The organism is Amycolatopsis halotolerans (assembly GCF_042647905.1).
Taxonomy (GTDB): domain Bacteria; phylum Actinomycetota; class Actinomycetes; order Mycobacteriales; family Pseudonocardiaceae; genus Amycolatopsis; species Amycolatopsis halotolerans.
The window spans coordinates 54,549-111,430 of record NZ_JBHRWI010000005.1; the positions used below are offsets into that span (position 1 = coordinate 54,549).

Below are 56,882 nucleotides of genomic sequence, written 5' to 3' on the forward strand. Positions count from 1 at the left end.
TGGCGGACCCGGCTGAAAAACTCACGAAGCTCGCGGCAGCCGTCGCCCCGGCGGAGCCGATTCGAGCCACGACAGGAACCCGGTCAGCGCACCCGGCCCCATCGCGATCTCGATCGCTTCCTGGTCCGAGGACTCGCAGCGCAGCACCGTCGACCCCTCAGGCACCGCGTACGCCTCGGAACCGGACGGGTCCCGCCGGTCCGCGATCTGCATGCTTTCCCGCTGGAACACGCGATCCGGGCCGGTGCGCAGGCTCCACACCCGGTACCAGACGAATTTCTCGCCCTCGTACCGGCCGAGGCCGAGATGCCAGCTCGAACGGGGACTGTCCGGACGCCACCGCAGCGCCACGCTGACGCCGCCGCCGCGGCGCATCCGGATCCACCGCTGGCCGTACCAGCCGACCACGACGACAAGCACGATCAGGAGCGCTAGCACCACCACAGCGATCTGCACGGCCCGGCTCCTGCCCGTCTAGTCCGCTCAGACCGGCTGTCCGGCCGCGCGGAGCTGGGCCGTGGCCCTCGTCCGCTCGGCCTCGTCGCCGGTGCTGAGGGCTGCCTTCGCGGCCGCCACGTCGATTTCGTCGGACAGCTCGGCGCTCTCCGCGAGCACGCTCACCCCGGTCGCGGTGACGGACAGGAACCCGCCGTGCACCGCGGCGGTCAGCACGTCGCCGTCCGTCGTGTTCACCTTCACCACGCCACCCTCGACGAGCTGGCCCAGCACCGGCTCGTGTCCGGGCATGATGCCGATCTCGCCCTCGGTGGTCTGCGCCACCACGAAGGTGGCGGTACCCGACCAGAGCCGGCGCTCGACGGCAACCAGCTCCACGGACATCTCAGCCACGTAGCACTCCTTCGCTCGGGGTGTCACCACCGAGTGTAATAGGTCTTGCTTCGGTTACGAGAACGGCGGGGGCCGATGTCCACAATGGACAGTGCCCCCGCCGGTCTCACGCACTCACTTGCCGGTGATCTCGTGGTACTTCTTCTCGAGGTCCTCGAGCCCGCCAATGCCCAGGAACGCCTGCTCCGGGTAGTGGTCGAAGTCGCCCTTGGTGATGCGGTCGAACGACTCGATGGTCTCCGACAGCGGCACCGTGGAGCCCGGGATCTGCGTGAAGGCCTCGGCCACCAGCATGTTCTGGGACAGGAAGCGCTCGATCCGGCGCGCCCGCTGCACGGTGAGCTTGTCCTCTTCGGAAAGCTCGTCCATGCCGAGGATCGCGATGATGTCCTGCAGCTCCTTGTACTTCTGCAGGATCCGGATGACCTCGGAGGCGACGCGGTAGTGGTCCTCGCCGACGATCGCCGGGTCGAGGATCGTCGACGTCGACGCCAGCGGGTCCACCGCCGGGAAGATGCCCTTCTGGAACACCGACCGGGAAAGCTCGGTGGTGGCGTCCAGGTGGGCGAACGTCGCGGCCGGGGCCGGGTCGGTGTAGTCGTCCGCGGGCACGTAGATCGCCTGCATCGAGGTGATCGAACGGCCTCGGGTCGAGGTGATCCGCTCCTGCAGCTGGCCCATCTCGTCGGCCAGCGTCGGCTGGTAGCCCACGGCCGAAGGCATGCGGCCCAGCAGGGTCGACACCTCGGAACCGGCCTGGGTGAACCGGAAGATGTTGTCGATGAACAGCAGCACGTCCTGGTTCTGGACGTCGCGGAAGTACTCCGCCATGGTCAGCGCGGACAGCGCGACGCGCATACGCGTGCCCGGCGGCTCGTCCATCTGGCCGAACACGAGGGCGGTGTCGTTGATGACGCCGTCCTCGGACATCTCCAGGAAGAGGTCGTTGCCCTCACGGGTGCGCTCGCCGACGCCGGCGAACACCGACGTACCGCCGAAGTTCCGGGCGACACGGGTGATCATTTCCTTGATCAGCACCGTCTTGCCCACGCCCGCGCCGCCGAACAGGCCGATCTTGCCGCCCTGGACGTACGGGGTCAGCAGGTCGACGACCTTCAGGCCGGTCTCCAGCATCTCCGTCTTGCCCTCGAGCTGGTCGAAGGACGGCGGGTTGCGGTGGATGCCCCAGCGCTCGAGGTCGTCGCCGTAGCCGGGCTCGTCGAGGCACTCGCCGAGCGCGTTGTAGACGTGGCCCTTGACCTTGTCGCCCACCGGAACGGTGATCGGGCCGCCGGTGTCGGTGACCTCCGCGCCGCGGACGAGGCCGTCCTGCGGCTGCAGCGAGATGGTGCGCACGAGGTTGTCGCCCAGGTGGGCCGCGACCTCGAGCGTCACCGTCTTGCGCAGCTGCTCGAACTCGATCTCGACCTTGAGCGCGTTGAACTGGTCGGGGACGGAACCGCGCGGGAACTCGACGTCGACGACCGGCCCGGTCACCGAGACGATGCGCCCCTTGGCGCGCGGGGCTTCAGTACTGGTCATCAATCATCACTTCCTGCTGCGGTGAGCGCGTTCGCGCCACCGACGATTTCGGAGATCTCCTGGGTGATCTGCGCCTGCCGGGCCTGGTTCATCTCCCGCGTCAGGGTGCCGACCAGGTCGTTCGCGTTGTCCGACGCGGCCTTCATCGCCGTGCGGCGGGCCGCCAGCTCCGAGGCCGCGGACTCCAGCAGCGCCGAGTACAGCCGGGTGTTGATGTACTTCGGCAGCAGCGCGGAGAGCAGCTTGTCGGCGCTGGGCTCGAACTCGTAGCTCGGCAGCAGACCGGCGGGCTTCTCGTCCTCGCCCTCGGAGTACTCGACCTCGAGCGGCGCGACGCGCTTGGCGACCGGCCGCTGCGTCAGCATCGACACGAACTCGGTGTAGACGACGTGGATCTCGTCCACCCCGGTGATGCCGTCGGCATTGCCGGAGGCGTCGTCGACACCCGCGTTGAAGGACTTCACCAGCGTCTCGGCCGCCGCGACCGCGTCCGGGTAGCCCGGCTGGTCGGAGAACCCGATCCAGCTGCCGGTCACCGGGCGGTTGCGGAACCGGTAGTAGTTCAGGCCCTTGCTGCCGGTCGTGTAGACGTCGACCGCCTTGCCCTCGGACTTGAGGAGGGCAAGGAGTTCTTCGGTCGCCTTCAGCACGTTGGAGTTGTAACCGCCGCACTGGCCCTTGTCACTGGTGACGACCAGGACGGCGGCGCGCTTCGGGTTCGGGCGTTCGACCAGGAGCGGGTGGTCGAGGTTGGCCGCCGCGCCGGCCAGCGCCGAGAGCACCTTGGTGATCTCGTCCGCGTACGGCCGGGAAGCGGCGACCTTCGCGCGCGCCTTGGTGATGCGCGCGGTGGCGATGAGTTCCATCGCCTTGGTGATCTTGCCGATCGACTTCGTCGCCTTGATGCGCGAGCGAAGCTCCCGGAGTTGTGCGGCCATGGGCTACCAGCTCACTTCTTCGGGGCGGGCTTGTTGACCTTGACGGTCTCCTGCCCGACCTTCTCGGCGGCCATCGCGTCGGCGTTCGACTCCAGCGGCTTGCCCTCGGCGGTGGTGAACTCCTTCTTGAATTCGTTCACCGCCGCGATCAGGGCGTCGCGGGTGCTGTCCTCGAACTTGCCGGTGTCGCGGATCGCGCCCAGGACCTCGGCGTGCTTGCGCCGCGCCGAGTCGAGGAACTCGAGGTTGAACCGGCGCACGTCCTCGGTCGGGACCGAGTCGAAGTAGCCGTTCGTGCCCAGGTACACCGTGGCGACCTGCTCCTCGACCGGGACCGGCGAGTACTGCGGCTGCTTGAGCACCTCGTACAGCCGGGCGCCGCGCTCCAGCTGCGCCTTCGACGCGTCGTCCAGGTCCGAGGCGAAGGCGGCGAACGCCTCCAGCTCGCGGTACTGGGACAGGTCGATGCGCAGCGAGCCCGCGACGTTCTTCATCGCCTTGACCTGCGCGGCGCCACCCACGCGGGACACCGAGATGCCCACGTCGATGGCCGGGCGCTGACCGGCGTTGAAGAGGTCCGACTGGAAGAAGCACTGGCCGTCGGTGATCGAGATGACGTTCGTCGGGATGTAGGCCGACACGTCGTTGGCCTTGGTCTCGATGATCGGCAGACCGGTCAGCGAGCCCGCGCCCAGCTCGTCCGAGAGCTTCGCGCACCGCTCGAGGAGACGGGAGTGCAAGTAGAAGACGTCGCCGGGGAACGCCTCGCGGCCCGGCGGGCGGCGCAGCAGCAGCGAGATCGCGCGGTAGGCGTCGGCCTGCTTGGTCAGGTCGTCGAACACGATCAGGACGTGCTTGCCCTCGTACATCCAGTGCTGGCCGATGGCCGAGCCGGTGTAGGGGGCGATCCACTTGAAGCCGGCCGAGTCGGAGGCCGGGGCCGCGACGATGGTGGTGTACTCCATCGCGCCCGCGTCCTCGAGCGCCGACTTCACCGAGGCGATCGTGGAGCCCTTCTGGCCGACCGCGACGTAGATGCAGCGAACCTGCTTCTTCGGGTCGCCGGTCTCCCAGTTGGCCTTCTGGTTGATGATCGTGTCCACCGCGACCGCGGTCTTGCCGGTCTTGCGGTCGCCGATGATCAGCTGGCGCTGGCCGCGCCCGATCGGGGTCATCGCGTCGATCGCGGTGATGCCGGTCTGCAGCGGCTCGGCCACCGGCTGGCGCTCGACCACCGAGGCGGCCTTGACCTCCAGCGGACGCCGGGTCGTGGTCTCGATCTCGCCGAGGCCGTCGATGGCGTGGCCGAGCGGGTTGACGACCCGGCCGAGGTAGCCTTCGCCGACCGGCACCGAGAGGACCTGGCCGGTCCGCTTGACCTGCTGGCCTTCTTCGATGCTCTCGAAGTCGCCGAGGATCGCGGCGCCGATGGAGCGCGCGTCCAGGTTCAGTGCCACGCCAAGCACGCCGCCCGGGAACTCGAGCAGCTCGTTGGCCATGGCCGAGGGCAGCCCTTCGACGTGGGCGATGCCGTCACCGGCGTCGGCGACGACGCCGACCTCTTCCCGCTCCACGGAAGGGGCGTAACTCGAGACGTAATTCTCGATCGCGTGGGCGATCTCGTCCGAGGAGATCGTCAGCTCCGCCATTTCGTTCCCGCTCTCGCTTCTCTTCTGTCCAGTGTGCAAAGTCTGTTGTGCCGCTCAGGCCCGGCTCAGCGTGCGGCGCGCGGCCGCCAGCTGCCCGGAGGTGCTGCCGTCGATGACCTCGTCCCCGACGCGGACGACGAGGCCGCCGCCGAGTGCCGGGTCGATCTCGACGTGCAGCGCGATCGGCCGCCCGTAGATGCCGTCGAGCTTGGTCCCGAGAAGGGCCCGCTGCTCGTCGGTGAGCGCGTTCGCCGAGGTCACGTACGCGACCGAGCGCTCGCGCCGCTCGGCGGCCAGCGCGACCAGCTTGTCGAGCGCGTTGCCGATGCCGCGCCCCTTGGCGCGCTGCACGGCCTGCTCGACCAGGGTCTCGACGACCGCGTCGACCTTGCCCGCGAACAGCCCGCGGACCAGGGTCCGCTTCGCCTCCGCGGGAGCGGTCAGGTCGGACAGCGCCGCCTCGAGTTCCGGGGCGCCCGCGACGATCCGCGCGACCTGGAACAGCTGAGACTCGACGGTTTCGACGTTCCCGGCCTTTTCGGCGGCGGTGAGCAGCGCCGAACGGCCGATCGATTCGAGCCCGTCCACCAGCTCGCGGGGACTGGACCAGCGGCTGCCCGCCACGGTGTCGAGCACCTTCAGGGCCTGTTCGCTCAGCTTTCCGTCGAACAGGCGGCGGACCAGGCCCTGGCGGCTCTCCGGCGCGACCGAAGAATCGCCGACCGCGCGGCGCAGGCCGATTTCGCGGTCAAGGAGGTCGACGACCGAGAGCAGCTCATCCCCGGCCTTCGCGGGGTCAGCGCCCGCTCCGGCCAGCACCTCGCCGAGCTTCTGCTCGGCGAGGTCGAGCGCTTCACGGCTCGCAGCATGCAGCGTCATCTCTGGTTACTTCCCCGCTCCGTTAGCGGCACCGTTGGCGCCGACGGTCTCCAGCTCCGCCAGGAACCGATCGACGGTGCCCCGACGGCGCGCCTCGTCCTCGAGCGACTCGCCGACGATGCGGCCGGCCAGCTCGACCGCGTTGCGGCCCATTTCGGCCCGCAGCTCGGCGACGATCTGCGCCTTCTGCGCCTGCAGCTGGGCGTGGCCCTGTGCCACGATCCGCTGGGATTCGGACTCGGCCTGCTCCCGCAGCTCCGCCTTGATCTGCTCGGCTTCGAGCCGGGCGTCGTCGCGGATCTTCGCTGCCTCGGAACGGGCGTCCGCCAGCTGGGCCTTGTACTCCGACAGCGCCTTCTCGGCCTCTGCCTGAGCCTTCTCGGCCTTCTCGATCCCGCCTTCGATCTTCTGCGCCCGCTCCTCGTACGCCTTCTCGAAACGAGGGACGACGTACTTCTTGAGGATGAACAGCAGGATCAGGAAGGCGACGATGCCGAGGATCACTTCCGACCAGTCGGGCATGATCGGGTTGTGGGCCTCTGCCAACAACTCCACTTGGGTCTTCAGCACAACGTCTCCTTAAGCGAGAGCGAACGACTCAGGCAGCGGAGGCGATGAAGTAGATGACGATACCGATCAGGGCCAGCACCTCGGTGAGCACGAAGGTGGCGTAACCGATGCCCTGCAGCTTGCTCTGGGCCTCCGGCTGACGCGCGGTGCCGTTGATCACCGCGGCGAAGATCAGGCCCACGCCGATGCCGGGGCCGATCGCGCCCAGGCCGTAGCCGATGGCGGCGAGGCCGGCGTTGAGGTTGACGGTCTGGGCGGCAGCCTCGGCCAGGACGATGTTGCTCACGTGCGTTTCCCTTCACTTCGGTCCGCGCACTCACGCGGATCGGGGTCTTTTGGTGTTCTCAGTGCTCCGACGCCAGCGCGGCGCCGATGTACCCCGCGGACAGCAGGGCGAAGATGTACGCCTGGAGGCACTGGATGAACGCCTCCAGGAACGTCAGGCCGATGGCGAAGATCCACGCCACCAGCGACACCGGCTTCAGCGCGATGCTCGAGGTCTCGGTCAGCAGGAAGGTGCCGCCGAGGGTGAAGACCGCCAGGATCAGGTGTCCCGCGAACATGGCCGCGAAAACACGGATGGCGAGCGTGAGCGGGTTCAGGAAGAACTTCTCCGCGAACTCGATCAGCGCGAACAGCGGGAGCACCGGGCCGGGGACGCCGGCCGGCGCGAGTTCTTTCTTGAAGTACCCGCCGAGGCCGTGCTTCTTGATCCCGACGTAGTGGTACACCGGGTAGACCACGAGCACCGACAACGCGATCGGGAACCCGAACCGCGCCATGGTGGGGAACTGCAGGAACGGGATGACCCCGTAGAGGTTGTTCATCAAGATGAAGGTGAACAACGCGAAGATCACCGGCACGAAGCGCTGGAAATCCTTCGAGCCGATCTGCTCGCGGGCGATGTTGTTGCGCGCGAAGTCGTAGATGCCCTCGGCCACGAACTGGCCCTTGGTCGGAACGACCTTCAGCTTGCGCGTCGCCAGCAGGAAGTACCCCGCGATGATGATCACCGAGAGCACCACCAGAAGCATCGGCTTCGTGACGAAGCCGAACAACGGCGGCAGCTCAAAGCTTTCGGCGCCAGGGGGCGCGAAGGTCGCACCCTCGGTCAGTACCAGCGCGGCCACTGGGCTCCTCCCGGTTCTCCCGGCCGGCGTTCACTCCGCCGGGGGAATCGTCACGATCTGGACTTAACGTACCCGATACGCATCGGGACGCCGGAGGCGGCGGTACCCACCGTGCGCGGAGCCAGCCAGCCGGTCTGCGCACGAGGGAGGTCTCGCGTGAACACTGCCCTGCGGTCTACTTCGGACCAGCGGGTTGAGAGGCGGAACCATCCGGTCGCCACACTGCTGATCGCGGTTCGTCGTCGGGAGTGCGCGGCCGAGGCCGCCACCCATGACGCGGACCATACCAGCAGGTCAATCACTGCCGTACAGGCGTACTCCTAACCAGCCGAATGGTCCAGGACCTAGGTCCCGAATCCGGCTGGGACCCTTGTCCCGAATCCGTCAATTCGAGGCGGGAATGATGGTCGGGATACGCGCTTTGCGGAATGTCGCGAACTCCACGGCGGCGGCCACGAGAATGGCGACGATCATCGTGATCCCGAGGGAAAGCGGGTGCAGCACGGTGACGCCCTTGAGCAGAGTGAGCGCGAGGAACAGCAGGATGACCTTCGCCGCGTAACCGCCGAGCGCGATGAGCATCACGAGCGACGGGTCCTGTCCGGCGGATACCTTCATCATGCCCAGCGTCGACAGCGAGGCGACCATCGCCAGCACGCCGCCGACCAGGGCCCCGAGGAAGCCGTGCAGTCCGTTGAGGACGGTGAAAAGAACAATGCAGACCAGGATGAACGGCGGGGTGAACAGGAGCGAGGCCCGCGTCATCGAGCGCGCGAGCTGGCGCACCGGAGCGGCGTGCGGGTTCTCCGGAGCTTTGGCCTGAGCCGCGGCCTGGGACGTCTCGGGCGTCGTCTCGGGCGTCTCGGTGTCGCTCACTGCATTCGCTCCTCGTTCGGTTCGACCCGCCAGTATAGACCGCCCGCGGGGTCAGACGCCGGGGCGGTGCCGGGAACGCAGCCGCGGCACCAGGGAAACGAGCACCGCCAGCACCAATGCCGCGCCAATCGACCAGAACACGACGGGGCTGTCGAAAATCGTGATGGAGACCGCGCCGAAAGAGAGAATTCCGGCCCACAAATAGATCAGCAGCACCGCGCGCCGTTGCGAATGGCCGATTTCCAGCAACCGGTGGTGCAGATGCATTTTGTCGGCGGCGAACGGGCTCTGCCCGCGCCGCGTGCGCCGGACGACGGCCATCACGAGGTCGAGCACCGGCACGAAAAGCACCGCCACCACGACCACCAGCGGGGACAGCAGGGCCAGCGCGTCCGACGCGGAGAACCGGGTGTAGTTGACTCGTCCGCTCGCCGAGGTGGTGGCTCCGGCGAGCATCAGGCCGATCATCATCGATCCGGAGTCGCCCATGAAAATTTTGGCGGGCTGGAAGTTGTACGGGAGGAAACCAAGACACGCCCCGGCGAGCGCGGCGGCGATCAGCGCGGGCGGGTACGAGCCGAAGTCGCCGCCCGCGTTGTCGAGCAGGCCGAGCGAGAACACGCAGGTGGCCGTCGCGGCGATGAAGCCGAGCCCGCCGGCCAGCCCGTCGAGGCCGTCGACGAAGTTCATCGCGTTGACCATGACGACGACCATGACGACCGTCAGCAGCGCGCCCTGGTTCTTGTCCAGTACCAGCACCGAGCCGATGGAATCGCCGTTCCCGCCCCACGGCACCCAGAACGACACCCACTGCACGCCGAAGATGACGAGGATCCCGGCGCACATGACCTGTCCGGCGAGCTTCGTCCACGCGTCGAGCTCGAACCGGTCGTCCAGGATGCCGATGAGCGAGATGACGCCCGCCGCGAGCAGCACGCCGACCGCGTCGTAGGAGACGTCGAAACCGTGGCTGAGCGCGGGAAGCTGGTGCGCGAGGCCCATAGCCGCGGCGATCCCGAGGTAGATGCCGACGCCGCCCATCCGCGGGATGGGCTTGACGTGCACGTCGCGCGCGCGGGGGTTGGCGATCGCGCCGATCCGGATGGCCACGCGCCGCACGACGCCGGTCAGCAGATAGGTCACCGCGGTCGCGGTCAGCGCGACGAGCAGGTACTCCCGGATCGGGAGAAGTCCTTGGACTACAGGCATGACCGCGTCACGCCCGCCGGGAGGTCGGAGTCACCGCGCCACGCTACCGCGCCCGCGTGCGGCCCCGGTGAACGGCAGTCACTTGCCCGGCTCAGTCCAGCGTCTCCTCGGCGACGCCGATCACCTCGGCGATGGCGGCCTTCGTGACCGCGCCCTCGCGCAGCACCACCGGCTTGTCGCCAGTCAGGTCCACGATGGACGAGGCCACCGCTTCCCCGCTCGACCCGCCGTCGAGGTACACCGACACCGAGTCGCCGAGCTGCTCCTGGGCTTCCTCGGCGGTCGAGGCGGGCGGACGCCCGGAGACGTTCGCGCTGGACACCGCCATCGGGCCGACGTCGCGCAGCAGCTCCAGCGCGACCGGGTGCAACGGCATCCGCAGCATCACCGTGCCGCGCGAGTTGCCGAGATTCCACTGCAGACTCGGCGCGTGCGGCAGCACGATCGACAGGTCGCCGGGCCAGAACGCCTCGATGAGCGCGCGCGCCTGCGGCGGAACGCCGAGCACCAGACCGTCCACAGTGGACCAGGAGCCGACGAGAACGCCGACCGGCATGTCCGGGCCGCGGTTCTTCGCCCGCAGCAACGCCTGGACGGCGCCGGAGTCGAACGCGTCGGCGCCAATGCCGTACACCGTGTCCGTCGGCAGGACGACCAGCCGGCTCGACCGCACCGCGGCAGCCGCCGCGGACAGGCCTTCGGCTCGGGATTCGCGCTTGCCGCAGTCGTAGACCGCACTCATGACGGGCAGCCTATCCCCCGGCGCGGACGGGTTCGGAGCGCCCCGAGGTGCGATGGGGCGGTGGAGCGGTCTGGCTCCGGCGAGGGGCGGGCTCGGTACGCGATGCGGAGGTCCGTGAAGGGCTCCTTGAGGGAATCAGATTCCCCGAAGGGGCCCTTCACGGACGGCTGCGGGAGCGGATGGCTCGGTCCGGTGCGGAGGATCTCGCGCCGCGCGAGCTGACGTGACTCCGGCAGGGCGATGGCGAAGGGCTCGGGCGAGGGGTGCGAGGTCTGCCCCAATGCCGCTTTGGGTGCATCCCACGCATCCAATGTGGCGTTCGGTGCGTCCCACGCACCCAATGTGGCGTTGGGTGCGTCCCATGCACCCAATGTGGCGCTCGGTGCGTCCCACGCACCCAATGTGGCGTTGGGTGCGTCCCATGCACCCAATGTGGCGCTCGGTGCATCCCACGCACCCAATGTGGCGTTCGGTGCATCCCACGCACCCAATGCCACATTGGGGGCATTTCGTCAGGAAAAAGGCGGAGGGCTCGGTCCGGCGCGGGGCGCGGCCGCACCGGACCGAGCCTGGCCGAGTGGCCGCCTGACCCGGGGGGGTCAGCGGCCGAAGGTCAGGCGATCAACTGCCGTAACTGGCCTGCTTCACCGCGAACACGTTCCGGTTCCCCGCTCCCTCCTGAAGCGACCACAGGAGATCCGCGTCCTTCGGGTCCTCCCAGTACGAGATGCTCTCCCCGCTGCTCACCCAGGCGTGTGTGGCCGGGCCCGCGGTCGGGGTCCAGTAGTAGAGCTGTTTCTGAGTGGAGGAGTTGAACCACCAGCGGCCGTTGTGCGAGGCGACGCCGTTGAGGTTGTACCAAGGCAGCTGGAGAGCCTGGCTCGCCGTCGTCGAGGCGGCGAACGTCGTCGCTCCCGAGGCGAACGGGAAGCGCACCGCGCGCGGCGGGCGGTTCGGGTAGTCCGCGCAGTCGGCCTTGCAGGTGTACTCGGTCATCACGATCGACTTGCTCACCCGGTCCAGCGAGATGCTCGACCAGGCCAGGTTCGGGCCGGAGGCGGTGTGCGCGGCGACCGTGCCGACCTGCGGCAGGACGTAGCGGTAGTTGTGCGCGTAGTACTGGCCTCCGGAAAGGCCGATCTGGTCAGCCGTGCCGCCCGAGTTGACCTCGAGGATCTTGCGCATGTCGAAGACCCGCATGCCGCCGCCGGTGTCGGCGACGTACAGGTAGTCGCCGTACCAGGAGACGCCGCCGGCGTGGATCGGGATGTCCTTGTAGTTCGGCGAAGCGGTGGTGCCGGTGGGTTCGACGAGCAGGATCTTGCGGTACTTGTTCGGGTAGGTCGCGTCCCAGTCGGCGAGGGTGATCCGGCTGCGGACCTGTTTGCCGCCGCATTTGTCGCGCGTGTACCAGCTGACGGCGACGAGCTGGTGTCCGTCGTAGTTCCGCCGTTGTCGCCGCCGACCGCGTCGCGGCTGGTGGTGATGCCTTGCGGATAGTTGGTGCAATCGGTGTTGTCGCCGTCGTCGAAGCGGAACCCGCCGGTGAGACCGGCCGGGTTGAACGTCGACGGCAGCTGCTTGCGGTCGTGGTTCGCGTTGTCCATGACGGTGTGCACCGGCACGGTGTGCAGCTTCGACGCGAGGCCCGAGTAGGCCGCGTCGTATTTGTGGTAATCCGAGGTCAGGGTGTATTGGCTGGCGGGCAGCGTGGTCGGCCCGGCGGCGGCGGACGCGTTCGTCGCGCTCGCGGTGAGCGCTGTGGCGGCGATGAGCGCGGCACCGCATCCGGCGGTGATTCGATGACGCATGAACATGACTCCCCCAGAAGTCTGATTGTTCGGCCGCCCCAAGGTAGGGGGTGGCCTTGCGGCGGGGCAAGCAGTTGCCGCCCAGCCGAAAGGCGCCATCCGCCGGATGGACGGATGGCGCCTTTCAGTGCTCAGAATCCGATCGCGGTGCAGGCAGTCGTCGTTGACTTCGACGGGTCGGCGATCGACGTGGCGGTGAGCCGCACGCGAGCGGTGTGCGGTGCGTCCGCCGAACGTTTCGCGTACGCCTGGATTTGCGTCGAGCTGCCGAACTTGGCGGTGGCCAAGGCATTCGGGAGCCGGACTTCCCAGCCGCGAGCGTCAGTGGACGCGGTCAGCCGGTAGGTGTCCTGGTCGTACGGAGCTGCCGCGCCGCGTGCCGAACCCTGGTTCGACAGACGGAAATCGCAGGTAGCCAGCCCGCCGCGGGTGAACGCGGGCAGTGCGGGCCACAACCAGGCGCCCCGCGCCTGCGGTCCGGCGCCGTCGAGCGACGCGACGGTGACCGTGTACGACAGGACGCCGCGGCTGTCCCGGTCGAGATCGGTGACGAGGAACCGCAACCGGTTGGCTTCGTCGGTGTACTCGTAGCCGCCGGCCGCGCCGGTGCCCGCCTTGAACGTGGCGTCGTTGAGCTGCCGGTAGTCGCCGACGGTGATCTTGACCGGCGTGCCGTCCGCGCGGACGTAGTCGGTCAGGCCGATGTCCTGCGGGTTCGCGTCGACGATCCATTCGAACGGCGCGGCGTCCTTGGCCTTGGTCTTGGCCAGCAGGACGCCGGAGTCCGGCGCGAACGAGTCCGAACCCATCCGGTCGACGACCTCGAGGCTGTAGTGGTCGTACCCGCCGCCGTCGCACTTCGGGTCCGTCGCCGGATCGCACTGGGGCGAACGGTCGCCGCCGGTGAGCGCGATCGTGACGCCCGCGTACGCGCCGGACGCGGGCTCCGCTTCCCTCGCAGTCACGCGGGCGGTGACGGGACCGGTCGTGGCGAGCTGGTTCCGGTCCAGGTTCAGGACGGCCTTCGGATCGACGATGCCGAGCTTGAGCTTGTTGCGCAGCATGTGGTGCGCGCCCATCGAACCGCCTTCGGTCGCCGGGATCTGCCAGCGCGTGTGCGGGCCGCCGGGGCCGTTGAAACTGCCGCGCGACAACATTTCCCACGGCCCGGTGTACGAGCGCCGGGGCGGATTGCCGAACGGGTTGTTGTAGTTGTCGCCGATGCCGAGGATGTGGCTGAACTCGTGCGCGAACACGCCCTGGCCCGAGCTTTCCGCCTGGGTCGAGGATCCGTTGGCCGCGTTGGGCCAGATGGTCGACGCCGAGGCCCACGATGTCCACGGCACATAGCGCGTGTGCGCCCAGTTCCGGTCGCCGGGTTTGCTGCCCGGCGGGCCGAATTCGGCGGGCACGTTCTCCTTCGTGCCGAACTTCATCTCGCCGAATTCCTGCCACGTCGAGCTTTCGTCCTGACCCGCGGAGAGGAAGAAGATGAAGTCGAACTGGTCGGCGACCGGACCGACGTCGGCGCGCCACGCGTCGCCCGCGTCCTTGCGCAGGTCGCGGGTGCAGTCGGCGTTCGCCGGGCAGTCCTCCGGCTGCATTTCCATGCCGTACTCGAAGGATTTGCCAGGCATGCGGTAGGGGCCGAACGCGGTGAGGTCGACGCCGAACCGGCCGCCGGAGTCCTCCATCCAGTACTCGTTGATGGTGTGGCCGTGGTTCAGGTTTCGGGTTTGTTGAGGAAATCCTGGTAGTGCTGCGCGACTTTCTCGCGCGGCAGATTGCTCGCGGACGGCGACGGATTGCCGAAGACGGTCGAATGCGGCGCTTTCGTGACGACGAAGTCCGCGTCCGGGTAGTCGGCCAGCACGACGGCGCCCTTGAACTTGCGCACGGTCGGTTTCAGCGACGGGTCGGCCCAGTTGGTGCCGGGGACGTGGCGGTAGTCCTGCCAGGTCATGCTCGCCTGGTCGGCCCAGTGCGCGGAATCCAGCGGCGCGGGCCAGCCCTGGGTGAGCGGATCGGCCGCGGCGGTCCCGGCGAGCAGCGCGGGCGCCAGTGCGGCGATCGCCACGACTACGGCTACGCGTCCTCGGGCGCTCCGGGTGCGGGCGACCCCGAGGCGGCTGATCCGGATGCTGCCGAGGCTGGTGGTCCGGATGCGGTGATTCCGGCGGGGTAAGGGGGATCTCATCCTCGCTCCTCACTTCTCCGCCGGTCCGCCCGGCGGTCCCGAGGCCCGACGCTAACGGTGATCGTTAGGCGGGCGAACGAAATCCACCCCGCTGCCGCACGACGAAAGTCGGGCAAGACAGGGGCAAAGGTGCGAATGGCGCAGCGCCACCGGCTGGGTGCGGCGGGCGGTCCGTGAGGGGAACCCTCACGGACTCTGAGTCCCTCAGGGTTCCCCTCACGACCTCCAAGTCCGTGAAGGTGGCCCTCACGGACCAGCGCAAGTCCGTGAGGGCCACCTTCACGGACCTGGGCCCCCTCAATGGCCCTTCACGGCCAAGTGCGGTCCGTGAAGGGCCCCTTTACCGACTTAGATTCCCTCAAGGAGTCCTTCACGGACCTTCGGAGAGCAGCGCGGCCTCAGCCCAGGCGACGGGCGGTGACGAAGCGGGCGCGGCCCGTGTAGTCCGGGTGGTCCTCGACCCCGGTCAGCACTCGCCTTGCCCGCACCAAAGCCGGGACCGCCGAACCGTGCGTGTCGTCGTGTTCGATCGCCAGACCGCCGCCGGGGCGCAGCAGCCGCGCACCGGCCGCGATCGCGTGCCGGATCACCGCCAAGCCGCTTTCCTCCGCGAAGACCGCGCGCGCCGGGTCGTGTTCGCCGACCTCCGGCGGGACCGGCGTGCCCTCCGGCACGTACGGCGGGTTGCAGAGCACCAGGTCCACGAGACCGTCGAGTTCGGCGAACATCGTCGGGTCCGAGATGTCGCCGGAGTAGAGCCGGATCGGCGTGTTTCCGGCGGCGGTGTGCACGTCGGCGTTGTGCCGGGCCCAGGCGAGCGCCTGGGGGTCGACGTCGACCGCGTAGACCACCGCGTCCGGGCGTTCGTGTGCCAGCGCCAGCGCCAGCGCGCCGGAGCCGGTGCACAGGTCGACCACCACCGGGTATTCGCGGCCCTGCAGGAACTTCACGCCCCATTCGAGGAGCAGTTCGGTCTCCGGGCGAGGGACGAACACACCCGCGCCGACGTTGACCGTGATGTTGCCGAGCGCGGCCCATCCGGTCAGGTACTGCAGCGGGATCCGCTTGGCGCGCTGCGCGACCAGCTGCCCGATCGCGTCGATCACCGGCGGGTCGACCAGCGGCACCATCGGCAGCCTGCCCCGTTCCACGCCGAGCACGTGCGCGGCGATGAGATCCGCGTCCGACCGCGGCGATTCCACGCCCGCCTCGGTGAGGATCCGGGTGGCCTCCATGATGGCCAGGCGCAGCGGCTGCCGATTCACTGGTCGTCCTTCACTCGTCGAAGCTGCCCCCAACGGGGGTGCTGCTCAGCGTATCGACCCCCGCCCGCGCGGGCGTCACGCCTGGCCGAGATACCCGGACAGGACTTCGCGCCGCTGAGCCAGGTCCCCCATCCGGCGGTCCACTTCGGCCAGTTCCCCGCGCAGCCTGCGCACCAGGTCGGGGCACAGGTCCAGGTGCGCGGCGGGACCGATCGCGCAGTCGAGCATCTGGGCGATCATCTCCGTGGTCAGGCCCGCGGCCAGCAGTTTCCGGATCTGGCACACCCGCACGACGGCCTCCTCGCCGTACACCCGGTAGCCGCTCGTGTTGCGCGCCGAGTCCAGGAGCCCCTGTTCGCCGTAGTAGCGCAGCAGCCGCGGCGCGACGCCGGTGCGCTGTGCGAGTTCGCCGATCAGCATCCGATTCTCCCCCGCCTCTGGCCTTCACACTGGTGTCAATCCTTAACGTCGCGAACATGACAGAACATTTCGCGCCTCTCGTTCTCGGAGCGGGTCCCGGCCTGCTGCTCGCGCACGGCGCGGGCGGCGGCGTGCACGCCAACTTCGGTCCGCTGCTGGACGATCTCTCCCGTACGCACACCGTGGTCGGGGCCGATTACCCCGTCGCGGGCGGCACGCTCGACGAACTCGCCGACGGCCTGGTCGCGACCGCCGTCGACGCGGGCGTCGAGAAATTCACCGTCCTCGGCTACTCGCTCGGCACGGCTGTCGCGGTCCGCGTGGCCACCCGGCATCCCGATCGCGTGACCGGGCTCATCCTCACCGCCGGTCTCGCCCGGCCGGACGCGCGGATGGAGCTGGCGCTGGATGTGTGGGCGGAGCTGCTGAAAGGCGACCGCGTCCGGCTCGCCAAGTTCCTGATGCTGACCGCCGTCAGCGAGCGGTTCCTCGCCACGCTGACGCCGGAGCAGCTCACCGCAGCGGTCGCCGGGCTGGCCGAATCGGTGCCCGAGGGCACGGCGAAGCAGGTCGAGCTGGTGCGATCCGTCGACACCCGGGCGGAACTGGCGTCGATCGCGGTCCCGACCCTGGTGATCGCCACGACGCTGGACGCCCTCGTGCCGCCGAGGCATTCGCGCGAGCTGGCCGACGGCATTCCCGGCGCGGAGCTGGTCGAGATCGAGTCCGGGCACGGCATCACCGACGAAGCGCCGGACGCCTGGCTCACCGCGATCCGGAAGGTGCTGCGATGAGCCGCCAGGTCGTCCTCCCGAACGAAGCGCCCGACCTGACCCCGCAGCGCCTCGCCGACCTCTCCCGGCTGGCCGAGGAGCTGGGGTACGAATCCGTCTGGCTGCCCGACCACGTGCTGCCGCCGGAACCGTTCGGCGAGGTTTTCGGCGGCGTGTACGAGCCTCTCGCGACGCTCGCCTACCTCGCTGCGGCGACCGAACGCGTGCAACTGGGTACGTCGGTGGTGATCGCGCCGCTGCGCGAGCCGTACCTGCTGGCCAAACAGGCCGCGACGATCGACCGGCTGTCCGGGCACCGGCTGATTCTGGGCGTCGGCGCGGGATGGAACGAGCCGGAGTTCGCGGAGATCGGCGCGGATTTCTCCCGGCGCGGGGCGACGCTGGACGACACGCTTTCGCTGCTGGACCAGCTGTTCACTACCGGACGCGGCCGGGCTGGCGGATATTTCGAGCCACGGCCGCGGGGGCGGATTCCGATCCTGGTCGGCGGGAACTCGACGGTCGCGCTGCGCCGGGCGGTCCGGGCCGGGGACCAGTGGCTGAGTGCGGGGCTCTCGCCGGAGGCTTTCGCGGAACGAGTCGCGACGCTGACTCGGCTCGATCCTGAACGGCGCGTGCGACGGATTGCCCGGCAGCAGTTCGCGGATGACCTCAGCGCGGCCGTCGGGACCTACCGTGCGTATCGGGAGGCCGGTGCGGACGCGGTGGCCGTGCATTTCGGCGATGACGACGGATACGAAGAGCGGATGGCCGCCTTCGCCGCGGCAACCGCCTGACGTCAGCCCCGAGCCCGCCCCATAGACTCCGCCCGGTGAGATCCAGGGACCTGCGCTTCGGCCTCGGGGTATTCGTCGCCTCGCTCGGACTGTTGCTGCTGCGGTTCCTCGTGCCCCGCCCGGTCGGCATGGCCGACAACGGCGACGGCTGGCGACTGCTGTGCCAGCTCGGCGGGCGGCAACTGGACCGGCCGTCGGAAGGGTTCGTCCGGTTCAGTTACGGGTCCGCGCCGCCGTGCGATTCCGCGTACGTCTCGAGCCAGGCCTGGCTCGACTGGGCGGCAGGCAAAATCGGCGCGTTGTTCGGTGCGTCCGGCGTGCTGAACCTGCTGGTGCTCGGCGTGCTCACCTGTGTGCTGGTCGCCGGCGCGATCACCGTCACGGTGCTCGGACTCGACCTGAACCGGCGCAACCGGCTGATCGCCACGGTGTTGCTGCTGCTCGTGATGGGCGACTCGGCGTTCTTCGGCTACTTCGCGTCAGTGCTCAGCGAAGGCGCGGCTTTCCTCGGCATCCTGCTGATCTGCGGCGGCCTCTTCCTGTTGCACCGCCCCGGAAAGCTGCGCTGGGCCGGTGCCGCGGTGACTGTCCTCGGTGGACTCGTCGGGATCAACGCCAAATCGCAAACCCTGTTGCTCATCCCGCTTTTCGCGCTCGCGCTGCTGCTGACCCGGCCGTCCGGCGCGCGCGGGCGGAAACGCTGGGTGCTGCCGCTGGCGGTGCTCGCGATCGTGGGCGCGGGCACCCTGGCGGTCCAGTCCCAGGGCGATCCGGCCAACGCGGAATACCGCGAGGCCAACATGTACCACGCGGTTTTCGACTCCATTGTGGACGGAAAGCACGACACGAAGGCCGACCTCGCCGCGCTCGGGCTGCCGGAATCGTTCGAACAGTACGTCGGCACCGGCTGGTGGGGCGAGCGCGCGGCCTGGCACGACCCGCTTTACCCGCAGTACAAGGACAAAATCAGCCGCCGCAACGTGCTGCACTACTACGCGACGCACCCTGGCCGGACAGCCGAAATCCTGCAGCAGGGCGGGGTCGACGCGCTCACCGCGCGTCCGGCAAATCTCGGCAGCTTCGGCGAACTGTCCGGACAGCCGCGGCTGTCGAAGGAGTACCGGGTGCCGGTGTTCTCCGGGCTCGCCGCGCTGATCGCGCCGCTCGGGTTGTTCGCGCTGGTGCCGATTTGGGTGCTCATCGGCTGGGCCGGGGTGCGCGCGTTCCGCCGGGATCGGCGTGAGTACGGGATTGTGGCGTTCCTGCTGGTGTTCTTCGCGGCGGGACAGCTCGGACTGTCTGCGTTGGGCGAAGGCATCGAGGGTGTGAAGCACCAACTGCTGACGCTGTTCCCGACTGTGCTCGCTGTGGTGTTCGCGGTCCTCAGCCTGCTTCCCCGTGCGGAAAGCGCGCCGGAGCACACCGAGGACTCGAGCGCTGAGGAAATCCCGGCCGCGGTCTAGGAATCAGCCCGCCTGCGAGGCGAGCCGCTCCTCCCGGTCAGCAGTAGCCAGTGCGTCCAGCACACCGTCCAGTTCGCCGTCCAAAACCTGGTCCAGGTTGTACGCCTTGTAATTCACCCGGTGATCCGAAATCCGGTTCTCCGGGAAGTTGTACGTCCGCACGCGCTCCGAACGGTCCACCGTCCGTACCTGCGAGCGGCGCGCGTCCGATGCCTTCGCCGCCGCCTCTTCCTCGGCGACCTGCTGGAGCCGCGCCTGCAGCACCTGCAGCGCCCGCGCGCGGTTCTGGATTTGCGACTTCTCGTTCTGGCACGACACGACGATCCCGGTCGGCAGGTGCGTGATCCGCACGGCCGAGTCGGTGGTGTTCACGCTCTGCCCGCCGGGGCCCGAGGAACGGAACACGTCGATGCGGAGGTCGTTCGGGTCGATTTCGACCTCGACCTCTTCCGGTTCCGGATAAATCAGCACGCCGGACGCGGACGTGTGGATGCGGCCCTGCGATTCGGTGGCCGGCACGCGCTGCACGCGGTGCACGCCGCCCTCGAATTTCAGCCTTGCCCATACGCCTTCGACGTCCGCGGTCTTGCTCTTGAGCGACAGCGTGACGTCCTTGTAGCCGCCGAGGTCCGACTCCGTCGAGTCGAGCACCTCGGCCTTCCAGTTGTGCCGTTCGGCGTAGCGCAGGTACATCCGCAGCAAATCGCCGGCGAACAGCGCGGATTCCTCGCCGCCTTCGCCGGACTTGATTTCCATGACGACGTCGGAGCCGTCGTACGGGTCGCGCGGCAGGAGGAGTTCGGTGAGTTTCGCTTCGAGCTGCGGGATTTTCGCCGCCAGCTCTTCGGCCTCGGCGGCGAACGCCGCGTCCTCGGCCGCGAGTTCCTTGGCCGCGGAAAGGTCGTCGCGGGTCTGGTCCAGCTCGCGCACCGCGCGCACGACCGGGCTCAGCTCGGCGTAGCGGCGGCCCAGTTTCCGGGCCCTGGCCTGGTCCGCGTGCACCGCGGGGTCGGCGAGCTGCTGTTCCAGCTGTGCGTGCTCGTCGAGCAGCCCCTTGAGCGAACTCGAATCCACTTCGCCGTCTCCCTCTCGCGAACAAGCCCGGACAGAACAACGGCGCCCACCCGGGCGTGCGGGTGGGCGCCGTCGGACAAGCTACTTGGCGTCGGTCTTCTGCTGACGCTTGCCGTAGCGCTTCTCGAACCGGGCAACCCGGCCACCGGTGTCCATGATCTTCTGCTTGCCGGTGTAGAAGGGGTGGCAGTTCGAGCAGATCTCGACGTGGATCTGACCCGACTCCTTCGTGCTGCGGGTGACGAAGTTGTTCCCGCAGTTGCACGTGACGGTCGTGGTCACGTATTCGGGGTGAATACCGCTCTTCATGGTGTCCTCTCTCGTTGGCCCCGGGTCCCCAGTGCGGGGTGAACCGGTGCCGGACTTCAGCGGGTCATTCTGCCAGACGTGCTGGCACGGGCTTCAACACACCCCGGTGACCAGGTATTCCACGGTCCGCCGCGACAGCCGGCAGTGAAGGACATTCGCATTGTACGGATTTTGTACCTGATGGCGTGAAGCTGGCCGAGTTCGTGAATCGCTCACTTACTGGAGGTCCGGACATGCGCACGACCGACCTGCTCACCCGGCTCGCGAAGCCGGCCGCCGTGCTGGCGCTGGCCGCTTCCGCCGCGGTCTTCGCGCCTGCCGCGAATGCCGCCGACGGGATCACCGCGGCGGACGTGAATCCCGCCGCCGGCACGTTCTCGGAGGTGTCCGAGGCGAATCTGACCGGCGCCGCGGACGGGACTCCGGCCGGGGCCGTCGCTTGGTACAAGGCGCACGCCGGAAGCACCGGGTGGGAGCACTACTGCGAGAAGGCCGCCGAGAATTCTTACGGCACCACCGGGGTTTGGGCGTCGGCCAACGCGCACTGGAACGGGGCCAGCCCGAAGCACACCAGCGGCAAGCCGCCCGCCGGTTCGTTCGTGTACTGGAACATCAGCGCCTACGGCCACGTCGGCATCGCGGACGGCAACGGCGGGTTCTACGCCACCAGCGTCGGCGGCAAGATCGGCCACGGCAGCTCCACGAGCTACTTCAACAACTACCGCGGCTGGACCCCGGCCGCCGTCCCCCGCCACTGAGTTTTCTGCCGCGCCACCTCCCCGGTGCGGCAGAAACGTCCGTGAGGGGAACCCTGGGGGACTCAGAGTCCGTGAAGGTTCCCCTCACGGACCTCCACCAAAGCAACCGGCCCGCCCCCGAAAGCGATGGGGGCGGGCCGGTGTGCGTTCAGGCGAGACTCAGTCGTCGTCTCCGCCGCCGAGCGCGGTCTTCGAGACCTGCATCAGGAATTCGATGTTGGTCTTCGTCTTGCGCAGGCGCGAGATCAGCAGGTCGATGGCCTGCTGCGAGTCCAGCGCGTGCAGCACGCGGTGCAGCTTGTGCGTGACCGCCAGCTCGTCCGGCGAGAGCAGCAGCTCTTCCTTACGAGTGCCGGACGGGTTGACGTCGACCGCCGGGAACACGCGGCGCTCGGAGATCTTGCGGTCCAGCTTGAGCTCCGCGTTGCCGGTGCCCTTGAACTCCTCGAAGATCACCGTGTCCATCGTCGACCCGGTCTCCACCATCGCGGTCGCGAAGATGGTGAGCGAGCCGCCGTTCTCGATGTTGCGCGCGGCGCCGAGGAAACGCTTCGGCGGGTACAGCGCGGTCGAGTCGACACCACCGGACAGGATCCGGCCCGACGCGGGCGCGGCCAGGTTGTAGGCCCGGCCGAGACGGGTGATCGAGTCGAGCAGGACGACCACGTCGTGGCCCATTTCGACCAGGCGCTTGGCCCGTTCGATGGACAGCTCGGCGACCGAGGTGTGGTCGGACGGCGGGCGGTCGAAGGTGGAGGCGATGACCTCGCCCTTCACCGACCGCTGCATGTCGGTGACCTCTTCCGGGCGCTCGTCGACCAGCACGACCATGAGGTGGGCCTCAGGGTTGTTCGTGGTGATCGCGTTCGCGATGTCCTGCATGATCGTGGTCTTGCCGGCCTTGGGCGGGGACACGATCAGCGCGCGCTGGCCCTTGCCGACCGGCATGATCAGGTCGATCACGCGGGTCGTGAGCTTGTGCGGCTCGGTCTCGAGGCGCAGCCGCTCGTTCGGGTACAGCGGGGTCAGCTTGGTGAAGTCGGGACGGCGCTTGGCCTCGTCCGGCTCCAGCCCGTTGATCGAGTCGACGCGCACCAGCGGGTTGAACTTCTGCCGCTGCTGCTCGCCCTCGCGCGGCTGGCGCACGACACCGGTGATCGCGTCGCCGCGGCGCAGGCCGAACTTGCGGACCAGCGAGAGCGACACGTACACGTCGTTCGGCCCGGCGAGGTAGCCCGAGGTGCGCACGAACGCGTAGTTGTCGAGCACGTCCAGGATGCCGGCGACCGGCAGCAGGACGTCGTCCTCGCGGATCTCGGTGTCCGGAGCGCCGCCTTCGCGCTGGCCGCCGCCGCTGCCCCGGCGGCGACGGTCGCGGAAGCGACGGCCGCGGCGGCCGCCTTCCTCGTCGTCGTCCTGCGGGCCGTTGTTCCGGTTGTCGCGGTTGTCCTGCTGGTTCCGCTGCCGGTTGTCGCGGTTGTCCTGCCGGTTGTCCTGGCCGCCGCGGTTGTCCCGGTTGCCGTCGCGGTTGTCGCCGCCGCGGTTGTCCCGGTTGTTGTCCCGGTTGTTGTCCCGGTTGTCGCGGCCGCCGTTGTCCCGGCTGTCGCGGTTGTCCCGGTTGTTGTCGCGGTTGCCGCCCTGGCGGTCGCCGCGCTGGTCGCGCTGGCCGTCGCCCCGGTTCGCGCCGCCGCGGCGACGGCGGTTGCGGCCGCCTTCCTCGGACTGGCCCTCAGGCTGGCCCTCGGAACGGTCGTGGCGCTCCGGGCGCTCCTGCGCGGCGGGCTTCCCGTCCTGCGCGGTCTCCGCCTTCGGAGCCTCGGCGTTAGCGGCCTTCGGAGCCTCCGCCTGCACCGGCTCGGCCTTCGGCTCCGCCTGAGGAGCGTCCGCCTTCGGCGCGTCGGCCTTGGCCCGGCGGGCGGGCTTCTCGGCCTTCTCCGCCTTGACCGGCTCGCCTACGCCGTCGAGCGGCAGCGTCTCGGCCGTCGCGGCGGCGCGCTTCTTGCTCTTGCCCTGGCGCTCGCGGATCGCGGCGATCAGGTCCCCCTTGCGCATGCCGGTGGTCTCGCCCACACCCAGTTCGCCCGCCAGCTGGCGGAGCTCGGCGATGACCATTCCGGACAGGCCCCCGGTGCGGCGCTTAGGAGCGGCCGCGGCCCCATTGGTCTCAGCGGCCGCGGCGGGGGTCTCCACGTCGCCGCTCAACAGATCGGTGTTGCTCACACATGTCCTTCCTGACCGATCCACGTTCCAGGTGGATCAGCGGACTGCCGCCGGTAGCGAGACGGCTTCTGCCTCCGATGCGGACGGCTCGCGCCCAGCCGTGCGAGACACAGCGAAGCGCCGCCAGCACAGGGTGTTTGCCCCCTCCGGACGGAGAAAGCGGAATTCGGCACCGCCGGAACCGGAAACCCGCCTGCGTCCCTCCGCCTCCCGCGTGCCGGGCGGTGCGGAATCGGCGGATCGACGAAGGATGCGGACCGGAGCCGCCGTGAGGGGCGAACAGGCCCGGCATCGGGTGCGGAAACGCACGGTGATCGAACGCCCCCGAGGGTAGACCGCGCCCTGTCCGGGTGCAACAACCACCCCCCGCGTGGCGCACGCTGCGGTCCAGCCTGTGACCAGGTCGTCACCTGGCCACAACCTGCACGCCATCGCGGTCCACGGGCAATTCGGCGACGTCGAACCCGGTAACGTCCACGCCCGCCGGGAGTATTCCCGTCAGCGTGAGAGCGAGCACAGTCGGACCGGCGCCGGAGATGGTCGCGGGAACGCCGTGGGCACGCAGCGTGCGCACCAATTCGGTGCTCGCCGGGTACGCCTCGGCGCGGTAATCCTGGTGCAACCGGTCCTCGGTGGCGGCCATCAGCAGTTCGGGCCGCTCGGCGACGGCCAGCACGGCGAGCGCCGCCCGTCCCGCGCTGTGCGCCGCGTCGGCGTGCGGGACCCGCGGCGGAAGCAGGCCGCGCGTCGTGCTGGTGGCCGATTTCTCCGCGGGCACCGCGACCACGGGCCGGATCGCGGCGTTCGGCTCCACGCGTTCGGCGCGGAACCGGCCGTTTTCGGACCACGCCACCACGAGCCCGCCGAACAGGCTCGCCGCCGCGTTGTCCGCGTGGCCCTCGAACTCGGCTGCGAGCTGGAGCGCGTCGGCGTCGAGCGGACGCTCCGCCAGCGCGTAGCCCAGCGCCACGCCGGTCACCACCGCGGCCGCCGACGACCCGAGGCCGCGCGCGTGCGGAATGCTGTTGTGGCAACGAAGGTGCAGACCGGGCGGCCGGACGTCCAGGTGCTCGCAGGCCCGCCGGAGCGCGCGGACCACCAGATGGGATTCGTCGGTCGGCACGTCCTCGACGCCGCCCGCTCCCGCGTCGAGCACCTCGATCTTCAGCCCGCCCTCGGTGAGCTGCAGTTCGACGACGTCGTAGCGGGACAGGGCGAGGCCGAGCGCGTCGAATCCCGGGCCGAGGTTCGCGCTCGACGCCGGGACCGTCGCGCGGAACCCGCTCAGCGCCGTCACGACCGCGCCCCAATGTGGCGTTCGGTGCGTGAGATCGCCCCAATGTGGCATTGGGTGCATGCGACGCACCCAATGTGGCGTTCGGTGCATGCGACGCACCCAATGCCACATTGGGGCGCTGTGGTCGGGGCGAGCGGCGAGCGGCTCATCGCAGGTCCAGGGCCGCCGCCACGGCCGTCGGGTCGACCGCGAGCGGTTCCACCTCGACGTTGCCCTCCAGCGCCGTGGCCGGGTCTTTCAGGCCGTGCCCGGTGACCGTGCAGACGACCTTCGAGCCCTTCGGCAGGCGTCCGTCCGCCGCGGTGGCCAGCAGGCCGGCGACGCTCGTCGCGGACGCGGGCTCCACGAAGACGCCCTCGCGGCGGGCCAGCAGCCGGTACGCCTCAAGGATCTTCTCGTCGGTGATCGCTTCGAACAGGCCGTCCGACTCGTCGCGCGCGGAGACCGCGCCCGCCCACGAAGCGGGGCTGCCGATGCGGATCGCGGTCGCGATGGTGTCCGGGTCGGAAACCGGTTCGCCGTGCACCAGCGGCGCGGCGCCGGCGGCCTGGAAACCGAACATCCGCGGGGTGTTCTTGACCACACCGTCGGCCGCGTACTCCGAATAGCCCTTCCAGTACGCGGTGATGTTGCCCGCGTTGCCGACCGGGAGGCAGTGCACGTCCGGGGCCTCGCCGAGGACGTCGCAGATTTCGAACGCTGCGGTCTTCTGCCCGGCGATGCGCACCGGGTTGACCGAGTTGACCAGGGTGACCGGATAGTCCGCCGCGGTCTTGCGGGCGAGTTCGAGGCAATCGTCGAAGTTGCCGTCGACCTGGAGGATCCGCGCGCCGTGCAGCACCGCCTGGGCGAGCTTGCCCATCGCGATCTTGCCTTGGGGCACCAGCACCGCGCAGGTGAGCCCGGCCCGCGCGGCGTACGCGGCGGCCGAGGCCGAGGTGTTGCCGGTGGACGCGCAGATCACCGCTTTGAGGCCGCTGGCCAGCGCGTGCGTGATCGCCACGGTCATCCCGCGGTCCTTGAACGAGCCGGTCGGGTTCGCGCCCTCGACCTTCAGGTACACCTGCGAGCCGGTCAGCTCCGACAGGTGCGCGGCGGGCAGCAGCGGAGTGTTGCCCTCGCCGAGCGTGACCACGCGTGCCCCGTCGGGGACCGGAATCCGGTCGCGGTACGCCTCAATGATCCCCGGCCACGCACTCATGCTGCCGCCTCGATTCGGAGTTTCACCATGCGCTTCGGCGAGGCGGAAGCATGAATATCCATGATTCGCTTGCAAGCTGCACTCATGCGTCTTCGCCTTCCACCCGCATCACGCTGACAACCTCGTGCACCACATCGAGTTTCGCGATTTCGTCCACAGTGGACTGCAACGCCGCGTCGGGCGCGAGGTGCGTCACCACGACGAGGCTCGCCGTGTCGTTCGCGTCGCGCTGGCGCACCGCGGCGATGCTCACGCCGTGCGCGGCGAACGCTTGCGCCACCTGGGCGAGCACACCCGCGCGGTCCGCGACGTCGAGGCTCACGTGGTAGCGCGTCGGCGTCTGGCCCATCGGCCGCACCGGCAGCGCGGCGTGCGCCGATTCGCGCGGGCCGCGGCCGCCGAGCACCTGGTTGCGCGCGACCGCGACGAGGTCGCCGAGCACCGCGCTGGCGGTCGGCGCGCCACCGGCGCCCTGGCCGTAGAACATCAATTCGCCGGCCGCGTCCGCCTCGACGTAGACCGCGTTGAACGCGCCGCCGACGCCGGCCAGCTGGTGGCTGCGCGGAATCATCACCGGATGCACGCGGGCGGAAACCGACTCCGCACCGTCATCCGCCGTCACCCGTTCGCAAATCGCCAGCAGCTTCACCGTGCGGCCAAGCGTGCGCGCGGCGGCCAGATCGGACGCCGTCACGTCCGCGATGCCTTCGCGGTGCACGTCTTTCGCGGTGACCCGCGAGTGGAACGCCAGCGAGGCAAGGATCGCGGCCTTCGACGCGGCGTCGTAGCCGTCGACGTCCGCCGTCGGGTCCGCCTCCGCGTAGCCGAGGCGGCTCGCCTCGTCGAGCGTTTCGGCGTAGCCCGCGCCGGTGGCGTCCATCGCGGAGAGGATGTAGTTGGTGGTGCCGTTGACGATCCCCATCACGCGGGTGATCCGGTCGCCCGCCAGCGATTCGCGCAGCGGGCGCAGCAGCGGGATGGCCCCGGCCACGGCGGCTTCGAAGTAGAGGTCGACGCCTGCCGCGTCGGCCGCCTCGAACAGCTCGGCCGAGTGCTCGGCGAGCAGCGCCTTGTTGGCGGTGACCACGGATTTGCCCGCGTTCAGCGCGGTGAGCAGCCAGCTGCGCACCGGGTCGATCCCGCCGACCAGTTCGACCACGACGTCGACGTCGTCCCGCGCGACCAGGGCCGCGGCGTCGTCGGTGAGCAGTTCGGCGGGCAGTTCCGGGTGCTTGTCCGGACGCCGCACGGCGATGCCGACCAGTTCCACCGGCGCGCCCGCGCGGGCGGCCAGTTCCCCGGCCTGTTCGGTGAGCAGCCGGGCGACCTCGCTGCCGACCGTGCCGCAGCCGAGCATCGCGACCCGGATGGGCGCGCGGTCCGTGGGAGACAGGCTTTTCGGAGACACAGTGGACACTTCTCAAACCTCCAGGCGCAGCATGTCGTCCGTCGTCTCCCTGCGCAGCAGCAGCCGGGCGGCGCCGTTGCGCACGGCGACCACCGCGGGCCGCGGCAGCCGGTTGTAGCCACTGGCCATCGCGTAGCAGTAGGCGCCGGTCGCCGCGACGGCCAGCAGGTCGCCGGGAGCCAGCGTGTCTGGCAGCCAGCAGTCTCGGACCACGATGTCGCCGGACTCACAGTGTTTTCCCACCACGCGAGACAACGCCGGGGTCACCGGCTCGTCGCCGTCGGAGGCGGACCGCGAAACCACGCGGCAGTCGTACACCGCGTCGTAGAGCGCCGTGCGGATGTTGTCGCTCATGCCGCCGTCGACGCTGACGTACCGGCGGGCGGTCTCGTCGCCGAGCGCGACGTCCTTGATCGTGCCCACTTCGTACAGCGTGAACGTGCCCGGACCGGCGATCGCGCGGCCGGGTTCGCCCGCGATGCGCGGCACCGGAAGGTCGGCGTACGCGCACTCCTTGCGGACGATCTCGCGGATCTGCGTGATCATCTGCGAGGGCGGCGGCGGGTTGTCCTTTTCGGTGTAGGCGATGCCGAAACCGCCGCCGAGGTCGACGACGTTCATCTGCTCCAGCAGTTCTGGGCCGTGTTCCTTGGCCAGTTCCGCGAGCAGCCCGACGACGCGGCGCGCGGCCACCTCGAACCCGTCGGCGTCGAAGATCTGCGAACCGATGTGGCTGTGCAGGCCGATCAGCTTCAGCGACGGCGCGTTCAGCACCCGGCGCACCGCCTCGGCGGCGTCGCCGGAAGCCAGCGAGAAACCGAACTTCTGGTCCTCGTGCGCGGTCGCGATGAACTCGTGGGTGTGCGCCTCGACGCCGACCGTCACCCGGACGAGCACCTTCTGCTCGACCTCGTGCGCGGCGGCGATTTCGGCGAGCCGGGCGATCTCGTAGTACGAGTCGACCACCACGGTGCCGACGCCCGCTTCGACGGCGGCGTCGAGTTCGGCGACCGATTTGTTGTTGCCGTGGAACGTGATCCGCTCCACCGGGAAGTTCGCGCGCTGCGCGACGGCCAGTTCGCCGCCGCTGCAGACGTCGAGGCTCAGCCCCTGTTCGGCCACCCAGCGGGCGACCTCGACGGACAGGAACGCCTTCGACGCGTAGTGCACGAGCGCCGGGTCGTCGAACGCCTCGGCGTAGTCGGCGCAGCGGGACTTGAAGTCCGCCTCGTCGACCACGAACAGCGGCGTGCCGTACGTCTGCGCGAGGTCGCGCACGTCGACGCCGGCGATCCGCACGACGCCGTCCGCGGCGCGATAAACGTTGCGCGGCCACACTTTCGCGGGCAGCTGGTCGAGTTCGCCCGCACTCGCGGGCGGGAACCCGGAGGCGTCGGCATGGGGGTAGACGTCGGCGTGGCGGGGGCCCGCGGGGTGCGCCATTGTTTACATCCGTTCCGGAGCGGAGACACCGAGCAGCGACAGGCCGTTCGCCAGTACCTGGCGCGCGGCTTCACACAGAGCGAGCCGGGCGTACGTGAGGAGGGTGGCCTCCTCGTCGCCCTGCGGGAGGACCCGGCCCACGGTGTAGAACTTGTGGTACGCGCCGGCCAGTTCCTCGAGGTAGCGGGCCACGCGATGCGGTTCGCGCATCTCCGCCGCCCGCCGCACCACGGCGGGGAATTCGCCGATGGTGCGGATCAGGTCGCCTTCTGCAGGCAGGGTGAGCAGTCCGAAATCGACGTTCTCGCCGGCCCCGTCGGTCTTCAGGCCGAGGTCCGCCGCGCCGCGCCGCAGCGACGACAGCCGGGCGTGCGCGTACTGCACGTAGTAGACCGGGTTGTCGTTGGAATGCTTGCGCAGCAAGTCCAAATCGATGTCCAAAGAGGAATCGACGGAGTAGCGGATCAGCTCGTAGCGGGCCGGGTCGACGCCGACGGCCTCCACGAGGTCCTCGAGCGTGATCACGGTGCCCGCGCGCTTGGACATCCGCACCGGCTTGCCGTCGCTGACCAGGTTCACCATCTGGCCGATCAGCACCTCGACCGTGGCCGGGTCGTCGCCGAACGCCGCCGCGGCCGCCTTGAGCCGCGCGATGTAGCCGTGGTGGTCCGCGCCGAGCATGTAGATGCACAGGTCGTGGCCGCGGTTGCGCTTGTCCTTGAAGTAGGCCAGGTCGCCCGCGATGTAGGCGGTGTTGCCGTCCTTCTTGATGACGACCCGGTCCTTGTCGTCGCCGTACTCGCTGGAGCGGAGCCACCAGGCGCCGTCGGCGAAGTAGAGGTTGCCGGAGTCCTTCAGCTGCTGCACCGCCGCGTCGACCGCGCCGGACTCGTGCAGCGAGTTCTCGTGGAAGTAGACGTCGAAGTCGGTGCCGAACTCGTGCAGGCTCTGCTTGATCTGGCTGAACATCAGCTCGATGCCGATGCGCCGGAAGGTCTCGTGGCGCTCGTCCTCGGGCAGGCTCAGCGCGCTCGGCTCGGCCTTGATCACCTCGGCCGCGATGTCGCTGATGTACCCGCCCGCGTAGCCGTCCTCCGGCGCGGGCTCGCCCTTCGCGGCGGCGATCAGCGAGCGCACGAAGCGGTCGATCTGCGCGCCGGCGTCGTTGAAGTAGTACTCGCGGGTGACGTCCGCGCCCTGCGCGCCGAGCACCCGGCCCAGCGCGTCGCCGACCGCGGCCCAGCGCGTGCCGCCGAGGTGGATCGGGCCGGTCGGGTTCGCGGAGACGAACTCCAGGTTGATCCGGGTCCCGGCCAGCGCGTCGCCCCGGCCGTACTCCGCGCCCGCGGCCAGCACCTGGCGCACGACCTCGCCCTGTGCGTCCGCGGCGAGCCGGAAGTTGAGGAAGCCCGGTCCGGCGACCTCGGCCGCGGCCACCCCGTCCGCACCGGCGACGACCTCGGCGAGCGCCTCGGCGAACTCGCGCGGCTTCAGCCCGGCTTTCTTGGCCACCTGCAGCGCGAGGTTGGTCGCGTAGTCTCCGTGGTCCGGGTTGCGCGGGCGTTCGATGGTCACGGTCTCCGGCAGCACGGCGGCGTCGACGCCGCGTGCGGCGAGGACCTGCTCGGCGGAGCTGCGGACCAGATCGGCGAGAGCGGCGGGAGTCACTCGCCGGATTCTAGGTGCGCTTCGGCCGCGCGCCTCCGGCGGTACAGGCTGGCGAGACGGCGGGCACACCGGAGGCGGATGTTCCGCTCGCCGGGGCGCCGCGCGGGTGTTCACGGTGATCGCACGCCCGGTCTCTACACTGGGCTACCGGCAGGGTTCCGCCCGGATCCCTCCCCCGCTCTCACGAGGAGATCTCGGCAACCATGGCCAACGGGACCACCAAGAAGAAGGGCTCGTCCGCGTCCGCGGTGAAGGCGGCGAAGAACCGCTCGGTCGTCGCGGGCAAGCGCACGCCCTGGGGCACCATCATCGGCGTCGTCGTGGTGGTCGCCCTGCTGGCCGGCGTCATCGTCTACTACCTGCAGGCCTCCGCGCCCAAGCGCGACCAGGCCTCCCGGGACGAGGCCGCCGCCGCCTTCGCGCCGACCGCGAGCAATCCGGACCCGTCGAAGAAGATCCCCGGCGTGATCACCAAGCAGTACACCGGTTCGGTGCACATCCTGCCCACCGAACGGGTGGCCTACGACCAGAGCCCGCCGTTCGGCGGCCCGCACGACGGGTACTGGGCCACCTGCACCGGCGTCGTCTACCCGACCGCGGTGCGCAACGAGAACATGGTGCACGCGCTCGAGCACGGCACGGTGTGGATCGCCTACAACCCGGACCTCGTCAAGGGCGACCAGCTGCCGCTGCTCGAGGCCAGGGTCAAGGGCAAGCCGTACACGATGATGTCGCCCTACCCCGGCCTGGACAAGCCGATCTCGCTGCAGTCGTGGGGCCACCAGCTGAAGCTGGACAGCGCCGACGACCCGCGCATCGACCAGTTCATCGCCGCGCTGCGGACGAACCCGAACGGCGTGTACCCGGAGATCGGCGCCTCGTGCGACGCGCTCGGCAAGGGCATGTTCGACCCGAGCAACCCGCCGAAGTTCGACCCGAGCAAGCCGGGCAAGGACGCGAAGCCGATGGACTACAAGGGCAGCACCGGGGCGCAGAACGAGCAGCAGCCCGGCATGCCGGGCACCCCGCCCGCCGGGCAGTGACCGTGGGCAGCTCCGAAAACGACGCTGACCAGGCGGAGGCGAGCGCTGTCGAACCCGAAGGGTCCGCTCCGGCGGAGCGGACCGGCTGGTCCCGGTGGGTGGTCATCGGCGGGACGCTGATCGCCGTGCTGCTGGTCGGGGCCGCGATCGGCGTCTTCGCGACGCGGCTCACCGACGGCAGCGACGCGGTGCCGGCGACGCCGGGCGCGGGTTCGGTCGAGGTCGGCTTCGCCCAGGACATGTCGGTGCACCACCTGCAGGCGGTCACCATGGCCGGCTGGGCCCGCGACCACTCGACCGACCCGGAGATCCGCCAGCTCGCGTTCGACATCGAGCGCACGCAGACCGAGCAGGTCGGGCGGATGAAGGGCTGGCTCATGCTGTGGGACCAGCCGGAGCAGGCGACCGGCGCGTACATGACGTGGATGACCGAGCCGATGGGCCACGCGGGCATGCAGATGCCGACCAGCAGCCCGGCGGGCGGCGCGCCGATGCCCGGCATGGCCACCGACGCGGACCTCGCGAAGCTGCGCTCGCTGTCCGGCCGCGCGCTGGACGTCGAGTTCCTTCAGCTGATGCTGCGCCACCACCAGGGCGGCGTCGCGATGGCCGAGTACGCGCAGGACCACACCTCCAACGACGCGGTGAAAGCGTTGTGCCGCAGCATGTTGGTGTCGCAGGGCGCGGAGATGGACCAGATGAAGATCATGCTGAAGGGGCGGGACGCGCAGCCGCTGCCCTTCTCCTGAAGCCTCGTGGGTGTTGAGCACGGTGAGAACCGTGATCAACACTCACGAGCTTTTGTACGTAGGCCGCGCCAAGTCCCGGATGTCGCCCAGCGTCCCCCACTCGTCGCGCCCGAGCCGGGACAGCGGCCGCAGCCGCTCGATCATCGGGTGATCGCCGTCGAGGACGTCCTCGTTGACCGTGAGGTGCACGACCCGGCCGAACACCACCGTCGAGCGGCCGAACCCGACCGTGCTGTGCAGTTCGCATTCGAACGCCACCGGCGATTCCGCCACGCGCGGCGGGCGGACCTTCAGGCTCGGCTCGCGGGTCAGCCCGGCCTCGTCGAACTCGCTCAATTCCGGCGGGAAATCCGCGCCGGTCGCGTTGATCTGCTCGAAAAGCGGCTCGGGCGCGAGGTTGACCACGAATTGCCGAGTCGATTCGACGTTGCGCAGGGTGTCCTTCCGCCCGACCGAGGTGAACTGCAGGACGGCGGGCGCGGCCGAGGCGACGGTGAAGAACGAATGCGGCGCGAGGTTGTCGACCCCGGCACGAGAGGTGCTCGACACCCAGGCGATCGGCCGCGGCACGACGGTCGCGGTCATCAGGTGGTAGAACGCGTTCGGGGCCAGCTGGGCGGGGTCGAAGTCCTTGCGCATGGTCCCCGGTCTACCAGGACAGCTCCGCGCATCGGCGGGCGCATTGCGGTCCCTCGACCTGAAGCGTCGCGTGTTTGATCTCGTAGCGGACCGACAGCAGGTCTTGCGCCTTGGTGAGCACAGTGGACTGTTCGGCTTCGGCGCTCACCGTCAGGTGGGCCGAGGCGACCTCCATGCCCGAGGTCAACGTCCAGACGTGCAGGTCGTGCACGTCCGCGACGCCAGGCAGCGCGGCGAGTTCGGTGCTGATCTCGCCCACGTCGACGCCGGCGGGCGCGTGCTGGAAGAGGATCCGCAGCGCGCGGCGGGCGAGCGTCCAGGTGCGCGGCAGGACGAACAGTCCGATGGCGACACCGATGATCGGGTCGGCGTAACGCCAGCCGGTGGTGAGCGTGATCGCGCCGCTGAGCAGCACGCCGACCGAACCGACGAGGTCAGCCAGCACCTCGAGGTACGCGCCGCGGACGTTGAGGCTTTCCTTCGCGCCCGAGCGCAGCACCATGAACGACACGATGTTCGCGACGAGGCCAGCGGCGGCGGCGAGCAGCACCGGCAGGCCGGGCACCTCCGGCGGGTCGGCGATCCGCCCGATCGCCTCGAACGCCACGTACCCGGCGACGCCGAACAGCAGCACCGCATTGGCAAGCGCGGCAAGGACTTCCGCCCGGTACATGCCGAACGTGCGACTGGGCGTCGGCCCGCTGCGGCGCGCGAGCACGATCGCGGCGAGCGCCATTCCGACGCCGAGGACGTCGGTGAACATGTGCGCGGCGTCGGAGATCAGCGCGAGCGAGCCGGTGGCGAAGCCCACGGCGAACTCCAGCACCATGAACCCGGCACCGACCGCGAGAGCGATCAACAGCGCGCGGACGTAGCGGCCGGACGCGCTCGCCGGAGCGGCGGTGTGCCCGTGGCCGTGCCCGTGTCCCATCGCTCGCCTCCCAAGTTTCGGTGTCGAGAGGAATATATAGTGACATGCGCATATGTGCAATACAGGGTAGCCTAACTTCACTCTAATGCCTGGTGACGGGTTCTCCCAGCCCTGTTCCGCGAGGTGGGAAAGCTCAGCGCACGAGCCGGAAGAAGCCGCGAATCTGCTCGACGAGCGACGCGGGTTGTTCCATCGCCGCGAAGTGCCCGCCGCGCGGCAGCCGCTCGAACCAGCGCAGATCGGTGTACTTCAGCTCCGCCTGCCGCCGCGAGGGGCGGATGATGTCGCGCGGGTAGACGGAGATTCCGGACGGTGCGGTGACGAGATCGCCGAAGCTGCGGAAGCTCTCCCAGTACAGCCGCGCGGACGACGTCGCCGACGCGGTGAACCAGTACGCCGAGATCGCGTCGAGGAGCTGCTGGCGGGTGACGGCGTCCTCCGGGTGCCCGTTGTTGTCGGTCCAGGCCCAGAACTTCTCGGCGATCCAGGCCGCCTGCCCCGCCGGCGAGTCGGTCAGGCCGTAGCCGAGAGTTTGCGGACGCGTGCCCTGCTGCCCCGAGTACCCCTGGCCGGTGCGCCGGAACTCAGCCGCCGCTTGCGCGCCTTCGCGTTCCTCGTCGGTCTCGTCCTCGAACTGGCCTTGAGGCGCGGCCGCCATGTTGACGTGCACCCCCGCGACCCGCTCCCGCGCGACCTCGCCGAGCGCTCCCGACACCGCGGAACCCCAGTCGCCGCCCTGCGCGCCGTACCGCTCGTAGCCGAGGGAGACCATCAACTGATCCCAAGCGGTCGCGATTTTCTGGACGCCCCAACCGACTTCGCTCGGCTTCTCGCTCCAGCCGTACCCCGGCAACGAAGGCGCGACCACGTGGAACGCGTCCGCCGGATCGCCGCCGTGCGCCCGCGGATCGGTCAGCGGACCGAGGATGTCGAGGAATTCGAGCACCGAGCCAGGCCAGCCGTGCGTGATCACCAGCGGAAACGCGTCCGGCTCCGGCGAGCGGAGGTGGACGTAGTGAATCCCGAGGCCGTCGATCTCCTGGCGGAACTGCGGGAAGACGTTGAGCCGATCCGCGAACCCGAAGTCGTAGTCCTCGGCCCAGCCGCGGCAGAGCTCCTGGGCATACGCGAGCGGCAACCCTTGCGACCAGTCCCCGACGGTCTCCGCCTCCGGCCACCGAGTGCGCCGCAACCGCGCCCGCACGTCGTCGATGTCCTCGTCCGCCACCCTGACCTGGAACGGCTCGGCGCTCACCGCCGCCTCCCTCCGCGTCGATAGTTCGACGCTACCGCGCTAAGCACCCTCTGTGCGCGGTCGCGGAGGGGCATGCGCTAGGCTTTGTTCAGTTCGCGCGAGCGAGCCCTCGTAGCTCAGGGGATAGAGCACTGCCCTCCGGAGGCAGGTGTCGCAGGTTCGAATCCTGCCGAGGGCACCACAAGGATGGGAACGGGAGAGATGTCAGACATGACATCCTCCTTTTTCTCATGTTTGCGCTGGTCAATCCGTTTGCTTCGGTCGAACGGCACCACGATCGCGTCACGGGCAGCATGCTGCGCCGCTGAGACTGCAGGCCCGATCAACGTGGCTGTGCACTTGATTTGATTGGTGCCCTTCTGGTAGCGCAGCGCGCACGATTGAGCCGGCGGGGTCGATGAGTCGACCCGAAGATCGGTCACCTTGCGTGACTACGGCGAGAGTGCCGGAAGGGGTAAGCAGACTCGGCCAATCAACCGGCCGGAACCAATCGGCAGTGCATGATTCGGCTGCGGCTACGACAAGGTCCTAGCGGTCCGGACTGGTGCCGGTCGCCGCGGAGTCCGCTCCGGAGCGACGGTCCGCAAACGGCCCGGCGGCTTTGTCTTCGGTCAGACTGTTCGGATCCAGTCGGAGTCCGGACTCGGACTCGACGCTCGCGCCGCCGGAGCGTCCGCAGGCTGCGCCGAGGCGAGAGACATCTGTCAGCGTCTGGACTCCGCGGCCGAGTCGGACCACGGTCCAGCCGGCTTCGTGCAAGCCAGCGTACGGACCGGGCGAGGGCTTGCTACGACCGCCGATTAACGACCACGGCGAGGGCTTCGCAAGGTAAGGCGCGGGGTCGAGCAGGAGCACTCGCTGCCCGGGCCGGGTGTAGGTGGTGACGATCTTGACGACTGCTGTCAGCAGCCAGTCGGCGAGCAGTCCAGTGCCGTCGCGAAGATCGCCTTGCGCACACGGCCAGACGGTGCTCGGTCGCGCAGGACGGGGATGGCGCGGTAGCCGGCGGCGAGCGCGCACACGCGGCGAGCGCCGTCGCCGAGGAAGCGGGATCGGGGCGGTCGGCGGGTCAGTCCGGTCATGCTCGTGTGCACTGCCCGTTGGGGAGTCGTTGCCGTGTGCCGGGATCATCGCGAGTCTCCTCCATCGGATGGGTATCGCATGTTCTTACGCCCTTAACTCCGGATTTCAGCCTCGCTTTGGACGCGCCTTCGCGAAGTTTCTCCGCCTGCGCCGCAGGCTGCGGCGAGCCCTCTTCGAAGAACCACTGGAAGCCACGCTGCATAGACTCAGAGGTAGCCCCCTCAGCGCAGCCGCTCACAAGGTTCCGCAAATTGCTCCGCCGTTCCGCGCCGATTCGATTACCAAGCTTTTCGACCTTTGGAAGCGCGACGCCACAGTCGTCCGCGCAGCTGCTGACGCGGCAGCCATACAGAACGAATAACCAAAGCTCAAGCCCTACTAAAGCTCGGATGTCAGGCCCCGCCGGGAGACCGTGACCTGATCCCTTATTTTCGCGCAGCAAGGACGCGAATAGCAGGTCGCTAGTAGGCCGCTCTTGGATTTCTGGCCAGCAGATAGTAATACCATGACATTTCCGCAGTATACGTTGTGAGTTCCTGGCGTCGTTGTTGTTCGCATCGACGCCGCAGGAGTCACGACATGGCAACGTACTCAACATTTCGCCGCCGCGGTTCCGCGGCTGCCGCCAATTCACTGGATATCGCACGGGACGCGTTTACCTGGCTGGTTACCGGGCCGCATCCAGTGTCGCTGGACGGCCGGCTCTTCCGAGGTCTGCCAGACAGGCGCGTTGCATTGGACGAGGTCCGCGATCGCCTGTTGGCACGCCGGTGCCCGCAGACGACCCGGGATGCGGTGTGGGCGCATCTGGTGCTGCGCTCGCGTACCGAAGGAGCAACCTGGACAGTCGCCGCAGTAGGTGTCGCGCTGCCCGCACTGACGTCGGTGGCGGCTACTTTGTCCGGTCGGTTCGTCGGCGATCCGGCCGACATCTACGCCGAGGTGTTGCGAGGTTTTCTCGCCGCCTTGCCGAGTATCGATCTGCGTCGTCCGCGGATCATGCTGCGCCTGCGGTGGGCTGCTTACCGGTCCGGCTACGCGGCGCTCGCCGAGGCGTTGGCGGTTCCGACTCCGGTCGCACCGGGGTTCCGTTCCACTCCGCCGCACGCTCCGTGGGGACACCCCGATCTTGTTCTCGCCCGCGCGGTCGCGGACGGAGTCCTGACCCAGACCGAAGCCGCGCTCATCGGCGCGACTCGGCTGGAGCACATGCCGGTGGCGGACTGGGCGGCGCAGCATCAGACCGGCGAGTGGGCGGTCTACAAGGCGCGCAAACGCGCCGAGCTGAGGCTGGCCGACTATCTGCGTGACCGTATCGCCGAGGCCGATTCAACTGACCCGCTCGCCGTTCAGGTGGCTACCGCGGTGGCGCTCGCCCGCCCCGCCGACACGGCTCCAGGCAGAGCAGCGCCGTCACCTTCCGTGTCCGCCGAGCACGCCGGCTCCGGGCGGAAGAGCCCGGACCGCGTGTCCAAAACGGATGCGAAATCCGGAGTTCAGGGCTGCGGGACACACCCGCGCTCAGTCCGCTCTTCGGAGGTGCCGCCATGCGCCTGATCGACCACTTTTCCGCCACGGCGGTCGAGCCGTGCTGCGCTCGCGCCGAAGACAACCGCTTGCCGCCGTCACAGAACGCCAGGCAACGAAACCTCGAACGGCTGCCCGGTCGACCGTCGAAAGATCTGACCAATAAGCGCGGACGACGGTCGTCGCGTCGGCACCGATCCCGCGCTGCGTTCGTCGCGCAACTGTCAGGGGCAACGCTCCTCGCGTCGGCGTCGGCAGCACACGCCGACACCCTGGTGGTCGCCTTGGCCGGCTCCGTCACCGAGATTCTGAGCAACGTCCAGACGTGGATCATGGGGATCCTGGCGGGCCTAGCCACGTTGTTCATGACCGTCGGTGCCTCCCGCTACATGTGGGGGAACAACGAACCTCAGGAGATCGCGAAAGCCAAGGCCGCGGTCAAAGCGGCCGGGTTCGGCTACTGCCTGGCTCTGCTTGTGCCACTCGTCCTCGAGATCCTCAAAGGGTTCGTGGGCGCGTCATGACCGCCAGTGCCTCTCCGACAGTTCGCTCGCGTCGCCGCACTAACAGGACCGACGGCGGAACGTCTGACTCTTCAGCCCGCCTGCATCGGCCGCCGCCTGATCGACCACGGCGCTGGCGTGCGGCCGTGCTGTTGTTGCTAAGCGTCGTCGCGCTTCTCGCCGCGGTGCTCGCGGCGAACGCCGGAGCCGCGCCTGCTTCCCCGCAGCAACCGCCGCCGGCACCGCTCCCGACCAACGAACCGTGCACGCCGGGTTCCCCGTTGCCGGCGTGTCACCTGCCAACGCCGACCACGACGACACCGAAGCCTCCACCGAACACACCGCTGCCCGTCCCGACCGAGGTTCCCCCACCGACGACGTGCAGCTTTCCCGGGCAACTCAGCTGCGCTTCGCTCGGTCCGACGACGACCGCGCCGTGCTCGGGCGAGGACTGCATCCCTCAGCCGACGACAACTCCGCCCGCGAGCGGGACACACTCACCGGGCAACGGCAGCACCGACAGCGACTCGAAGTGCGGCATCACCGACATCGGCGCGTGTATCACCGAGGCGATCAACTCTGCGTTCCGCAGCATCGTCGACTCCGCGCTGTCGCCGATCCTGGACCTGATCGGGCACAGCGCTTTGTCCACCCCCACCATCAGCGACCTGCCGGGGATCGGCGAGCTGTGGAACGGTTCGTGGGAGATCGTCGTCGCCGCGTACGGCTTGTTCATCCTCGCCGGTGCCATCCTTGTGATGAGCCACGAGAGCATCCAGACCCGCTACTCGCTCAAGGAGATCGCGCCGCGGATCCCGATCGCGTTCATTGCCTCGGCGTTGTCGCTGTTCCTCGTCGACAAGATCATCCGGCTGGCCAACGGCCTGACCCAAGGCGTGCTCGGCGGCGGGGTCAGCCCACCCTCGGTGGGCGACACAATGACCGAAGCGTTCAACAACGCCGCAGCTGGCGGGCTGTTCACGATCCTTGTCGGCTTGGTACTCGTCGTGGTCGGCGTAGCGCTGCTGGTCGTGTACGCCATCCGAGTCGTCATCACTCTGGGCCTGATCGTCTGCGGGCCGCTGCTCCTGATCTGCCATGCGCTGCCGCACACCGACCCACTGGCCCGCTGGTGGTGGAGGGCGATCGCTGCCGCGCTCGGCATCCAAGTCGCCCAGGCGGTGGTGCTGATCACCGCAGTCCGGACGATCCTGTCCGGCAGCGTCCATCTCTTCGGGTCGACGCTGTCGGCGCTCGGGACCGATCAGCCACCGTCCGCGTTCGGTCACAGCGAAGAAGTCCGGGATGTGCTCGCGGGGCCCGTCGGCGGTGTCGAACCGCAGTCGCACCGGCTGCGACAGCACGTCAAGCAGGCAGCCGGCGAAGTCGAGCGTCAACAGCAGCCGGGCCTCGGCCAGAGACTCGTAGCCGTGATGGGCGGCCGGTGCTGACCAGGAACTGCAGCTCGGGCTGGTGCCGTTGACCTCGGCTCCACGTAAACCGTCTGGCCGGAACCCGAACGACTGCGGGACCCGAGGCCAGATCCCGCACCGTCATCTCGGCTTCGCCTGTGCGAGTCCGGATCTTCGCGCGCCATCGGCCGGCCCAGCCCGCGTCTGCCGCAACGCGTCGCGGGCAGACGGCGCGAGCGTCGCCAGTGTGGCCAGCTCGGTCCAAAGGCACGAATGCGACCACAGCGGAGATGAGACGTCCGGCACGTCGGCTATCGAAGCGCAAACCACTGTCCGGCGGCTCCCCCGCCGCAACGGCAGTCTCGGTGACGACGCGACCGAAGACGAGCAAGTGTCCGTCGCCGCCTGGACCGGCAACCGAGGCGATCCGGTCGACGAGCGGGTCGCCGGTACCAATCCGAATTCTTCGGCGAGGTCGCAGAAGAAAGGTTCTCCGAAGCGGAGTTCCTGCCGAAGAACGGGCTCGTCGCGTTGCACGTGCTGCTATGCACGATGGTGGTGCTCTTCGCGCCGCAGGGCGACGGCATCGCCTCCCACCCACTGGACATTGCCCGGATTGGTGCCCTTGGTGGCGTACTTCGCGACGATGCGGGGCGGCGGGGGCGGCTGTTCAAGTTCAGTTCCCCGCAGCAGTTCGTTGCGTCGCGGCGCGGAACCGGTCGAGGTACAGCGGCCAGCCCGAGCTGGAATCGAGACCGGCGAAGCTCTCCCAGCCTTCACCGTGCCGGTCGAGGTGCCGGTGTTCGAGCGCTACCCGGGTGCGTTCGGCGCTCTCAGCGGTGAACCGGATCTCGACCTCGCTGGTGCGAGCGGGATCGGGCTCCAGCTGCCAGCGCGGGCTGATGTCCCAGCTGAGGAGCAGCCGGTTCGGCGGCTCGTAGGCAAGCACCCGGGCCCAGGTGCATCGGCTGCCGTCGGTGCCGATGTCGTACACGGTGCCGCCCGCTTCGGGTTCGAGCACGGTCCGTTCGATCGGGACTGCGAGGAGGTTGTGCTCGCGAGGCTTGATTTCGTCGAACCGCTCCGTGAACAGGCGGAAGGCGCGCTCGAGGGGAACGTCGACGACGGTGTCGACGTGCAGCGTGGGCGGGTCTTGCGGGGTGGTGCTCATCGGGTGGTGTCCTTCCCTGACAGATCGTGTCTTCGGCGGGTGGCTTGTGCTGAGGCCGGACTCGCGAGTACCGGTACAGGCAGGTTGGCGTTCCCCGGCCGCGGTTCTGTGGTCCCAGGTGGCCGGTGCAGGTGTACTTCGCCGAAAGCGTGGTCGGCTAGCGGAGAACGCGCCTCGTCGGCGGCATGCGTTCGGAACGGGCGGCGTTGTTGAGCGGCAGCATGGATTGCACGGTGTCCTCCATGTCTGTGGCGTGGGTGCGTTGACAAGAGGATGACGAACGGATCGGCAGCAACTCGACAGGTCCTTCGGGAGTTTTTGGCCTGGCGTCGCCCGCTGACCGTGCGAAGAGCCCTGTGCTCGGTCGTGCGGTTCCGACGCTGGTACTGGGTCCGGGACGCGCTAGGCCGCACTGGGCTGGCGGTCGAGCGAGAGGTCGCTGCTGCGTCGCGGCGCGATGTTGCTTAGGGCCGCCTCGAGGATCGGCTCCCTGGTTCAGCGGTGCCGTGGTTGTTCCGGGCGCGGATCGCCGGGAGACGGCGGACTTTCGGCGTGGTCGTCGCGGACGCGTCGTTTCGCAGAAGACAGTGGGCGGGAAAGGATCGCTCCGATGAGCATGCCGGTCAGGCACGCGAGGCCGCCGACGGTGAACAGGAGGCCGGTGGTGGCGCCGGCTTGCTGGAACGCGCCGACGAGGGCGGTGCCGAGCACGATGCCGCTGTAGGCCAGGCTTCGGCAGGTGGCCGAGACGCGGCCGAGCAGGCCCGCGGGGACGACCTGTTGCCGGTAGGTGCGCCAGTAGACGTTGTAGCTGATGGTGGAGGCGCACAGGACGCAGTACAGGGCGGCGGCAAGCGGCGGGTTGGTGGTGAGTCCGATGCCAGCGGCGGCGAGTGCGCTGGCGACGCAGGACCAGATCATCGCGGTGCGGGCGGTGAGCCGCCGTGCCAGGTGGGTCAGCACGAGCGAGGTGGCGATGGCGCTGAGACCCGCGGCGATGACCACTGCGGAAGTCAGCATGCCGGAGACTCCGAAGTCGCGGACGAACCGGGTCAGGAACAGCGGTTGCTCGGCTCCGAGGGTGATGTTGGCGATCAGGCTGAGTCCGATGCCGATGCCCAGCGCGCGGTTGCGCAGCACTGCGCGGAGGCCGTCGCGGATCATCGCGAACACGGGCTCGCCGGGGGCGCGACGGCGCCGAGCGGCGGTGCCGCGTGTGTGGGAGATGGCGGCGGCGAGCAGGAATGAGCCCGCGTTGGCGCTGAGCACCCAGAGCAGGTTGGAGATCAAGGTGACCAGCCCGGCCCAAGCGGGCCCGAAGATGAGGGCGGCCGTGCGAGCGGATTCGACCAGGGAGTAGCCGCGGCTGGCCTGGTCTTCGCGCGCCACGGTGCGGGGGATGCCGGCGTCGACTGCGGCGGCCGAGAGCGCGGCGAACACTCCGAGAATCGCTGCTCCGGCCAACGCGACCGCATAGCCGTCTGCGCCCGCTGCCACCGCGCCGACGCCGAGGAACAGGATCGCGGCGGACGCGAGGTACGAGGTGGTCAGGACGCCGCGAGGCGGATAGCGGTCGACGAGGTAGCCGACCACGAATCCGGCCGCGACGGTCGATGCGGTCAAGACGCCGAACAGGAACGTCACCGAAGCTCCCGGGTAGCCGGAAGCGAGCAGCACCAAGGGCAGGGCGAGCGCGTAGAACTCGTCGCCGACGGTGTTGATCGCGTACGCGCCGAACAGCCGCCAGAAGCTGCTGCCCATGCCGGTGCGCGGTGGTTTCCCCGGGTCCCGGAGCCGGGGTCCGGGACGCGGGCGGCGGCGATCGTTCACAGGCTGAAGTAGTCGACCTTCAGGCGGGGGATGTAGTTGGAAATATCGGAGTAGTACTGCGCGATGCCGTAGTAGTACTGGTCGAACGAGTGCTTCAGGTCGTGCAGGTTGTTCACCGCGCGGTGCGCCTGAGCGGCGGGAACGTAGTCGCGTCCTTCCAGGGCTTCCTCGAGCAGGCCGGTGTGGTTGGCGTTGACGTCCTCGGCGACGTGCGACACCAGCGGTTCAAGGCAGTCTTCGGGGTAGCCGTAGGCCACGGCCAGCCGTTGCAGGTCGTTCGCGCCGTCCAGGGTTTCGGAGTCGCGCGCTTCGAACAGTTTGGTGCAGGCGAGGTAGCCCAGGGTGTCGCCGCGGGCGATCTCGCACAGGTTGTTGATCAGCGACCAGGTCCCGATGACGGGATGGGCGTTCTCGACCTCGTCCTGGGACAGGCCCATGCGCAGCAGGCTGTCGCGCGCCATCCACGCGTGGTTGTATTCCTCCGACAGGTACTCCGACAGTTGGTGTTCCCACGCCGGGTCCGTGCAGTGCGCGATGGCGGTGGAGATGTGGCGGCTGGCGGCTTTGATGTAGTGGTAGGTCTCCAGGATCAATCCGAGGAAGACCTCTTTGCGGTAACGCTGGTTCTCCAGGCTCGACCAGAAGCGGTGGAAACCGATCTGCTCGCTCCACATCCCGGTGGAGCGGTCGATCTGGTCGAGGAACACCGGAACCGGGATCTTGTCGAGCGACTCGTCTTCGACACGAATCAGCTCTTGCTCGGCGAATCCGTTGACAATCCCGATCGCGTCGTCGGGCGAAATGCCGGTTATTTCGGAGATTTCCTTTACCGTGTGGCGGCCGTCGAGATAGCGCTTGAAGTTGAGGAACGTGTCGAAGTCGGCGCCTTCCTGGTCAATCTCGAAGTGTCGTTCCCCGACGATCATGATGACGGGGCCTTCCTCCGGCTGGAAAAACGTGCAGTGCCGCAGCCTGGGTTTGAAGTCGAGGTCCTGTGTGGACGTCACGGTGAGCCTCCTGAAAGTGCGGGACGGCGGGGCTGCGGTGCGAGCGCGTTGTGCCCGCACCGCAGCGGCGATGACCGGTCGTCAGTGGCCGGTCACGAGTGACCGCGAGGGTCAGCCACAACGGGTGGAACCGGCGATCTTCGACAGCTGCGGCTTGGCGACCGGCTTGATGATGACCTTCACGTAATTCACCTCCCCCCATTCCCTCAATGCGGCCGCCCGCAATTGCGGGCGAGACAGTGCGGGATTTTCCCCAGTCCCCAGTGGCGAAAAAGCGCGCTGACAGCTCGCTTTCCGCCAGTATGCCGCGCTGTGCGCCGCCTCGGCAACCCATTCGGCAAATAATGACCGTACCTATGCTCGGGGCGTGTCGCGATTCCGGTAAGGCTGCGCCGCTCCGGATATTCTGCGGTATTCGTAGATCACGAATACGCATGCGAGAGCAACCGGGCGGCGAATTGCCCGGTTGCTCTCGTGCGGCTGTTCTCGGATTGCGCCGATGCGTTTTGCCTAGGAGGTGATCCCGAGGTCGTGGAGCAGTTGGTAGCGGATGGGGTCGCCGGGGAGGAACCAGTGCAGTCCTTCGAGGGCGAAGACCGCCAGGAGGTTGGCGAGCACGATCGCGCCGAAGATCCACAGCACGGTCGTGGAGAGGGCGGTGCTGTGGCTGTCCAGCGGTTCGAGTTCGCGCGCGAGCGCTAGGCTGCCGCCGGCGGCCAGGATCGCGACGGTGAAGGTGATGAAGGCCCAGGTGTAGGGGTGCAAGCCCCAGACGGTGCTGCCGTATCCGGGGTCCGGCGGCTTGATGTGCAGCATGATGTGGCGGGCCGCGACCGCGGCTCCGCAGACGCTGGCCACGATGCTCATTCCGTATCCGGCGGCGAATTCCCGGGTGGTGACGGCCTGGGTGCGCGAGCGTGCGATGACGAACACGGGTCCGAGTGCGGCCAGCATCATGAACATCCGTTGCAGGATGCACAGCGGGCACGGGTATTCGCCGCGTCCGAATTGGACGAGGAAGCCGCCGAGCAGGACTGCGCAGATGCCCAGGACGTAGATGTGCAGCAGGACGAAGCCGAGACGGTTTGCCGGGCGGGCGGGCGCGTCCGCGGTGGCTGTCGCGGTCATGGCGAGGCTCCCTCGGGTCAGAAGTTGAGGTTGAGCGGCGAGGTCGCGTGGTGCCAGAACAGCAGCAGGCACGCCGCGACGGCGACAGCCCATAGCCCGATCAGTTTCGGCCGCGACCATGTTCTCGTCGCGGCGAGGAATATTCCGAAAATCCCGACCATGATGATGGTGTCCATGTGAGTCGCTCCGTTGCGTTGCGGCGAACAAAGGATGCAGGCGGACGAGCCGGGGCCGCGTTCACGAGTAGCAGTAGGAATCCGAGGACGAGTCGCCGCCCTCCAGCCGGATCTGGTGGGGGCGTTCTCCTTCGAAAGGAACGAAGAAGTTCTCGTCGAGGGTCATGCGGCCGTCGTCGGCGATGTCGGCCTTGGCGATCCATCCGCGCAGCCCGTCGGGGTAGAACTGGTCGTCCCACGACGAGTAGAGCGAATTGCTGAAGTACAGGCGGCGTCCGTCCCGGCTGAGTTCCACCATCTGCGGAGCGCCGTTGAGCGGGCCGCCGCCGCGGGGATGCGGTGCGCGCGAGACGATGCCGCCGAGCCTGAGGGTGCCGGTCAGCTTCGGCGCGAAGGGATCGGAGACGTCGTACTGGCGCAGGTCTCCGGTGCCCCAGCAGGCGACGTAGAGATGGCGGTCGTCCAGGCTCAGCACCAGATCGGTAACGAGAGGCGGGACCGCGCCGAAGGGCTGCAGCGCCGGAGGCAGGCTGTCCGCGTCGGCGGGCTCGGCGGGGATCTCGATCACTTTGCGGATCGCCCATTGCCCGTTGTCTTGGTGCCATGCCCAGACCGACGAGGACAGGTCCTTTGTGGACACGACAGCGTTGACGAATCCGTACGCCTTCGACGGATTGTGCGCCGGGCGCAGCTCCAGCACCATCTGGTGTTCGGCTCCGAGGTCGAGCTGCTGCAGGTGCCGTCCGGTCCGCAGGTCCCACAGGTGGATGCAATGGCCGTATTCGTGGGCCAGCAGCCGTTGCGGGTCGAGTCCGTTCTCGACCATCTCCGGCGTTCCCCATTCGCTGCTGACCAGGATGTTGTGCCCGAGGTGCCACCAGAAGTCGTAGGCGAGGTACTGCGGGCCCCGGTCGGCCTCCCAGCGCCCCTGGACGTCGAACGTCTCGTGATCGAGCCGGAAGAGGCCGCCGGGCCCGGAGCCGTCGGGCGAGCCCAGGGCGCTGACGTAGATTCCGTCGGGACCGCAGTGGAAGGTGTGCGGCCTGCTGTAGCCCGAGTTCGCCGCGACGGCATCGGGTTCGATCACTTTCACCAGGCGCGGCCGGTGCGGATCGGGCTTCGTGTCGACCACGTGGATCCGCGACGAGCGCAGGCCGGGCACCAGCAGGTAGCGGCGCTCGACGTCATGGTGCGGCGAACCGGGGCACAGGTGCGCACTGCAGGCGTTCCACCCGAAGTGATGCAGTTCGTCCCCGACGTTGGGCATGTCGAGCCGGCCGGTCAGCTGCCCGTAGGTCGCCGACTCCGGATCGAGGTCCAGCACGCTCAGCGCGTCCGGCCGGTTTCCGCTGGGGTCGAGCGTGACCACGTAGCCGTGCCGTTCGGGCGGGCCGGACATGGCGTGGCTCGCCGTGCGGTAGAACGTCGGGTCGGTCCGTGTGCTCATGGGACTTCTCCTCGCGACACCACGGTTCGCGCGGCGGCCTCGCCGCCTGCGATTTATCCATAAATAACTGGATTTCGGTAGTAGTGGACGGTAGCAGCGGGCGGGGGGCGCGAGAAGAGCGTCCGGACAGGGTTGCCCGCAAAGGAGTAGCGCACTGTGCGCGACTGCCGGAAAAGAATCTCCGCGTGGTGTTCTGCGGGGCCATTTCCGCAGCGCAGGACGGAGAATTCTCCGGATTCTGCGCCGTCGGGAGAGTGGCGGAGGTAGTCGGGAATCGAACCCGCCAGGCGCAGAGCGCCTTCCGCGGCGTGGCCGCGGAGAGTCCACCAGGACTCCTCACCTCCCTGTGCGACCTCATGAGGTCGCGTGTTGGGTCCGGTCCTCGCTTTCTGCCGATGCGGCGGTCGCCGGTCCGTTGCCGGACGCGGGCGGGGCCTGCAGCGCGCGCAGCAGCGCGGCGGCGAGCGTGTCGTCGTCGTCTTCGGCGACGGTGCGCAGGTCGATGACGAGGCGGCCTTTCTCGGTGCGCGCGATGACCGGGGGATCGCCGTGGCGCAGCCGGGCCATCATCGCCGCTTCGCTGCCGCTTCGGGGAGTCAGGTGCACGAGCGGGCTCCGGATCGTCTGGCCGGGGAGGCTGCCGCCGCCCGGGGTGCTGGCCCCCTCCCGAACCTCGGCGCCCGGTCCGAGGCGGGCGGCAAGTCGCTGCGCTCGCGAGTAAAGCTCGTCCCAGCCCATGCGCAGCGAGCGCCAGACGGGAAGTTCCTGGTCCCTCTTGCCGGACAGGTGCGCCAGGAGGGTGGCTTCGAGCGCGGCGAGGGTGAGCTTGTCGATGCGGACGGCGCGGGCGATCGGATGGCGGGCGAGCCCGGCGACGAGGTCCTCGGCACCGACGATCATGCCGGCCTGCGGGCCTCCGAAGAGCTTGTCTCCGGAGAAGACGACAAGATCCGCGCCGTCGCGGAGGCTGTCCTCGACGGTCGGTTCCTCGCCCAGCGTTCCGTGCAGCAGGCCGGAGCCGACGTCGTGCAGCACCGGGATTCGGTGCTGGCGGGCGAGTGCCACCAGTTCCGGCAGCGAAGGCGAGGCGGTGAATCCCTCGATGCGGTAATTGGACGGATGCACCAGCAGCACCAGCGCGGTGCGGTCGGTTATCGCTTCGGCGTAGTCGCGCAGATGAGTGCGGTTGGTGGTGCCGACTTCGACGAGGGTGACGCCGGCCGCCTCCATAATGGACGGTATCCGGAATTCCCCGCCGATCTCGATGAGTTCCCCGCGGGAGACGACGACTTCCTTCCCGCGGGCGAGTGCTCCAAGGCTCAGCAGCAGCGCGGCCGCGGCGTTGTTGACGATCAGCGCACCGGGAGCGCCGGTCAGCGTGCGCAGCATCGCGTGGGCGGCGTGGCCGCGTTTGCCGCGCCCACCGGTGGCGAGATCGAATTCCACAGTGGAGTATCCGGAAGCGGCGAGCACGGCTTCGCGCGCCGCGGAGGAAAGCGGAGAGCGGCCGAGGTTGGTGTGCAGCACCACGCCGGTGGCGTTGACGACGGCCCGCACCCGGCGCGCGCCGGTGAGGTCGAGGTGCTCGACGACGCGCTGGGCCAGCACATCGACGCCGGGAGCCGGTTCCCCGCGGCCGATCGCGGTGCGGCAGGCGTCGAGCACGTGCCGCGCGGCGTCCGCGAGCGGTGCCCGGCCCCACTCGTCCCGGTGCGGGGCCAGCAGCGGATGAGCGAGCAGAGTGTCCACTTTGGGCAGTGCCCGGCGCGGGTCGGCTGCGGTCATGGCGTGGCCTCCGCGGTTCCGAGGCGTTCGGCGTCGGCGCGCAGTTCCCGGTAGTCCGCTGGGCGAGCCTGGACGTAGCCGCGTGCCTGCAGAAGGTTCAGCAGGCCTGGGGCGGAGATCGACTCGAACGCGGCGGCGACCGCGTCCTGAGCGGCGGCGCCGAGCCCGCGGCGAGCGACCCAGGGACTGCCCGGCACCGGGTGGGTGCGCAGCACGTCGAATGCCCCGGCGGGGACGGCGCGGTCGCGTTCGAGCCGGTGCAGCGTCCGCAACGCCAGCCCGCCCGCACCGGCCGTGCCGTCCAGCACGGCGCGCGCGGTGTTGTAGCCGGTGCCGGTCACGAGCATTGCTGCCGCGCCCGTGCCGCCGAGCATGACGCGGGGATACAGGTCACCGGCCGCCGAGTGCGGGTCGCCCAGAGCGACCCGGGTTCCGGCGCGGACGACGTCGGTCACGCTGCGCACGCCGCTGTCGTGCCTGGCGACGAGCGCGGAGAGATACCGCGGGCTTCCGGTCTCGGCGTCGACTTCGGTGACCAGCGGTGCAAGGGAATCCCGATGATCGGCTGCGGCGTAGGTCAGCGCGTCGAGACGGGCCACGTCGACCTCGTCGTCGCGCAGCGCGCGCAAAGCCGCGGGTTCGTCGACAGGAGCGGAGAAGACCACCTCGACGCCGAGCCGCTGATGCAGATATCGGGCGAGCGGCTGGTAGGTCTCGCGCTGCAGCGCGGGCGTGATGCTGGGACTCAGCCCGATCCGCAGCGGGTCGGGCACGCCTGCGGGGCCCGAAGCGCGGGCGGCACCGCACCCCGAGGAGGCCAGCAGGGCCGCGGCCAGCAGCGCAGGACCGAGCAGTCGAGACGAACGGAGGCCGGTCATCGTGTCGCGGCACCGCCGCGGATGCGCACCCGGCCCGGCTGTCCCTCGACGACTTCGCCGATCACCGATGCGTCGATCCCGCGCGCGGCGAGCGCGGCCACCAGCGGGGCCGGATCGCCGGGGACGGCCAGGAGCAGGCCGCCGGAGGTCTGCGCGTCGTGCAGCAGCACCGCGAGGTCGTGGGGCACGTCGCTGTCGACGTCTACTGTCGGGGCGAGGTAGGCCATGTTCGTCCGGGTGCCGCCGGGAACGAACCGGGCAGCCAGTTCGAGAGCGTCCGGCAGCAGCGGCACGCTCCCGGCGTAGAGCTCGGCGGCCGCGCCGCTGGCGCGCAGCATCCGGTGCAGGTGTCCTGCCAGCCCGAAGCCGGTGATGTCGGTGGCGGCGCGGACCCCGGCCGCGAGGGCGACTTCGCTGGCCGCGGCGTTGAGCGTGGTCATCGAGTCCACGGCCGCGCGCACCACCGCGTCGTCGGCCGCGCCGTTCTTCAGCGCCGTGGTGATCACCCCGGTGCCGAGCGGCTTGGTCAGCACCAGATGGTCGCCGGGCCGCAGGCGGTCGATCGCCAGCAGCCGTTCGGGGTGGGCGATGCCCAGCACGGCCATGCCGTACTTGGGCACCGCGTCGTCGATCGTGTGCCCGCCCACGACTTCGCACCCCGCGGTCGCGGCCAGGTCCGCGCCGCCGCGGAGCACGTCGTTCAGCAACCGGATCGGCAGGACCTCGCCAGGCCACGCGGTGAGGTTGACCGCGATCAGCGGGCGCCCGCCCATGGCGTAGACGTCCGACAGCGAGTTGGCCGCTGCCACGCGGCCCCAGTCGTAGGGGTCGTCCACGATCGGCGTGAAGAAGTCGGTGGTCAGCACCAGCGCCCGCTCCGCGTCCAGCCGCAGGACCGCCGCGTCGTCGCCGTCCAGCGCCCCGACGAGCAGATCGTCCGACGCCGGCGCCAGGCCTTCGCGGAACGACGAGAACAGATCGTCGAGCTTCTCCAGGGGCAGTTTGCACGCACACCCGGCCCCGGTGGACAGCTCGGTCAGTCGCACGCCTTCGGACGAAGCCACCATCACCATTCTCCAAAGTTTTATGGAGGATTAGATATAGGGAAAGTAGCAGGGGTTCCGATCGAAGGGAAGACGACCGACCGGGTCACGCCGCCCCGGCGGTCGGAGCAGTAGCCCCCGGCTCACGCGCGGGCGGTGCCGCGCCGCGCGGCGAGCAGGTACCAGATCGCGACGAGGGCGACCGGGACGGCGGAGATGCGCGCCAGCCACGGATAGCCCCAGAATTCGACGACGCTGCCGGCGAGCAGCCCGCCGGCCGCCGCGGCCGCCTGCATCAGCAGGTCGGAAAAGCCCTGCGCCCGGGGGCGCAGTTCCTCGTCGACCGACGCGGTCAGCAGGCTCGAACCCGCGACGAAGCCCGCCGACCAGCCCAGGCCCAGCAGCAGCAGACCGCCCATCACCAGGCCGGTGTCGTGCCCGCTCGTGCTCTGCAGCACCGCAGCGGAGGCGAGCAGGAGCAGCAGTCCGAGGGCAAGCACCCGGCGGCCGCCGATCCGGTCGGACAGCCAGCCGAACACCGGGGCCAGCAGGAACATCCCGGCCAGGTGGACGCTGATCGCGAACCCGACGACGCGCAAAGTGCTGCCGCCGTGATGCAGGTGCAGCGACGCCATGTTCATCACCGACACCATGACCGCGTGCACCACAGCGATCGCGACCAGGCTGCGCCGGGCGGCGGGATTGCCCGCCAGCGCGCGAGCGGTCCGCATGACGCCCTGTCCGCGAGGGTCGTGGGTTTCCCCGCGCAGGGAACGGGCCAGCAGCAGCGGATCGGGCCGCAGCCACACGAACGTCGCGGCCGCGGTCAGCACCAGTCCCGCGCCGATCACCAGGAAGGGGCCGGTGAACTGTGGGAGGCCCAGCAGCGCCGAGGCCGAGTCCGACGGTCCGGCCAGCGACGGGCCCACCACGCCCCCGATCGTGGAGGCCCACACCACGGTGCCGATCGCCCGCCCGCGCCGTTCGGGCTCGACCAGGTCCGTCGCGGCGAACCTCGCCTGCAGCCCGGCCGCCACGGCGGTGCCCGTCAGCAGCGCCCCGGCGAACAGGAGCGGATAGCTGGCGACGACCCCGCCGAGCACCACGGCCGCCGCCCCGACGGCGCCGACGAGATATCCGGCGGCCACCCCGAGCCGACGGCCCCGCCGCGCGGTGAACTCGGCGAGCGGGACCGAGGCCAGCATGCCGCCGGCGACGGTGGCCACCTGGGCGAGCCCGGCCAGTCCGGCCGACCCGGTGATCTGCTGAGCGAGGAGCGCCGCGACCGGCGAGGCCATCGCCATCACCACGGCGAAGACCATCTGGGCGCCGATCAGGACCCGGATGGTCCGGCGCTGCACGGCACGGACATCGACCACTGTGACCACCACGGCTCCTCGAGGTTCGGCGGGTTCCGGCAGGAGCGGAATCCCGCGACGGGTCCCGCACGAGATAAACCATAATTCCATGAATCATGGCAACAGCCTGGTGGACATCACCCTGATCGAGCCCCGGAGCGCCGGGAGCGGTCACGCGCGCCGCTCCCGGCAGCCAGCCTTCGACCCGCGCTCCCGGATTCTCTCGCAATATTCCAGACATCTCTGGATTGTTGCGGGATTGTCGGTTTGACTGAGCGGATGGATGATCGACCAGCTGCGGCCACGGCGGCCTCGGACCGACTCGCGCGAGGACCGGCCGGCGACCGGCTCGCGGACTACGCGCGGATGCTGCGCCGGGCCGGGGCGATCGCCGACGACGCTGGCGAGCGCGCGTTCGCGACCGTTCCCCGCCACCGCTTTCTGACCCGGTTCCGGCATCAGCGGTGGCACGAGATGCCGTGCGACGGGCCGGTTCCGGAGGAGATCCTCGACGCGGTCTACGGCGACAACCCCCTGGCGTTCAAGATCGACGAGGACAGCGGGCAGTTGGTCAGCGCGACCACGCGGCCGTCGCTGCTGGCCCGGATCCTCGGCGCGCTCGAGCTGTCGCCGGGGATGCGAGTGCTGGAGATCGGTGCCGGGATCGGGTACAACGCCGCCCTGATCCAGGCCGTTACCGGTGCCGAGGTGGTGTCGCTCGACGTGCAGCCGGACGTGATCGCCGACGCCGAGGAGGCGCTGCGGCGGTGCGGTGTCGACGGTGTCGTGACGGTGGTGGGCGACGGCTACGACGGGCATCCCGCCCGCGGGCCCTACGACCGGATCCTTGCCAGCTGCGGCATTCGCGGCGTTCCTCCGGCCTGGGTCGAGCAGCTCGCGCCGGGCGGGTTCGTGCTGGCTCCGTTCGCGCACGGCGGTGCGCACCCGCTCGTGCGATTCCGTCTCGAGCGCGGGCGGTTGCGGGCGACGGGTGTCGGGCCGTGGACCGATTTCATGCTCGCGGGCGGGGCGCTGTACCAGCCATTCCTCGGTGCGCACCCGGCCCGCTTCGCCGCGGGCCCGTTCCCCGAGCCGACCCTGAGCAGGCAGGCCGTGGCGCCGATGACCGGAGAGGACTACGGCGACCTGTGGTTCTTCCTTGCCGCGCGCAGCACCCGGGTGACGCAGGCGCATGTCGGCGGGATCGATCCCGCCGACGGAACGGCCGCGCTCCTGGCCGAGGACGCCGCCAGCGCGGCGGTCGTCCAGTCCTGCGGTGCGGTGCACGCGACCGGGCCCGACGCCGCCGCGCTGGCCGACGACCTGGCGGATCTGTGCGCCGCCTGGTCTGCCTGCGGCCGTCCCGCTATCGGCGACTGGTCCGCGCCGATGACCCGCCGCCCGCTCCCGGACGGTCCGCTGCTGGTGCCGGACGGCTGGTCGGTGCCCGCGCAGCGCGGAGGACGGCGGGCCGCCTCGTGACGACGCTGCTGTACCAGACCGAGCCGTATCTGGCGGAGTTCACCGCCCGCGTGCTGGAGCGCACCGACGGCGGCGTCCGCCTCGACCGCATGGCGTTCTTCCCCGGCGCCGGGGGACAGCCCGCCGACACCGGCGCGGTGACCGGACAGGCCGGAACCGCCGAGGTGACCGGCTTCCGGCGTGACGACGACGGCATCGCCGTCCTGCTCGACGGCCCGCAGCCCGGCGAGGGCGAACAGGTGCGCTGCGCTCTCGACTGGGACCGCCGCTACGCGCTGATGCGCACGCACACCAGCCTGCATCTGCTCGCGGGCGTGGTGGGACGCGACTACGGCGGCGTCATCCTCAGCCGCAGCATGCAGCCGCTGCGCGGGCGAGTCGACTTCGAACTGGCCGCCGCCGACGCTGTCTCGGGCGAGTCCTTCGGCGACCGGCTCGAAGAAGCTCTGCGCCGCGAGATCGCCGCGGCTCGGCCGGTAAGCGTTTCCTTTCTGCCACCGGAGGAATTCCTCAGCCGACCCGATCTAATCCGCACGAAAACCAACCAGGTTCCCGCCGGGCTCGACAGAATCCGCGTCGTGGAGATCGTCGGCCTGGACCGGCAGGCTGACGGCGGCACCCATGTCGCCAGCACCCGCGAGGTCGCCGCGCTGCGCGTCACCGCCAATCAGTCCCGCGGCATGGGCAAACGGCGACTGCGCATCGAGCTCGACCGGGTCGCACCGCCCCGCCCTCGCGCCGACGCGCTCGCACGGTGACGCTGCACGCAAAATCGGTTACTTACCGTCCAATTGGCCCTGGACAGGCCTGGGCGCGACTCGCTACCGTGGCCTTTGTCCAAATAACCATGGAGTATTGAAACGTTGAGGGCTGGGGCGGGTCGGACGCTCTCCGGGGGGCGCCACGCGGCAGACCGTTGCGGTCCGAGGGCGTGATGGGGAGGAACCCTGATGTCTTTTGACCATGCGACCGCTGTTGCCTCCGTGGTCGAGCAAACCGTTGCCCCGCAAGCGGACCGGGTCGACCGGTCCGGCGAATTCCCCCGCGACGGCGTGAACGCGCTGGGCAAGGCCGGCTTGCTCGGGCTGATCAGCTCCAGTGAGGTCGGCGGAGCCGGAGGTTCCCTCGCGGACGCCGCGCACGTGATCGAGAAACTGGCGGGGGCGTGCGGGTCGACGGCGATGGTCACGCTGATGCACTACGCCGCCACCGCGCTGATCGAAGCCCACGGCGACCGCGACACTCGCCGGGCGATCGGCGAAGGACGCCACCTGAGCACCCTCGCGTTCTCGGAAACGGGCTCCCGCAGCCATTTCTGGGCCCCGCAAGGGTCCGCGACCGCGAACGGCCGCGACCGGGTCGTTCTCGACGCGCAGAAGAGCTGGGTGACCGCGGCCGGGGAGGCGGACAGCTACGTGTGGTCGAGCCGGTCGGTGGCGGCCGAGGGACCGATGACGCTGTGGCTCGTCTCCAGCGACGCAAAGGGCCTGACGGTGCGGGGGAAGTTCGACGGGCTAGGACTGCGCGGCAACGCCTCCAACCCCGTCGCCGGCCAGGCGGTGGAGGTGCCTTCCTCGGCCATGCTCGGCAGCGACGGCGCGGGCCTGGATCTCGCGCTGCAGTCCGCTCTTCCGCACTTCCTGGTCCTGAACGCGGCCTTCTCCCTGGGCCTGATGCAGGCGCTGATCGCGAAGGCGGCGGCTCACCTGACCGGGACCCGCCTCGCCCATCTCGAACAGACGTTGGCCGAACAACCGCAGCACCGCGAACGGTTCGCGCGGTTGCTGACCCGCACTGACGAGGTCCGCGCTTTCCTGTGCGACACGCTCGCGGCGCTGGCGGAAGGACGCGAGGACGCGACTTTGCGGGTGCTGCAGGTGAAAGCCGTCGCCGCGGAGGCCGCCTCGGAGGTCGCCGACGGGGTGATGCGGCTGTGCGGCGGCTCCGCGTTCCGCAAGGAACTGGGCGTCGAACGGCAGTTCCGCGATTCGCTGGCGGCTCGGGTGATGGCTCCGACCACGGAAGCACTGCGCGATTTCGTCGGCCGGGCCAGCCTCGGCCTGCCGCTGTTCTGACTACGGAGGGGATGTCATGACTTTGCTGATGGGCGCTGTCGCCTACGACCCGAAAGTCGTCACGATCTGGAACGGATTCCGCTCCTGGCTGCAAAACCGCGGGCTGTCTTTCGACTTCGTGCTCTACTCCCATTACGAACGCCAGGTCGAGGACCTCGCGGCCGGGAAAATCCACGCCGCGTGGAACTCGCCGCTGGCCTGGCTGCGCGCGCAGCGTCTGGCCGACGCCAACGGCAGACAGCTCACGCCGCTGGTCATGCGCGACACCGACCGGAACCTGACCTCGGTCATCATCGTCCGCGCCGATTCCCCCTACGAGAAGGTCGCCGACCTGGAAGGTGCCACCGTCGGGGTCGGCGCCGTCGACTCGCCCCAGGCCACGCTGATCCCGTGCTCGTTCCTGCGGGAGGCCGGGCTCGTCCCGGGCGAGAACCTCACGGTCCGCCGTTTCGACGTGGGCGTCGGCCTGCACGGCGACCACATCGGCGGCGAACGCGACGCCGCGCGAGCGCTGCTGGCCGGCGAGATCGAAGCGGCCGCGATCATCGACATGAACCACCTGCTTTTCGGCAAGGAAGGCACGCTCCCGCCCGGAAGCACCCGCGTGCTCGCCCAGACTCCCGCCTACGACCACTGCAACCTCAGCGTCGTCGACGACGCGCCGCAAGACGAGGTCCGCAAACTCGGCCAGCTGCTGCTCTCGATGTCCTACACCGACCCCGAGGTCCGGCCCCTGTTCGACTTGGAGGGCCTCACCGCATGGCACGAAGGCCGCAGCAGCGGGTACGCCATGCTCGACGCCGCCGTGCGCGAACAGGCCTTCTACGACGCCGAGGGCCGGGTCACCGCCCGGGAGTACCGGCCATGACCACCGCACCGCCCGGCGTGCTCGACCTGGAAACCCTCAGCTTCGAACGAGGCGCCCACCTGCTCGTGCAACAGGCGTTGCGCGGGCTGCGCCCCGGCGACGAACTCGGCGTCACCGGCGGCGACCCCGCGCTGGTCGTGCACCTGGAAACCTGGTGCCGCCAGAACGGGCACGGCGTCCGCCCGGCCCTCGACACCGACTTCGGCATCCGCGCCTGGGTGGTCCGCGGCCGCGCGGACCTCGACCGGTGGGCCGGCGCCCAGCGGGCCGGCGGGCCGCATCCCGGCGGGATCGTCAGCGACCCGGCACCGGATTGGGGCCTGGCCGCGCGCGGCGCGCTGATCGAGCAAGGAGGCCCGACGCCGCCGTTCGACATCACCCACCGCGACCTGGTGTGGGCCGAGATCGCGCCCTCGCTCTACGCGCACGCCGCCTCCGCCCAGTGGAACCCCGACACCGAAGTGGACTGGAAAGCGGATTTCACGCTGGCGCCCGAGGTGGAACAAGCGGTCGTCCAGGTGATGACCTACCTCATCGAGAACGAGCAGGCCGCGCTGGTCATCCCCGCGCGGCTGCTGGGCCGGATCCACCCCCACTTCCGGGAAGTGCTCCAGCTGCTCGCCGTGCAAGCGGCCGACGAAGCCCGCCACATGGAGGTCTTCACCCGCCGCGCGCTCCTGCGCGGCGGCGAGATGGGCACGTCCTCGGCCAGCGGCCGAGAATCGCTGGCCACGCTGCTGACCGAAGCCGAGTTCTCGCTCGCCTCGTTCCTGCTGTCGGTCCTGGGCGAGGGCAGCTTCCTGAACCTGCTGGAGTTCCTGGACAAACACGCCCCGGACCCGGTGACCCGGCAGGTCACCCGCCTCGCCCGCCGCGACGAGGCCCGGCACGTCGCGTTCGGGGTGGCCCACCTGCAACACCAGTCCCAGATCGACCCGGCTCTGCGGGGACGGCTCCGGTCCGCGGTCGAACGCCGCTACGACGCGCTGGTCGACACCTCCGGA

52 protein-coding genes, 2 tRNA genes and 1 pseudogene (1 of these 55 only partly in view) are annotated in these 56,882 nt (G+C 69.4%); 15 read left to right on the plus strand and 40 right to left on the minus strand.

Features of this window, described 5'->3' with window-relative positions; all coding sequences use genetic code 11:
• Window positions 1-21 precede the first annotated feature (21 nt).
• The 16 genes and pseudogenes from ACFORO_RS04995 to ACFORO_RS05070 form a co-directional block, all read right to left on the minus strand.
• On the minus strand, window positions 22-456 hold the full coding sequence (locus tag ACFORO_RS04995; RefSeq protein WP_344271456.1) for a DUF2550 domain-containing protein: 435 nt from the start codon (window positions 454-456) through the stop codon (window positions 22-24).
• 27 nt (window positions 457-483) lie between these two features.
• A complete protein-coding gene (locus ACFORO_RS05000; RefSeq protein ID WP_354743971.1) occupies window positions 484-849 on the minus strand; it encodes a F0F1 ATP synthase subunit epsilon in 366 nt (121 codons plus the stop codon).
• A 114-nt stretch (window positions 850-963) separates the two neighbouring features.
• Window positions 964-2,391, minus strand: coding sequence for a F0F1 ATP synthase subunit beta (gene atpD / locus ACFORO_RS05005; protein WP_354743969.1), 1,428 nt, complete (start codon window positions 2,389-2,391; stop codon window positions 964-966).
• The gene (locus ACFORO_RS05010) at window positions 2,391-3,329 is read right to left on the minus strand and encodes a F0F1 ATP synthase subunit gamma (protein ID WP_354743967.1); all 939 of its coding nucleotides are present in this window, start codon (window positions 3,327-3,329) and stop codon (window positions 2,391-2,393) included. The genes atpD and ACFORO_RS05010 overlap by 1 nt, the downstream gene beginning before the upstream one ends.
• Before the next feature lie 11 nt (window positions 3,330-3,340).
• The gene (atpA, locus tag ACFORO_RS05015) at window positions 3,341-4,978 is read right to left on the minus strand and encodes a F0F1 ATP synthase subunit alpha (protein ID WP_377871941.1); all 1,638 of its coding nucleotides are present in this window, start codon (window positions 4,976-4,978) and stop codon (window positions 3,341-3,343) included.
• Window positions 4,979-5,032: 54 nt separating this feature from the next.
• A complete protein-coding gene (locus ACFORO_RS05020; protein WP_354743964.1) occupies window positions 5,033-5,857 on the minus strand; it encodes a F0F1 ATP synthase subunit delta in 825 nt (274 codons plus the stop codon).
• Window positions 5,858-5,863: 6 nt separating this feature from the next.
• Window positions 5,864-6,427, minus strand: a complete 564-nt coding sequence (locus ACFORO_RS05025) for a F0F1 ATP synthase subunit B (protein WP_377871942.1) — start codon at window positions 6,425-6,427, stop codon at window positions 5,864-5,866.
• A 28-nt stretch (window positions 6,428-6,455) separates the two neighbouring features.
• Window positions 6,456-6,713, minus strand: coding sequence for an ATP F0F1 synthase subunit C (locus ACFORO_RS05030; RefSeq protein ID WP_354743960.1), 258 nt, complete (start codon window positions 6,711-6,713; stop codon window positions 6,456-6,458).
• A 58-nt stretch (window positions 6,714-6,771) separates the two neighbouring features.
• Window positions 6,772-7,557, minus strand: coding sequence for a F0F1 ATP synthase subunit A (atpB, locus tag ACFORO_RS05035; protein WP_354743958.1), 786 nt, complete (start codon window positions 7,555-7,557; stop codon window positions 6,772-6,774).
• Window positions 7,558-7,941: 384 nt separating this feature from the next.
• The gene (locus ACFORO_RS05040; protein ID WP_370934641.1) at window positions 7,942-8,433 is read right to left on the minus strand and encodes a hypothetical protein; all 492 of its coding nucleotides are present in this window, start codon (window positions 8,431-8,433) and stop codon (window positions 7,942-7,944) included.
• A 51-nt stretch (window positions 8,434-8,484) separates the two neighbouring features.
• Complete coding sequence (locus ACFORO_RS05045; protein WP_354743955.1) at window positions 8,485-9,642, minus strand: glycosyltransferase family 4 protein; 1,158 nt, start codon at window positions 9,640-9,642, stop codon at window positions 8,485-8,487.
• A 91-nt stretch (window positions 9,643-9,733) separates the two neighbouring features.
• Window positions 9,734-10,384: an L-threonylcarbamoyladenylate synthase gene (locus ACFORO_RS05050; RefSeq protein WP_354743953.1), complete on the minus strand. Its 651-nt coding sequence runs from the start codon at window positions 10,382-10,384 to the stop codon at window positions 9,734-9,736.
• Window positions 10,385-11,005: 621 nt separating this feature from the next.
• Window positions 11,006-11,893, minus strand: a complete 888-nt coding sequence (locus tag ACFORO_RS05055; protein ID WP_377871944.1) for a hypothetical protein — start codon at window positions 11,891-11,893, stop codon at window positions 11,006-11,008.
• Between the two features lie 433 nt (window positions 11,894-12,326).
• A pseudogene (locus tag ACFORO_RS05060) lies at window positions 12,327-14,158 on the minus strand (M6 family metalloprotease domain-containing protein).
• A 632-nt stretch (window positions 14,159-14,790) separates the two neighbouring features.
• Window positions 14,791-15,657: a peptide chain release factor N(5)-glutamine methyltransferase gene (gene prmC / locus ACFORO_RS05065; RefSeq protein ID WP_116204486.1), complete on the minus strand. Its 867-nt coding sequence runs from the start codon at window positions 15,655-15,657 to the stop codon at window positions 14,791-14,793.
• 75 nt (window positions 15,658-15,732) lie between these two features.
• The gene (locus ACFORO_RS05070) at window positions 15,733-16,077 is read right to left on the minus strand and encodes a MerR family transcriptional regulator (RefSeq protein WP_377871945.1); all 345 of its coding nucleotides are present in this window, start codon (window positions 16,075-16,077) and stop codon (window positions 15,733-15,735) included.
• A gap of 56 nt (window positions 16,078-16,133) precedes the next feature.
• On the opposite strand from ACFORO_RS05070, the gene ACFORO_RS05075 reads away from it, so the two are divergent.
• Genes ACFORO_RS05075 through wsfD form a run of 3 tightly spaced genes read left to right on the plus strand, consistent with a single transcriptional unit; the run spans window position 16,134 to window position 19,110 of the window.
• On the plus strand, window positions 16,134-16,871 hold the full coding sequence (locus ACFORO_RS05075; RefSeq protein ID WP_377871946.1) for an alpha/beta fold hydrolase: 738 nt from the start codon (window positions 16,134-16,136) through the stop codon (window positions 16,869-16,871).
• A complete protein-coding gene (locus ACFORO_RS05080) occupies window positions 16,868-17,647 on the plus strand; it encodes a TIGR03619 family F420-dependent LLM class oxidoreductase (RefSeq protein ID WP_377871947.1) in 780 nt (259 codons plus the stop codon). The genes ACFORO_RS05075 and ACFORO_RS05080 overlap by 4 nt, the downstream gene beginning before the upstream one ends.
• Before the next feature lie 35 nt (window positions 17,648-17,682).
• Window positions 17,683-19,110 carry a glycan biosynthesis hexose transferase WsfD gene (wsfD, locus tag ACFORO_RS05085; protein WP_377871949.1) on the plus strand — a complete coding sequence of 476 codons (1,428 nt, stop codon included), beginning with the start codon at window positions 17,683-17,685 and terminating at the stop codon, window positions 19,108-19,110.
• A 3-nt stretch (window positions 19,111-19,113) separates the two neighbouring features.
• Here the strand turns inward: wsfD and prfA are convergent, their stop codons facing one another.
• Complete coding sequence (gene prfA / locus ACFORO_RS05090) at window positions 19,114-20,184, minus strand: peptide chain release factor 1 (RefSeq protein WP_354743940.1); 1,071 nt, start codon at window positions 20,182-20,184, stop codon at window positions 19,114-19,116.
• 81 nt (window positions 20,185-20,265) lie between these two features.
• Window positions 20,266-20,493 (minus strand): 50S ribosomal protein L31, encoded by a 228-nt coding sequence (gene rpmE, locus ACFORO_RS05095; RefSeq protein WP_043832086.1) that lies wholly within the window; start codon window positions 20,491-20,493, stop codon window positions 20,266-20,268.
• A gap of 233 nt (window positions 20,494-20,726) precedes the next feature.
• Here rpmE and ACFORO_RS05100 point away from each other — a divergent pair, with 233 nt between their 5' ends.
• The gene (locus ACFORO_RS05100; protein ID WP_344271396.1) at window positions 20,727-21,251 is read left to right on the plus strand and encodes a CHAP domain-containing protein; all 525 of its coding nucleotides are present in this window, start codon (window positions 20,727-20,729) and stop codon (window positions 21,249-21,251) included.
• A gap of 159 nt (window positions 21,252-21,410) precedes the next feature.
• Here ACFORO_RS05100 and rho read toward each other — a convergent pair whose 3' ends face one another.
• From rho to argS, 6 genes are all read right to left on the minus strand, one after another.
• A complete protein-coding gene (rho, locus tag ACFORO_RS05105; protein ID WP_377896490.1) occupies window positions 21,411-23,471 on the minus strand; it encodes a transcription termination factor Rho in 2,061 nt (686 codons plus the stop codon).
• 406 nt (window positions 23,472-23,877) lie between these two features.
• Entirely contained in the window at window positions 23,878-24,759 is an 882-nt protein-coding gene (gene thrB / locus ACFORO_RS05110; protein WP_377872092.1) for a homoserine kinase, read from the minus strand.
• A 154-nt stretch (window positions 24,760-24,913) separates the two neighbouring features.
• Window positions 24,914-25,969: a threonine synthase gene (gene thrC, locus ACFORO_RS05115; protein WP_377871950.1), complete on the minus strand. Its 1,056-nt coding sequence runs from the start codon at window positions 25,967-25,969 to the stop codon at window positions 24,914-24,916.
• Window positions 25,970-26,051: 82 nt separating this feature from the next.
• Window positions 26,052-27,377, minus strand: coding sequence for a homoserine dehydrogenase (locus ACFORO_RS05120; protein ID WP_354743996.1), 1,326 nt, complete (start codon window positions 27,375-27,377; stop codon window positions 26,052-26,054).
• Between the two features lie 12 nt (window positions 27,378-27,389).
• On the minus strand, window positions 27,390-28,820 hold the full coding sequence (lysA, locus tag ACFORO_RS05125) for a diaminopimelate decarboxylase (RefSeq protein WP_354743933.1): 1,431 nt from the start codon (window positions 28,818-28,820) through the stop codon (window positions 27,390-27,392).
• A 3-nt stretch (window positions 28,821-28,823) separates the two neighbouring features.
• A complete protein-coding gene (argS, locus tag ACFORO_RS05130) occupies window positions 28,824-30,488 on the minus strand; it encodes an arginine--tRNA ligase (RefSeq protein WP_377871951.1) in 1,665 nt (554 codons plus the stop codon).
• 203 nt (window positions 30,489-30,691) lie between these two features.
• On the opposite strand from argS, the gene ACFORO_RS05135 reads away from it, so the two are divergent.
• Together ACFORO_RS05135 and ACFORO_RS05140 are read left to right on the plus strand one after the other, a co-directional pair.
• Window positions 30,692-31,531 carry a DUF3105 domain-containing protein gene (locus tag ACFORO_RS05135; RefSeq protein ID WP_344271377.1) on the plus strand — a complete coding sequence of 280 codons (840 nt, stop codon included), beginning with the start codon at window positions 30,692-30,694 and terminating at the stop codon, window positions 31,529-31,531.
• Between the two features lie 2 nt (window positions 31,532-31,533).
• Complete coding sequence (locus ACFORO_RS05140) at window positions 31,534-32,280, plus strand: DUF305 domain-containing protein (protein WP_377871952.1); 747 nt, start codon at window positions 31,534-31,536, stop codon at window positions 32,278-32,280.
• A 42-nt stretch (window positions 32,281-32,322) separates the two neighbouring features.
• On the opposite strand, the gene ACFORO_RS05145 is transcribed toward ACFORO_RS05140, so the two are convergent.
• The 3 genes from ACFORO_RS05145 to ACFORO_RS05155 form a co-directional block, all read right to left on the minus strand.
• Window positions 32,323-32,919: a flavin reductase family protein gene (locus tag ACFORO_RS05145; RefSeq protein ID WP_377871954.1), complete on the minus strand. Its 597-nt coding sequence runs from the start codon at window positions 32,917-32,919 to the stop codon at window positions 32,323-32,325.
• Between the two features lie 10 nt (window positions 32,920-32,929).
• Window positions 32,930-33,850 carry a cation diffusion facilitator family transporter gene (locus ACFORO_RS05150; RefSeq protein ID WP_377871955.1) on the minus strand — a complete coding sequence of 307 codons (921 nt, stop codon included), beginning with the start codon at window positions 33,848-33,850 and terminating at the stop codon, window positions 32,930-32,932.
• A gap of 133 nt (window positions 33,851-33,983) precedes the next feature.
• A complete protein-coding gene (locus ACFORO_RS05155; RefSeq protein ID WP_377871956.1) occupies window positions 33,984-35,105 on the minus strand; it encodes an alpha/beta fold hydrolase in 1,122 nt (373 codons plus the stop codon).
• A 105-nt stretch (window positions 35,106-35,210) separates the two neighbouring features.
• On the opposite strand from ACFORO_RS05155, the gene ACFORO_RS05160 reads away from it, so the two are divergent.
• A tRNA-Arg gene (locus ACFORO_RS05160) sits at window positions 35,211-35,286 on the plus strand.
• A 721-nt stretch (window positions 35,287-36,007) separates the two neighbouring features.
• Here the strand turns inward: ACFORO_RS05160 and ACFORO_RS05165 are convergent.
• Window positions 36,008-36,187, minus strand: coding sequence for a hypothetical protein (locus ACFORO_RS05165; protein WP_370934620.1), 180 nt, complete (start codon window positions 36,185-36,187; stop codon window positions 36,008-36,010).
• A gap of 760 nt (window positions 36,188-36,947) precedes the next feature.
• On the opposite strand from ACFORO_RS05165, the gene ACFORO_RS05170 reads away from it, so the two are divergent.
• Together ACFORO_RS05170 and ACFORO_RS05175 are read left to right on the plus strand one after the other, a co-directional pair.
• On the plus strand, window positions 36,948-37,745 hold the full coding sequence (locus ACFORO_RS05170) for a hypothetical protein (RefSeq protein WP_377871957.1): 798 nt from the start codon (window positions 36,948-36,950) through the stop codon (window positions 37,743-37,745).
• Entirely contained in the window at window positions 37,736-38,239 is a 504-nt protein-coding gene (locus ACFORO_RS05175; RefSeq protein WP_377871958.1) for a pilin, read from the plus strand. Before ACFORO_RS05170 ends, ACFORO_RS05175 begins: the two co-directional genes overlap by 10 nt.
• A gap of 439 nt (window positions 38,240-38,678) precedes the next feature.
• Here the strand turns inward: ACFORO_RS05175 and ACFORO_RS05180 are convergent, their stop codons facing one another.
• Window positions 38,679-38,813, minus strand: coding sequence for a hypothetical protein (locus ACFORO_RS05180; RefSeq protein WP_377871959.1), 135 nt, complete (start codon window positions 38,811-38,813; stop codon window positions 38,679-38,681).
• A gap of 49 nt (window positions 38,814-38,862) precedes the next feature.
• Between ACFORO_RS05180 and ACFORO_RS05185 the strand changes: the two genes are divergently transcribed.
• Window positions 38,863-39,669 carry a hypothetical protein gene (locus ACFORO_RS05185; RefSeq protein ID WP_377871961.1) on the plus strand — a complete coding sequence of 269 codons (807 nt, stop codon included), beginning with the start codon at window positions 38,863-38,865 and terminating at the stop codon, window positions 39,667-39,669.
• Window positions 39,670-40,306: 637 nt separating this feature from the next.
• Here ACFORO_RS05185 and ACFORO_RS05190 read toward each other — a convergent pair.
• From ACFORO_RS05190 to ACFORO_RS05240, 11 genes are all read right to left on the minus strand, one after another.
• Window positions 40,307-40,801: an SRPBCC family protein gene (locus ACFORO_RS05190; protein WP_377871963.1), complete on the minus strand. Its 495-nt coding sequence runs from the start codon at window positions 40,799-40,801 to the stop codon at window positions 40,307-40,309.
• Between the two features lie 495 nt (window positions 40,802-41,296).
• On the minus strand, window positions 41,297-42,562 hold the full coding sequence (locus ACFORO_RS05195; protein ID WP_377871964.1) for an MFS transporter: 1,266 nt from the start codon (window positions 42,560-42,562) through the stop codon (window positions 41,297-41,299).
• A 65-nt stretch (window positions 42,563-42,627) separates the two neighbouring features.
• Window positions 42,628-43,638, minus strand: a complete 1,011-nt coding sequence (locus tag ACFORO_RS05200) for an iron-containing redox enzyme family protein (RefSeq protein ID WP_377871965.1) — start codon at window positions 43,636-43,638, stop codon at window positions 42,628-42,630.
• Window positions 43,639-44,148: 510 nt separating this feature from the next.
• Window positions 44,149-44,766 (minus strand): disulfide bond formation protein B, encoded by a 618-nt coding sequence (locus ACFORO_RS05205; protein WP_377871967.1) that lies wholly within the window; start codon window positions 44,764-44,766, stop codon window positions 44,149-44,151.
• 17 nt (window positions 44,767-44,783) lie between these two features.
• Window positions 44,784-44,942, minus strand: a complete 159-nt coding sequence (locus ACFORO_RS05210) for a DUF5993 family protein (protein WP_377871968.1) — start codon at window positions 44,940-44,942, stop codon at window positions 44,784-44,786.
• A 61-nt stretch (window positions 44,943-45,003) separates the two neighbouring features.
• Window positions 45,004-46,389, minus strand: coding sequence for a selenium-binding protein SBP56-related protein (locus tag ACFORO_RS05215; protein ID WP_377871969.1), 1,386 nt, complete (start codon window positions 46,387-46,389; stop codon window positions 45,004-45,006).
• A 255-nt stretch (window positions 46,390-46,644) separates the two neighbouring features.
• A tRNA-Val gene (locus ACFORO_RS05220) sits at window positions 46,645-46,733 on the minus strand.
• A gap of 10 nt (window positions 46,734-46,743) precedes the next feature.
• Entirely contained in the window at window positions 46,744-48,174 is a 1,431-nt protein-coding gene (selA, locus tag ACFORO_RS05225; protein ID WP_377871971.1) for an L-seryl-tRNA(Sec) selenium transferase, read from the minus strand.
• Window positions 48,171-49,052 carry a phosphate/phosphite/phosphonate ABC transporter substrate-binding protein gene (locus tag ACFORO_RS05230; RefSeq protein WP_377871973.1) on the minus strand — a complete coding sequence of 294 codons (882 nt, stop codon included), beginning with the start codon at window positions 49,050-49,052 and terminating at the stop codon, window positions 48,171-48,173. Before ACFORO_RS05230 ends, selA begins: the two co-directional genes overlap by 4 nt.
• The gene (selD, locus tag ACFORO_RS05235) at window positions 49,049-50,119 is read right to left on the minus strand and encodes a selenide, water dikinase SelD (RefSeq protein ID WP_377872093.1); all 1,071 of its coding nucleotides are present in this window, start codon (window positions 50,117-50,119) and stop codon (window positions 49,049-49,051) included. The genes ACFORO_RS05230 and selD overlap by 4 nt, the downstream gene beginning before the upstream one ends.
• Before the next feature lie 119 nt (window positions 50,120-50,238).
• A complete protein-coding gene (locus ACFORO_RS05240) occupies window positions 50,239-51,483 on the minus strand; it encodes an MFS transporter (RefSeq protein WP_377871974.1) in 1,245 nt (414 codons plus the stop codon).
• A gap of 249 nt (window positions 51,484-51,732) precedes the next feature.
• Between ACFORO_RS05240 and ACFORO_RS05245 the strand changes: the two genes are divergently transcribed.
• From ACFORO_RS05245 to ACFORO_RS05265, 5 genes are all read left to right on the plus strand, one after another.
• The gene (locus ACFORO_RS05245) at window positions 51,733-52,935 is read left to right on the plus strand and encodes a methyltransferase domain-containing protein (protein WP_377896491.1); all 1,203 of its coding nucleotides are present in this window, start codon (window positions 51,733-51,735) and stop codon (window positions 52,933-52,935) included.
• On the plus strand, window positions 52,932-53,693 hold the full coding sequence (locus ACFORO_RS05250) for an alanyl-tRNA editing protein (RefSeq protein ID WP_377871978.1): 762 nt from the start codon (window positions 52,932-52,934) through the stop codon (window positions 53,691-53,693). Before ACFORO_RS05245 ends, ACFORO_RS05250 begins: the two co-directional genes overlap by 4 nt.
• A 192-nt stretch (window positions 53,694-53,885) precedes the next feature.
• A complete protein-coding gene (locus ACFORO_RS05255; protein WP_377871979.1) occupies window positions 53,886-55,010 on the plus strand; it encodes an acyl-CoA dehydrogenase family protein in 1,125 nt (374 codons plus the stop codon).
• Window positions 55,011-55,026: 16 nt separating this feature from the next.
• The gene (locus ACFORO_RS05260) at window positions 55,027-55,878 is read left to right on the plus strand and encodes a phosphate/phosphite/phosphonate ABC transporter substrate-binding protein (RefSeq protein WP_377871981.1); all 852 of its coding nucleotides are present in this window, start codon (window positions 55,027-55,029) and stop codon (window positions 55,876-55,878) included.
• Window positions 55,875-56,882: the 5' portion of a ferritin-like domain-containing protein gene (locus ACFORO_RS05265; protein ID WP_377871982.1), read on the plus strand. The gene runs 201 nt beyond the window's last position; only the first 1,008 of its 1,209 coding nucleotides appear in the window; the start codon lies at window positions 55,875-55,877; its stop codon lies off the right edge, out of view. Before ACFORO_RS05260 ends, ACFORO_RS05265 begins: the two co-directional genes overlap by 4 nt.

What these genes read in the sequence shown, in the direction of transcription:
- atpD (WP_354743969.1), bottom strand. Translation starts at nt 2,391, where the DNA reads ATGACCAGTACTGAAGCCCCGCGCGCCAAGGGGCGCATCGTCTCGGTG.
- ACFORO_RS05010 (WP_354743967.1), bottom strand. Translation starts at nt 3,329, where the DNA reads ATGGCCGCACAACTCCGGGAGCTTCGCTCGCGCATCAAGGCGACGAAG.
- atpA (WP_377871941.1), bottom strand. Translation starts at nt 4,978, where the DNA reads ATGGCGGAGCTGACGATCTCCTCGGACGAGATCGCCCACGCGATCGAG.
- ACFORO_RS05020 (WP_354743964.1), bottom strand. Translation starts at nt 5,857, where the DNA reads ATGACGCTGCATGCTGCGAGCCGTGAAGCGCTCGACCTCGCCGAGCAG.
- ACFORO_RS05045 (WP_354743955.1), bottom strand. Translation starts at nt 9,642, where the DNA reads ATGCCTGTAGTCCAAGGACTTCTCCCGATCCGGGAGTACCTGCTCGTC.
- ACFORO_RS05050 (WP_354743953.1), bottom strand. Translation starts at nt 10,384, where the DNA reads ATGAGTGCGGTCTACGACTGCGGCAAGCGCGAATCCCGAGCCGAAGGC.
- ACFORO_RS05070 (WP_377871945.1), bottom strand. Translation starts at nt 16,077, where the DNA reads ATGCTGATCGGCGAACTCGCACAGCGCACCGGCGTCGCGCCGCGGCTG.
- ACFORO_RS05075 (WP_377871946.1), top strand. Translation starts at nt 16,134, where the DNA reads ATGACAGAACATTTCGCGCCTCTCGTTCTCGGAGCGGGTCCCGGCCTG.
- ACFORO_RS05080 (WP_377871947.1), top strand. Translation starts at nt 16,868, where the DNA reads ATGAGCCGCCAGGTCGTCCTCCCGAACGAAGCGCCCGACCTGACCCCG.
- rpmE (WP_043832086.1), bottom strand. Translation starts at nt 20,493, where the DNA reads ATGAAGAGCGGTATTCACCCCGAATACGTGACCACGACCGTCACGTGC.
- ACFORO_RS05100 (WP_344271396.1), top strand. Translation starts at nt 20,727, where the DNA reads ATGCGCACGACCGACCTGCTCACCCGGCTCGCGAAGCCGGCCGCCGTG.
- thrC (WP_377871950.1), bottom strand. Translation starts at nt 25,969, where the DNA reads ATGAGTGCGTGGCCGGGGATCATTGAGGCGTACCGCGACCGGATTCCG.
- lysA (WP_354743933.1), bottom strand. Translation starts at nt 28,820, where the DNA reads ATGGCGCACCCCGCGGGCCCCCGCCACGCCGACGTCTACCCCCATGCC.
- ACFORO_RS05135 (WP_344271377.1), top strand. Translation starts at nt 30,692, where the DNA reads ATGGCCAACGGGACCACCAAGAAGAAGGGCTCGTCCGCGTCCGCGGTG.
- ACFORO_RS05145 (WP_377871954.1), bottom strand. Translation starts at nt 32,919, where the DNA reads ATGCGCAAGGACTTCGACCCCGCCCAGCTGGCCCCGAACGCGTTCTAC.
- ACFORO_RS05150 (WP_377871955.1), bottom strand. Translation starts at nt 33,850, where the DNA reads ATGGGACACGGGCACGGCCACGGGCACACCGCCGCTCCGGCGAGCGCG.
- ACFORO_RS05165 (WP_370934620.1), bottom strand. Translation starts at nt 36,187, where the DNA reads ATGACCGGACTGACCCGCCGACCGCCCCGATCCCGCTTCCTCGGCGAC.
- ACFORO_RS05175 (WP_377871958.1), top strand. Translation starts at nt 37,736, where the DNA reads ATGCGCCTGATCGACCACTTTTCCGCCACGGCGGTCGAGCCGTGCTGC.
- ACFORO_RS05180 (WP_377871959.1), bottom strand. Translation starts at nt 38,813, where the DNA reads ATGCTGCGGAACGCAGAGTTGATCGCCTCGGTGATACACGCGCCGATG.
- ACFORO_RS05190 (WP_377871963.1), bottom strand. Translation starts at nt 40,801, where the DNA reads ATGAGCACCACCCCGCAAGACCCGCCCACGCTGCACGTCGACACCGTC.
- ACFORO_RS05195 (WP_377871964.1), bottom strand. Translation starts at nt 42,562, where the DNA reads ATGGGCAGCAGCTTCTGGCGGCTGTTCGGCGCGTACGCGATCAACACC.
- ACFORO_RS05205 (WP_377871967.1), bottom strand. Translation starts at nt 44,766, where the DNA reads ATGACCGCGACAGCCACCGCGGACGCGCCCGCCCGCCCGGCAAACCGT.
- ACFORO_RS05210 (WP_377871968.1), bottom strand. Translation starts at nt 44,942, where the DNA reads ATGGACACCATCATCATGGTCGGGATTTTCGGAATATTCCTCGCCGCG.
- ACFORO_RS05215 (WP_377871969.1), bottom strand. Translation starts at nt 46,389, where the DNA reads ATGAGCACACGGACCGACCCGACGTTCTACCGCACGGCGAGCCACGCC.
- selA (WP_377871971.1), bottom strand. Translation starts at nt 48,174, where the DNA reads ATGACCGCAGCCGACCCGCGCCGGGCACTGCCCAAAGTGGACACTCTG.
- ACFORO_RS05230 (WP_377871973.1), bottom strand. Translation starts at nt 49,052, where the DNA reads ATGACCGGCCTCCGTTCGTCTCGACTGCTCGGTCCTGCGCTGCTGGCC.
- selD (WP_377872093.1), bottom strand. Translation starts at nt 50,119, where the DNA reads ATGGTGGCTTCGTCCGAAGGCGTGCGACTGACCGAGCTGTCCACCGGG.
- ACFORO_RS05245 (WP_377896491.1), top strand. Translation starts at nt 51,733, where the DNA reads ATGGATGATCGACCAGCTGCGGCCACGGCGGCCTCGGACCGACTCGCG.
- ACFORO_RS05255 (WP_377871979.1), top strand. Translation starts at nt 53,886, where the DNA reads ATGTCTTTTGACCATGCGACCGCTGTTGCCTCCGTGGTCGAGCAAACC.
- ACFORO_RS05260 (WP_377871981.1), top strand. Translation starts at nt 55,027, where the DNA reads ATGACTTTGCTGATGGGCGCTGTCGCCTACGACCCGAAAGTCGTCACG.